The organism is Pantoea sp. BL1 (assembly GCF_000963985.1).
GTDB classification, from domain to species: Bacteria; Pseudomonadota; Gammaproteobacteria; order Enterobacterales; family Enterobacteriaceae; genus Pantoea; species Pantoea rwandensis_B.
Map to the genome: position 1 here is coordinate 57143 of NZ_JZRH01000021.1, position 57671 is coordinate 114813.

General features: G+C 55.2%; 50 protein-coding genes, 2 tRNA genes and 1 pseudogene (1 of these 53 cut by a window edge). 21 read left to right on the forward strand and 32 right to left on the reverse strand.

The genetic code is table 11. The annotated features are described in order from the left end of the window. Positions 1-50 precede the first annotated feature (50 nt). Positions 51-437, forward strand: a complete 387-nt coding sequence (gene ridA, locus VH86_RS11930; protein ID WP_034826478.1) for a 2-iminobutanoate/2-iminopropanoate deaminase — start codon at positions 51-53, stop codon at positions 435-437. Between the two features lie 214 nt (positions 438-651). Here the strand turns inward: ridA and VH86_RS11935 are convergent, their stop codons facing one another. Beyond that, positions 652-3036 (reverse strand): beta-N-acetylhexosaminidase, encoded by a 2385-nt coding sequence (locus tag VH86_RS11935; RefSeq protein ID WP_045832997.1) that lies wholly within the window; start codon positions 3034-3036, stop codon positions 652-654. 272 nt (positions 3037-3308) lie between these two features. Here VH86_RS11935 and nrdD point away from each other — a divergent pair, with 272 nt between their 5' ends. Next, complete coding sequence (gene nrdD, locus VH86_RS11940; protein ID WP_045832998.1) at positions 3309-5447, forward strand: anaerobic ribonucleoside-triphosphate reductase; 2139 nt, start codon at positions 3309-3311, stop codon at positions 5445-5447. Continuing rightward, positions 5444-5908: pseudogene (gene nrdG, locus VH86_RS11945) on the forward strand (anaerobic ribonucleoside-triphosphate reductase-activating protein); the annotation flags it as partial. The gene nrdD and the pseudogene nrdG, both read left to right, overlap by 4 nt. On the opposite strand, the gene VH86_RS11950 reads toward nrdG, so the two are convergent. Both VH86_RS11950 and VH86_RS11955 read right to left on the reverse strand, forming a co-directional pair. Further along, positions 5903-6940: a permease gene (locus VH86_RS11950; protein WP_045833000.1), complete on the reverse strand. Its 1038-nt coding sequence runs from the start codon at positions 6938-6940 to the stop codon at positions 5903-5905. The pseudogene nrdG and the gene VH86_RS11950 overlap by 6 nt on opposite strands. A gap of 127 nt (positions 6941-7067) precedes the next feature. Further along, positions 7068-7508, reverse strand: coding sequence for a YhbP family protein (locus tag VH86_RS11955; RefSeq protein WP_045833001.1), 441 nt, complete (start codon positions 7506-7508; stop codon positions 7068-7070). 82 nt (positions 7509-7590) lie between these two features. Here VH86_RS11955 and VH86_RS11960 point away from each other — a divergent pair, with 82 nt between their 5' ends. Continuing rightward, positions 7591-7878, forward strand: coding sequence for a GIY-YIG nuclease family protein (locus VH86_RS11960; RefSeq protein WP_038649386.1), 288 nt, complete (start codon positions 7591-7593; stop codon positions 7876-7878). Here the strand turns inward: VH86_RS11960 and VH86_RS11965 are convergent. Both VH86_RS11965 and VH86_RS11970 read right to left on the reverse strand, forming a co-directional pair. After that, positions 7862-8368: a GNAT family N-acetyltransferase gene (locus VH86_RS11965; protein WP_045815895.1), complete on the reverse strand. Its 507-nt coding sequence runs from the start codon at positions 8366-8368 to the stop codon at positions 7862-7864. The two genes, VH86_RS11960 and VH86_RS11965, sit on opposite strands and share 17 nt — an antisense overlap. Beyond that, a complete protein-coding gene (locus tag VH86_RS11970) occupies positions 8362-8886 on the reverse strand; it encodes an SCP2 domain-containing protein (RefSeq protein WP_038650280.1) in 525 nt (174 codons plus the stop codon). The genes VH86_RS11965 and VH86_RS11970 overlap by 7 nt, the downstream gene beginning before the upstream one ends. Before the next feature lie 204 nt (positions 8887-9090). On the opposite strand from VH86_RS11970, the gene VH86_RS11975 reads away from it, so the two are divergent. From VH86_RS11975 to VH86_RS11985, 3 genes are all read left to right on the forward strand, one after another. Beyond that, positions 9091-10086, forward strand: coding sequence for a peptidase U32 family protein (locus VH86_RS11975; protein WP_038649392.1), 996 nt, complete (start codon positions 9091-9093; stop codon positions 10084-10086). 9 nt (positions 10087-10095) lie between these two features. Next, positions 10096-10980 carry a U32 family peptidase gene (locus VH86_RS11980; protein WP_045833002.1) on the forward strand — a complete coding sequence of 295 codons (885 nt, stop codon included), beginning with the start codon at positions 10096-10098 and terminating at the stop codon, positions 10978-10980. Between the two features lie 115 nt (positions 10981-11095). Continuing rightward, complete coding sequence (locus tag VH86_RS11985) at positions 11096-12106, forward strand: luciferase-like monooxygenase (RefSeq protein WP_038649397.1); 1011 nt, start codon at positions 11096-11098, stop codon at positions 12104-12106. 3 nt (positions 12107-12109) lie between these two features. Here VH86_RS11985 and VH86_RS11990 read toward each other — a convergent pair whose 3' ends face one another. Continuing rightward, entirely contained in the window at positions 12110-13027 is a 918-nt protein-coding gene (locus VH86_RS11990) for an AraC family transcriptional regulator (protein WP_038649400.1), read from the reverse strand. A 183-nt stretch (positions 13028-13210) separates the two neighbouring features. Between VH86_RS11990 and VH86_RS11995 the strand changes: the two genes are divergently transcribed. Further along, the gene (locus VH86_RS11995; protein ID WP_045815893.1) at positions 13211-13957 is read left to right on the forward strand and encodes an SDR family NAD(P)-dependent oxidoreductase; all 747 of its coding nucleotides are present in this window, start codon (positions 13211-13213) and stop codon (positions 13955-13957) included. A 67-nt stretch (positions 13958-14024) separates the two neighbouring features. On the opposite strand, the gene VH86_RS12000 is transcribed toward VH86_RS11995, so the two are convergent. The 17 genes from VH86_RS12000 to rlmE form a co-directional block, all read right to left on the reverse strand. After that, positions 14025-15929 (reverse strand): DEAD/DEAH family ATP-dependent RNA helicase, encoded by a 1905-nt coding sequence (locus tag VH86_RS12000; RefSeq protein WP_038649405.1) that lies wholly within the window; start codon positions 15927-15929, stop codon positions 14025-14027. A gap of 16 nt (positions 15930-15945) precedes the next feature. Beyond that, positions 15946-16002 carry a protein YrbN gene (yrbN, locus tag VH86_RS26350; protein WP_100229640.1) on the reverse strand — a complete coding sequence of 19 codons (57 nt, stop codon included), beginning with the start codon at positions 16000-16002 and terminating at the stop codon, positions 15946-15948. A gap of 103 nt (positions 16003-16105) precedes the next feature. Further along, on the reverse strand, positions 16106-16990 hold the full coding sequence (nlpI, locus tag VH86_RS12005; RefSeq protein WP_045833003.1) for a lipoprotein NlpI: 885 nt from the start codon (positions 16988-16990) through the stop codon (positions 16106-16108). A gap of 129 nt (positions 16991-17119) precedes the next feature. Continuing rightward, positions 17120-19255 (reverse strand): polyribonucleotide nucleotidyltransferase, encoded by a 2136-nt coding sequence (pnp, locus tag VH86_RS12010; protein WP_045833004.1) that lies wholly within the window; start codon positions 19253-19255, stop codon positions 17120-17122. Positions 19256-19566: 311 nt separating this feature from the next. Continuing rightward, positions 19567-19836, reverse strand: a complete 270-nt coding sequence (gene rpsO, locus VH86_RS12015) for a 30S ribosomal protein S15 (protein WP_034826514.1) — start codon at positions 19834-19836, stop codon at positions 19567-19569. A gap of 134 nt (positions 19837-19970) precedes the next feature. Next, a complete protein-coding gene (gene truB / locus VH86_RS12020) occupies positions 19971-20915 on the reverse strand; it encodes a tRNA pseudouridine(55) synthase TruB (RefSeq protein ID WP_045833005.1) in 945 nt (314 codons plus the stop codon). Continuing rightward, positions 20915-21322 (reverse strand): 30S ribosome-binding factor RbfA, encoded by a 408-nt coding sequence (gene rbfA / locus VH86_RS12025; RefSeq protein WP_034826517.1) that lies wholly within the window; start codon positions 21320-21322, stop codon positions 20915-20917. The genes truB and rbfA overlap by 1 nt, the downstream gene beginning before the upstream one ends. 66 nt (positions 21323-21388) lie before the next feature. Beyond that, positions 21389-24079, reverse strand: coding sequence for a translation initiation factor IF-2 (gene infB, locus VH86_RS12030; protein ID WP_045815889.1), 2691 nt, complete (start codon positions 24077-24079; stop codon positions 21389-21391). Between the two features lie 17 nt (positions 24080-24096). After that, positions 24097-25584, reverse strand: a complete 1488-nt coding sequence (gene nusA, locus VH86_RS12035) for a transcription termination factor NusA (RefSeq protein WP_034826526.1) — start codon at positions 25582-25584, stop codon at positions 24097-24099. A gap of 24 nt (positions 25585-25608) precedes the next feature. After that, positions 25609-26061, reverse strand: coding sequence for a ribosome maturation factor RimP (rimP, locus tag VH86_RS12040; protein WP_034826528.1), 453 nt, complete (start codon positions 26059-26061; stop codon positions 25609-25611). Between the two features lie 211 nt (positions 26062-26272). Continuing rightward, positions 26273-26349, reverse strand: a tRNA-Met gene (locus tag VH86_RS12045). A gap of 59 nt (positions 26350-26408) precedes the next feature. Next, positions 26409-26495, reverse strand: a tRNA-Leu gene (locus VH86_RS12050). A gap of 46 nt (positions 26496-26541) precedes the next feature. Next, positions 26542-26877 (reverse strand): preprotein translocase subunit SecG, encoded by a 336-nt coding sequence (gene secG / locus VH86_RS12055; RefSeq protein WP_034826531.1) that lies wholly within the window; start codon positions 26875-26877, stop codon positions 26542-26544. Positions 26878-27094: 217 nt separating this feature from the next. Then, positions 27095-28429, reverse strand: coding sequence for a phosphoglucosamine mutase (gene glmM, locus VH86_RS12060; protein WP_045833006.1), 1335 nt, complete (start codon positions 28427-28429; stop codon positions 27095-27097). A 3-nt stretch (positions 28430-28432) separates the two neighbouring features. Then, entirely contained in the window at positions 28433-29266 is an 834-nt protein-coding gene (gene folP, locus VH86_RS12065) for a dihydropteroate synthase (RefSeq protein ID WP_034826536.1), read from the reverse strand. An 85-nt stretch (positions 29267-29351) separates the two neighbouring features. Then, a complete protein-coding gene (ftsH, locus tag VH86_RS12070) occupies positions 29352-31283 on the reverse strand; it encodes an ATP-dependent zinc metalloprotease FtsH (RefSeq protein WP_034826538.1) in 1932 nt (643 codons plus the stop codon). A 173-nt stretch (positions 31284-31456) separates the two neighbouring features. Then, entirely contained in the window at positions 31457-32086 is a 630-nt protein-coding gene (gene rlmE / locus VH86_RS12075) for a 23S rRNA (uridine(2552)-2'-O)-methyltransferase RlmE (RefSeq protein WP_034826540.1), read from the reverse strand. Between the two features lie 126 nt (positions 32087-32212). Between rlmE and yhbY the strand changes: the two genes are divergently transcribed. Then, the gene (yhbY, locus tag VH86_RS12080; protein WP_034826542.1) at positions 32213-32506 is read left to right on the forward strand and encodes a ribosome assembly RNA-binding protein YhbY; all 294 of its coding nucleotides are present in this window, start codon (positions 32213-32215) and stop codon (positions 32504-32506) included. A 128-nt stretch (positions 32507-32634) separates the two neighbouring features. Here the strand turns inward: yhbY and greA are convergent, their stop codons facing one another. Continuing rightward, the gene (gene greA / locus VH86_RS12085) at positions 32635-33111 is read right to left on the reverse strand and encodes a transcription elongation factor GreA (protein WP_034826545.1); all 477 of its coding nucleotides are present in this window, start codon (positions 33109-33111) and stop codon (positions 32635-32637) included. Between the two features lie 246 nt (positions 33112-33357). Here greA and dacB point away from each other — a divergent pair, with 246 nt between their 5' ends. From dacB to pmrB, 3 genes are read left to right on the forward strand one after another with little or no spacing between them, the layout of a single operon-like run. After that, positions 33358-34791, forward strand: a complete 1434-nt coding sequence (dacB, locus tag VH86_RS12090; protein ID WP_045833022.1) for a serine-type D-Ala-D-Ala carboxypeptidase — start codon at positions 33358-33360, stop codon at positions 34789-34791. Further along, positions 34791-35453: a two-component system response regulator PmrA gene (gene pmrA / locus VH86_RS12095; protein WP_034826547.1), complete on the forward strand. Its 663-nt coding sequence runs from the start codon at positions 34791-34793 to the stop codon at positions 35451-35453. Before dacB ends, pmrA begins: the two co-directional genes overlap by 1 nt. Further along, positions 35450-36508, forward strand: coding sequence for a two-component system sensor histidine kinase PmrB (gene pmrB, locus VH86_RS12100; RefSeq protein ID WP_045833007.1), 1059 nt, complete (start codon positions 35450-35452; stop codon positions 36506-36508). The genes pmrA and pmrB overlap by 4 nt, the downstream gene beginning before the upstream one ends. Here the strand turns inward: pmrB and VH86_RS12105 are convergent. Next, on the reverse strand, positions 36505-38778 hold the full coding sequence (locus VH86_RS12105) for a TonB-dependent siderophore receptor (protein ID WP_045833008.1): 2274 nt from the start codon (positions 38776-38778) through the stop codon (positions 36505-36507). The two genes, pmrB and VH86_RS12105, sit on opposite strands and share 4 nt — an antisense overlap. A 261-nt stretch (positions 38779-39039) precedes the next feature. Here VH86_RS12105 and fes point away from each other — a divergent pair, with 261 nt between their 5' ends. Together fes and VH86_RS12115 are read left to right on the forward strand one after the other, a co-directional pair. After that, positions 39040-40251 (forward strand): enterochelin esterase, encoded by a 1212-nt coding sequence (gene fes, locus VH86_RS12110; RefSeq protein ID WP_045833009.1) that lies wholly within the window; start codon positions 39040-39042, stop codon positions 40249-40251. A gap of 32 nt (positions 40252-40283) precedes the next feature. Continuing rightward, positions 40284-44198, forward strand: a complete 3915-nt coding sequence (locus tag VH86_RS12115; protein WP_045833010.1) for an enterobactin synthase subunit F — start codon at positions 40284-40286, stop codon at positions 44196-44198. Between the two features lie 204 nt (positions 44199-44402). Here VH86_RS12115 and VH86_RS12120 read toward each other — a convergent pair whose 3' ends face one another. From VH86_RS12120 to fepD, 3 genes are read right to left on the reverse strand one after another with little or no spacing between them, the layout of a single operon-like run. Beyond that, positions 44403-45200, reverse strand: a complete 798-nt coding sequence (locus VH86_RS12120) for an ATP-binding cassette domain-containing protein (RefSeq protein ID WP_045833011.1) — start codon at positions 45198-45200, stop codon at positions 44403-44405. Beyond that, entirely contained in the window at positions 45197-46180 is a 984-nt protein-coding gene (gene fepG / locus VH86_RS12125; RefSeq protein ID WP_045833012.1) for an iron-enterobactin ABC transporter permease, read from the reverse strand. The genes VH86_RS12120 and fepG overlap by 4 nt, the downstream gene beginning before the upstream one ends. Next, positions 46177-47166, reverse strand: a complete 990-nt coding sequence (gene fepD, locus VH86_RS12130) for a Fe(3+)-siderophore ABC transporter permease (protein ID WP_045833013.1) — start codon at positions 47164-47166, stop codon at positions 46177-46179. The genes fepG and fepD overlap by 4 nt, the downstream gene beginning before the upstream one ends. Positions 47167-47305: 139 nt before the next feature. On the opposite strand from fepD, the gene entS reads away from it, so the two are divergent. Then, entirely contained in the window at positions 47306-48556 is a 1251-nt protein-coding gene (entS, locus tag VH86_RS12135; RefSeq protein WP_045833023.1) for an enterobactin transporter EntS, read from the forward strand. Here the strand turns inward: entS and fepB are convergent. Further along, a complete protein-coding gene (fepB, locus tag VH86_RS12140; RefSeq protein ID WP_045833014.1) occupies positions 48551-49516 on the reverse strand; it encodes a Fe2+-enterobactin ABC transporter substrate-binding protein in 966 nt (321 codons plus the stop codon). The genes entS and fepB overlap by 6 nt on opposite strands. 176 nt (positions 49517-49692) lie before the next feature. On the opposite strand from fepB, the gene VH86_RS12145 reads away from it, so the two are divergent. From VH86_RS12145 to VH86_RS12165, 5 genes are read left to right on the forward strand one after another with little or no spacing between them, the layout of a single operon-like run. Further along, a complete protein-coding gene (locus tag VH86_RS12145) occupies positions 49693-50874 on the forward strand; it encodes an isochorismate synthase (protein ID WP_045833015.1) in 1182 nt (393 codons plus the stop codon). Positions 50875-50884: 10 nt separating this feature from the next. Then, positions 50885-52501, forward strand: a complete 1617-nt coding sequence (locus VH86_RS12150) for a (2,3-dihydroxybenzoyl)adenylate synthase (RefSeq protein WP_045815879.1) — start codon at positions 50885-50887, stop codon at positions 52499-52501. Positions 52502-52519: 18 nt separating this feature from the next. Then, entirely contained in the window at positions 52520-53374 is an 855-nt protein-coding gene (locus tag VH86_RS12155; RefSeq protein ID WP_045833016.1) for an isochorismatase family protein, read from the forward strand. Continuing rightward, a complete protein-coding gene (gene dhbA / locus VH86_RS12160) occupies positions 53371-54129 on the forward strand; it encodes a 2,3-dihydro-2,3-dihydroxybenzoate dehydrogenase (protein ID WP_045833017.1) in 759 nt (252 codons plus the stop codon). Before VH86_RS12155 ends, dhbA begins: the two co-directional genes overlap by 4 nt. A 1-nt stretch (position 54130) precedes the next feature. After that, on the forward strand, positions 54131-54547 hold the full coding sequence (locus VH86_RS12165) for a hotdog fold thioesterase (RefSeq protein ID WP_045815877.1): 417 nt from the start codon (positions 54131-54133) through the stop codon (positions 54545-54547). 142 nt (positions 54548-54689) lie between these two features. On the opposite strand, the gene cgtA is transcribed toward VH86_RS12165, so the two are convergent. The 3 genes from cgtA to rplU all read right to left on the reverse strand — a co-directional run bounded on the left by cgtA (position 54690) and on the right by rplU (position 56699). Then, complete coding sequence (gene cgtA, locus VH86_RS12170) at positions 54690-55865, reverse strand: Obg family GTPase CgtA (protein ID WP_034826592.1); 1176 nt, start codon at positions 55863-55865, stop codon at positions 54690-54692. A gap of 249 nt (positions 55866-56114) precedes the next feature. Next, complete coding sequence (gene rpmA, locus VH86_RS12175; RefSeq protein WP_003851093.1) at positions 56115-56372, reverse strand: 50S ribosomal protein L27; 258 nt, start codon at positions 56370-56372, stop codon at positions 56115-56117. 15 nt (positions 56373-56387) lie between these two features. Then, positions 56388-56699 (reverse strand): 50S ribosomal protein L21, encoded by a 312-nt coding sequence (rplU, locus tag VH86_RS12180; protein WP_034826596.1) that lies wholly within the window; start codon positions 56697-56699, stop codon positions 56388-56390. A gap of 254 nt (positions 56700-56953) precedes the next feature. Here rplU and ispB point away from each other — a divergent pair, with 254 nt between their 5' ends. Beyond that, a protein-coding gene (gene ispB, locus VH86_RS12185; RefSeq protein ID WP_038649473.1) for an octaprenyl diphosphate synthase crosses the window boundary here: on the forward strand, positions 56954-57671 show its 5' portion. 254 nt of this gene lie beyond the right edge of the window; only the first 718 of its 972 coding nucleotides appear in the window; it begins with the start codon at positions 56954-56956; its stop codon lies beyond the right edge, outside the window.

Consider the following 57671-nt stretch of genomic DNA (forward strand, 5'->3'; position numbering starts at 1 on the left):
AACCAATACGCAGCTGACAAGGGTCGGCTGCGCACTTCTAAGGAGAAGCAATGTCTCGCGAAATCAGCACAGAAAAAGCACCCGCAGCAATTGGCCCTTATGTGCAGGGCGTGGATCTCGGCAGCATGATCATCACTTCAGGCCAGATCCCTGTTGATCCGGCGACTGGTGCCGTCGCGGATGATGTGTCTGCGCAGGCGCGTCAGTCACTGGAAAATGTGAAGGCGATTGTGGAAGCCGCTGGCCTGAAAGTGGGCGACATTGTGAAAACCACCGTGTTTGTGAAAGATCTCAACGACTTCGCTACCGTCAATGCCACTTACGAAGCCTTCTTCACCGAGCACAACGCCAGCTTCCCGGCACGTTCTTGTGTGGAAGTCGCGCGCCTGCCGAAAGATGTGAAGATCGAGATTGAGGCAATTGCCGTTCGTCGTTAAGTAAAGGTAATGCGCAATACATTGCGCCGCTACAAACTTTTGCTCAACTGTGGCGGCGCAATGAGTGTGTTAGAACATCACGTTAGCGGCATCATTTCATGGCTTGCTCTTCCACTCCCGTAGCGGCCTGGCTCCAGGTGTGCCATCTCCTCGTAGAGGCATAATTCGATGGTGTACCATCCCCCGGTAGCGGCACGATGCATCGCGCATCTGTTTATTTAGACGACCTCAATAACTTCTCCAGCGGCCTGACCAGAGCCAGCACAGTTTCATCCTGCACCTGTGCCGCAGCATCCAGTTTGGCATGCATCCCGGCGACTTCGCTGGCACCGTACGCCTGATTACGCTGCATCGCATTGACCAAATCAATGCCCATGCGGCTCAGTTCCGCCACCTGCTGAACCTGCTGCTGCAACGGTTTCAATTGGTAATTGCTCAATATCAACGGCATCACAGCATCACTGTTGTTTTGCCAACGCTGAAATTGCTGGCGAATGGCGTTGGCCGCGCCGCGATCCTCGCGATTTGCCATCAGAGCATCCACCTGTTTGTCCAGTAAGCGCACCGCTTCGCTCTCGGCAGGCAGCACATCCGCCAGACGGTTGAGCGGCTCAAAGTAATCGTAATGCCCTGCCTGGAACTTCAGGTGCTGACGCGTGTAATACTGTGCCGGTTCCAGCACCTCCGCCAGCACGCGCAGCGGCGTGATATCGCTGGTGTTGGCTAATCGCATCATCTGCACGTCCGCCTGCTGATGCTGTTGTAATCCCACCGATACCGTGCCCCAGCGGTCCACTGCGTTTAAACGCTGATACATGTTGTCGCTGTCGGTGACATCCTTCGCCGACCACAGGCGCTCAGCCACCACAAAGGCACGCGGCCATAGACGCGTATCAATGACCCGACTGTTGACGTTTTCCGCCCACAGCGCAGCCTCGCCGCCAATGAGATTGTTTTGCATCTGTTGTGGCGTAGGGACGGAGGGTTGAATGCCGGTTGGCACCTGCGCCAGCTTATTGCCCTCGGTGGGATAGCGCACATTGCCCACCAGCATGTAGCCGGTCAGTTTGTCCTGCGTCAGAGTGACCATTGGCTGGAACGGCCCCATCCAGGTATCAACGCTAAAGGTCAGCTGCGTGGGTGACAGCCAGCGAATATCACTCACCATGCGCCGCGCTTTGCCGCTGAAATCAATAAAGCCACGCCAGCCGTTTTTCGCTTCCACCAGAGTGAAACTGCCTTTGACCGGGCTGCCCTTCAAACGCGGCATGGTGAACTGCCAGCTCTGCGCTTGCTCTCCGGCTTGAATCTGATCCTGCCCCTGGAGTCCCTGCGGCCAGGGCTCGTTGCGGTAGTGGTAAGCTGCGGTTTGCGGTTGATCGAGATAGAAACCGGTTGAGAGAATGCCACGGAAATCGTGCTTCGCCACTTCACCTAACGCATCCTGCCCCTGCCAGGACTGGATCAAAATGCTGTTCGGCAGATCCGGATGGTAAACCTCATCCCAGCCAATCATGCGACGTTGATGCGCTTCCAGGATCTTCTCCACCCGCTGATTGAACCACGCCTGTAATGCGTGCGTGTCCTTCAGACCATGGTCGCGCATAAACTGCTGTATTTTCGGCGAGTCATTCCACTGTGTTGGATCCACTTCATCTCCGCCAATATGGATATAGGGATCCGGGAAGATCGCGGTGACTTCACCCATCAGCGTATCGATAAAGGTGAAGACGGCTTCGTTGCTGGGATCAAGCAACGGTTTAAACACACCCCAGCCGCGTTCCATCTTGTACGGGCCCGGCGCGCTGAGCAGTTCTGGCATCGCCACCGCGATCGCCGAGGCGTGCCCCGGCACATCAATTTCCGGCACCACGCGCACACCCCGCTGTGTGGCATAACGCACCACATCGCGCATTTGCTGCTGCGTGTAGTAAAGGCCGTCGCTGGCCTTCTCCTGCAACTGCGGATAGTGGCTGGAGGCAAATCGCCAGCCCTGGTCATCGGTCAGATGCCAATGGAATACGTTCATACGCGCAGCGGCGATACCGTCGATTTGCCTTTTCACGGTTTCAATCGGCAGGAAGTGGCGTGCCGAGTCGATTAGCACCCCGCGCCACGGGAATCGAGGTTTATCGTCAATGGTGACATAGGGAATCTGCGTTCCCGTCTCATTATTCTCAATCAACTGCAGCAGGGTCTCCATGCCGCGCATCGCACCGAAACGCGTGTTGGCTTTTAGCGTCACGCCGCCGCTGTTAACCTCAAGATGATAGCTCTCATCGCTGTCCGGCTGTGGCAAGGGATCCACCGCCTGAGCGATTTGCACCTGGATCGTCGCCTGATCGCCCGGTGCGCTGGTGGGCAGCAGCGGCCAACCGGTTTGACGTGAAATACGCGCTCGCCAGCGCGCTTCAGCCCCCTCCAGATGATCGCCCGTAATATTCAGCGTGAATTGCGGCGTCAGCGTGAGCTCGCCACCGCTGGCGGGCTGTACCACTTTTTGCGGCCAGGGCATTAAAGGCAGATCAGAGGCGGGGGCAGCAACAGCGGAAAAAGTCAGGGATAAACAACAGGCGAGCAGCGTTCGTTGCAGAGGCATGTAAGGCATCCTTGTAATTAAATGACGGGCCAAAAATAGGCAAAAAATAAATCATTAAACCTGCTTCGCATCGCAAATCAAGTTGTAAAAGGTCGAAGTTTGGCCTGCTTAAAACTTTTGAAGTTTAGTCCGCTTTACCATTGTGCGGCTTTCAATCTTCGTTATGTCTTCTTTGCGGCAGGTCAAAAACAACGCAATTAATTTCAGCCAAAACACCACATATTGCGATTACACTCTGCACAAATATCTACATATAGTTTCACGGAGAGAAAATGGCGGCGGTGGTGATTAAGCGAGACGGCTGTAAAGTGCCGTTTGAAGCGCAGCGTATTGCGCTAGCGGTTCAGGCGGCGGCGCAGGCTGCTCAGATTGATGATGCGAGTTGGTGCACACAGGTCGCAGAGCAAGTGAGCCAGCGATTGTCCGATCGCATTGAGGTCGATATCCGTGACATTCAGTGCGCAGTGGAAGAGACGCTGATGGCCGGACGCTGGCCGCAGCTGGCGCGCGCCTATATCGAGTATCGCCATGACCGTGATTTAGCCCGTGAACAACGTGGCAAACTGCACCACGCCATTCGCGGCCTTGTGGAACAAACCAACGCTGCGCTGCTCAATGAGAATGCGAATAAAGACAGTAAAGTGATCCCCACGCAGCGCGATTTACTGGCGGGCATTGTTGCCAAACATTATGCCCAGCAGCAACTGCTGCCGCGTGATGTGGTGCTGGCGCATGAGCGCGGCGAGATTCATTACCACGACCTCGACTATTCGCCATTTTTCCCGATGTTTAACTGCATGTTGATCGATCTTCAGGGCATGTTGAACAACGGCTTCAAGATGGGCAATGCCGAAATCGAGCCGCCAAAATCCATTGCCACCGCGACGGCGGTGACAGCACAAATCATTGCGCAGGTCGCCAGCCATATTTACGGTGGTACCACCATCAACCGCATTGATGAAGTGCTGGCGCCGTTTGTGACGCTTAGTCTGGAGAAACATCGCGCCGTGGCACAACAGTGGCAGATTCCGGATGCGGAAGCCTATGCGCGCGTGCGCACCGAGAAAGAGTGCTTTGACGCATTCCAGTCCCTGGAATATGAGGTCAACACACTGCATACCGCCAACGGACAGACGCCGTTTGTCACCTTTGGCTTTGGACTCGGCACCGATTGGGCCGCGCGCCTGATCCAGCAGTCGATTCTGCGCAACCGCATCGCGGGGCTGGGTAAAAACCACAAAACCGCGGTGTTCCCTAAACTGGTGTTCGCCATCCGCGAAGGTGTGAATCGCCGCCCCGGCGATTTTAACTACGACATCAAACAGCTGGCGCTGGAGTGTGCCAGCAAACGTATGTATCCCGACATTCTCAATTACGACAAAGTGGTGGAAGTCACCGGCTCGTTCAAAACCCCGATGGGCTGCCGCAGCTTCCTCGGCGCGTATGAGGAAAACGGTAAGCAGATCCACGAAGGGCGAAATAATATTGGTGTCATTAGCCTGAACCTGCCGCGCACCGCGCTGGAAGCCAAAGGCAATGAAGCCCATTTCTGGCTGCTGCTGGATGAGCGGCTAGAACTGGCTAAGCGCGCTTTAATGACACGCATCGCCCGGCTGGAGAAAACCAAAGCACGCGTCGCGCCGATTCTCTACATGGAGGGCGCGTGTGGCGTACGTTTGAATGCTGATGACGAAGTCGGCGCGATTTTCCGCAACGGCCGTGCTTCGATCTCGCTCGGCTACATCGGCCTGCATGAAACGCTGAACGCGCTGAGCGGCAATGAAGTCCATCCGTATGATGCGCAGCACCTGCGGGAAAAAGGCGTGGCGATTGTACAGCGTCTGCGCGACGCCGTGGATGCGTGGAAAGACGAGACAGGCTACGGTTTTAGTCTGTACAGCACGCCGAGCGAAAACCTGTGTGATCGCTTCTGCCGACTCGATGCCGCCGAATTTGGCGTGGTGCCAGGCGTCACCGACAAAGGCTATTACACCAACAGCTTCCACCTCGACGTCGAAAAGAAAGTGAATCCCTACGACAAGATCGATTTTGAAGCGCCCTATCCTGCCATCGCCAATGGCGGCTTCATCTGTTATGGCGAATACCCCAATATTCAGCACAACCTCAAGGCGCTGGAGGATGTGTGGGATTACAGCTATCACCGCGTGCCCTATTACGGCACCAATACGCCAATCGATGAGTGCTACGAATGCGGCTTTACGGGTGAATTCAGTTGCACCAGCAAAGGCTTTACTTGTCCGTGCTGTGGTAACCACGATCCGGCGCGGGTTTCCGTCACGCGCCGTGTTTGTGGCTATCTGGGCAGCCCTGATGCGCGGCCGTTCAATGCCGGTAAGCAGGAAGAGGTGCAGCGTCGCGTTAAGCATCTGGATACCGGACTGCTGGGATGATGCGTATTCACCGCTATTACCCCGTCGATATCGTCAACGGGCCGGGTACACGCTGTACGCTGTTTGTCGCGGGCTGCGAGCATCAGTGTCGCGGCTGTTATAACCAGAGTACCTGGCGGCTGGATTCCGGCGTGCCTTTTACGTTAGAGAAGGAAGAGCAGCTGATTGCCGATCTCAAAGATCAGCGCATTCCACGCCAGGGGCTGTCGCTGAGCGGCGGCGATCCCCTGCATCCGCACAACGTACCACACATCCGCCGTCTGGTGAAACGCGTGCGGCGTGAATGCCCGGATAAAGATATCTGGCTGTGGACCGGCTATGAGATGGCGGAACTGAGCGCGGCACAGCGTGAAGTGGTGGATGAAATTGATGTGCTGATCGACGGGCGGTTTGTGGAAGCGGAGAAAGATGCGCGGCTGCTGTGGCGCGGCAGCCGCAATCAGAAGATCTGGTATTTACGTCAGCCACAGGGCGAGTGTGCCGAGGAGCATGCCGCTCAGCGCCACGCCAGCCAGGGCGATCCACAAGGCGCGCGCCGGGAAGGCACGGTGCAGCATCAGTAAGGACGGCACACTCACGGCGGGTAAGGTCACCAGCAGCGCTAACGCAGGCGCGAGCCCCATGCCCGCCATCATCATGGTCTGTACAATAGGAATTTCTGCGGCTGTCGGGATGACAAACAAACAGCCCGCTATCGCCATCAGCATCACCCAAAACAGCGTGTTGCCCACTGCGCCATCGGCATGCGGAAACAGCCAGACGCGTGCCGCACCCAGCAACAGCACGGCAAAGATATACAACGGAATGGTGTTCCAGAACAGTCGCCACATGACGCGCAGCCAGCGAGTCAGAAACGGCTGCTCGCTGCCGGCAGCCATCACCATGGGCGCGGCAATGGTTTGTTCCGGCACGCTGCGCTGTACCAGCGACGCAATCCCCAACACCATGATTAAGCCCGCCATCAGCCGAATCGCCGCGAAGTGCCAGCCCAGCACAAAGCCCATAAAGATCAGCGTGGCCGGATTCAGCAGCGGGTTCGCCAGCCAGAAGGCCATCGCCGCCCCGCTGGATACCTGCGACTGACGCAACCCCGCCGCCACTGGCGCGGCACAACAGGTGCACATCATGCCCGGCAAACCCAGACCGGTGCCGATCAGCGTCGATCCAAACCGCGAGTTGCCCATTAAGCGAAGCAGCCAGTTGCGCGGAATAAGCACTTGTACCAGCGATCCCAGCATCACACCTAACACTGCAGCTTTCCAGACGGCGAGGAAGTAAACCATCGCGTAATCCAGCGCCGCGCGCCACGGTGAGTCCGCGGCATTCGCCAGAATGGATTTGCCGATCGAGTGGGTTTCAGCCGCCGTGAAGGCTTTGCCGTAGTAGGGCTGCCATTTGACGTACCACAGGCCAATGACGACAACGGCGAGGAACAGCAAAGGTTTCCACCATGCGAAGCGCGTCGCCGGGGCAGATGTTGCAAGTTGGGTCATAGCAGATTCCGTATTCTACAGAATAACGAATGCCGCACCGGAGAGTGAGGCGGTTAATCCATAGTGTTATTCAGGTTATTGGAATCTGCTACGCAAAGTTAGCGTAAGTTTGATCAGGCGCGGAAATTTAACTTTCGCCGGTATTGTCTCGCTGCCAGACAATTTTTTTGCCGAAACCCAGCGCGTTGTCGGTCATCTTCACTTCATCCAGCGTGATTTCCCATAATGGTGCCTGAACCTTGCGGGCAATCGGAAAACGGTTCTGGTAAGCGTGACGTGCCTGGGCTTCACGCTCGCCATTTAGCCGCTGAATTCGGCCACTGTACTGCACACCTTTGATTAGCAACACGGTTTTCGGCTGGCCGTTAACCGTGCCCGCCACGCGCGGATGGGCTTGCATAAGGGTGCCGTGTCGCGTATCGGGTTCGGTCATCAACCAAAATGCCATACGCGTTTCATCGAAGACGTAAAAGCAGTTTGCACACCACAGATCGTCGCCATGACTGGCGCACAATGACAGGGCACGCTGTTTTTTGAGATAGCGAATAAGATGAGAATGGTCAGACACAATGCAACTCCATGCGGCACATAGCGAGGTTAACCTAAGCGCGCTACACTGCCCAACAGCCATCGAACAGGAAAAGTCATATATGCAACAGGGCTGGCAGCTTTACATGCTGCAAACCGCCGCCGGGATGATTTACACCGGCATTACCACCGATGTGCATCGTCGCCTGCAGCAACATCAGAGCGGAAAAGGTGCACGCGCATTGCGTGGCAAGGGTCCGCTGACGCTGGTGTTTAACTGTGATGCCGGCGATCGCGCGGCCGCTTCGCGCCTGGAATATCAGGTGAAGCAGCTCAGCCGCACGCAAAAGCTGCTGCTGGTTGCACAGCAGCCTGCATGCCTGAACGCATGGTTTAATCGAAACGATTAAAAGGTTCAGCGAATGCGATCAGCCCTTCTGCGCCCGTAAACGCATCATCCGCTAACTTGTACACCTGAAACGCCGCTTCACTGCCCAGCCAGCGACAGTGCAAGCCATGACGTGCCGCCGGTTCGAAGCCCAATGGGTTGTAGAATTCGGGATCGCCCAAGACCACCACCGCGCTGTAGCTGAACTCGTTCAGGGAATCGAGCCCTTCATACACCAGCTGTTTGGCAATGCCCTGCTTACGAACGGATTCATCTACCGCCAGCGGCGCCAGCGCCACCCAGTTGCGGTCTTCACCTTGCAAGGTCACCGGGCTAAAGGCGGCATAACCCAACACCTGCCCTTCATCGTCCGTGGCCACCACACCCAGCGTTAACAGACCATCTTCACGTAGCTGCTGCACCAGTTCAGCCTCGGCGGAGGTCGCAAAACTGCGCTTCAATAACGTGTCGATGCCCGCCGCATCTACACCAATTTCAGTACGAATTAACATGAGATCCCCGCGCGCGCCTCAGCGGCCTCCGCGTCCTGTTTCATTCCTGCCTCAACAAAGGCAGCCAGCTGCTGCAACCCCGTGCGCAAAGGCGTGGGCATGGCCTCCAGTTCAATGGCATCCATCAAATTCTTCACCTCCAAACCCAGCTCCGTGTCGCCCTCAATCACCAGACGGCGTTGGAAGAACAACATATCGGGGTCTGCTTTGCGTGCTGCCACCAGCAACAAGTCGTTGGCTTCACCGCGGAACCAGACATCTGCCTCGGCGTCGCGTGAAACGGTCAGGCGTCCATTCTGCAAGGTGGTGATCCAGCGCAGATTCACATCTGCAATCTCAATCCCCAGAAAGCGCCCTTCCAGAAAGTCTAACTCACCTTCAGACAAAGCATGACGAAATTGCCAGTTTAAGAGTTGTTGCAAAACCACTTTTTTTACAGGGAATGGGGTGAGTGAAACAGGTAAGGTAAGGAATTCTGGGCCTTTTTTCACCATCAGGCCGCGTAAGCGCGAAAACATCATCAACAATCCCTTCAGAAAATTTTACCTATATTGCCACATCCAGTCGCCCTCGCCTCCACTGAGATCAAGGAAATCGCAGAACAATTGATTAAATAACCTTCACTCTGCATGCTGAGTGACGCTTTCACTGCCTTAAATCAACATTCACGCCTGTCGCCTTCCCTACACTTTAACGCTTCGGAATTCGGGGGGAGGAAATGTATGGAACTGCTGTGTCCAGCGGGGAATTTACCTGCGCTGAAATCGGCGGTGGAGCATGGCGCCGATGCAGTGTATGTCGGTTTGAAAGATGACACCAATGCCCGCCACTTTGCTGGCCTTAATTTTACTGACAAGAAGCTGGCAGAAGCGGCGCGCTTCCTGCATCAGCACCGCCGCAAGCTGCACGTGGCCATCAATACCTTTGCCCATCCTGATGGGATGAATCGCTGGCAAACGGCCATTGATGTGGCGGCGCAGAACGGCGCAGATGCCTTGATTCTCGCCGATATCGCCACGCTGGAGTATGCCGCGCAGCGTTATCCGCAGGTGGAACGCCATCTTTCCGTGCAAGCTTCGGCCACAAACTTGCAGGCCATCCACTTTTACCATCGCCATTTCGATCTCAGCCGCGTGGTGTTGCCGCGCGTACTGTCGATGCATCAGGTGAAACAGCTGGCGCGTGAAACACCGGTGCCGCTGGAAGTGTTTGCCTTTGGCAGCCTGTGCATTATGGCGGAAGGCCGTTGCTATCTCTCCTCCTGGCTGACGGGGGAATCACCCAACAGTGCGGGTGCCTGCTCGCCGGCAAAATTCGTGCGCTGGCAGCAAACGCCGCAGGGAATGGAATCACGCCTGAATGAAGTGCTGATTGATCGTTACAGCGCCGATGAGAGCGCCGGTTACCCCACTCTGTGTAAAGGGCGCTATGAAGTGGATGATCAGCGCTATCACGTGCTGGAAGAACCCACCAGCCTGAACACCTTATCGCTGTTGCCAGAGTTGTTACGCGCCAATATCGCTTCGGTAAAAATTGAAGGCCGCCAGCGCAGTCCGGCTTATGTGGCGCAAGTAGCAAAAGTGTGGCGCCAGGCGATTGATCGCTGCATGGCCTCGCCCGAGCAATTCGCGGTGCAGGAACCCTGGATGCGCGCGCTGGGCGAACTTTCTGAAGGTAGCCAGACCACGCTCGGTGCCTATCACCGCAGCTGGCAGTGAGGAGACGCTATGAAATATGCCATCGGGCCGGTGCTGTGGTACTGGCCAACGGAGACGCTGGAACACTTTTATCAGCAGGCAGCCGACAGCTCTGCTGACATCATCTACCTCGGCGAAGCGGTATGCAGTAAACGTCGTGCGACCCCATTCCAGCAATGGATGGAATTAGGCCGTCATCTGGCACAACACGGCAAACAGGTGGTGCTCAGCACGCTGGCGCTGTTGCAGTCACCTTCGGAAGTCAAAGAGCTGCGGCGCTATGTGGAGAATGGTGAATTTTTGCTGGAAGCCAACGACATCGGCACCGTTAACATGGCAGCCGAGCGTAAGCTGCCGTTTGTCGCCGGGCCGACGCTTAACGTCTACAACGCACAAACACTGCAGCTGCTGCTGAAAGAAGGTATGACGCGCTGGTGTTTGCCGGTCGAGATGTCGCGCGACTGGCTGATTCAGCTATTGCAGCAGTGCAATGCCGCAGGCCTGCGCGACAAGTTTGAAGTGGAAGTGATCGGTTATGGCCATCTGCCACTGGCGCTGTCAGCACGCTGCTTTACCGCCCGTTCCGAAAATCGCGCCAAAGATGACTGCCAGACTTGCTGTATTAACTATCCTACCGGCCGCCGTGTGCTGTCGCAGGAGGGCCAGCAGGTGTTTGTGTTGAATGGCATCCAGACCATGAGCGGCTACTGCTACAACCTCGGTAACGATTTGGCCGGTATGCATAACTGGATCGACATCGTGCGCCTCTCGCCGCAGGATGAAACTACGCTGGCAGAGGTCGATCGCTTCCGCGCGAACGAAGCCGGCGAAGCGCCGCTGATGATGGCGCGCGGCAGTGACTGCAATGGTTACTGGCGTCGTTTGGCCGGTATGGCGCTTGAAGGCGGACGCTAAAGGCACATTCCGGCTATATTCCTGCTGTTAATAGCAGTTTTAATATGGGTAATGATGCGTAATACTGACTGGCGCAGGTCTGATAACACCTGCGCCATCCTTATCTGGAGTGCCCATGTCTGAGAAAAAAACAGTTCGCCTGTCCGTACTGGATCTTGCACCTATCCCGCAAGGTTCTGCTGCGCGCGAAGCTTTCCACAATTCGCTGGCGCTGGCGCGTCAATCTGAAGCCCTTGGTTTCCATCGTTACTGGCTCGCTGAGCACCACAACATGACCGGTATCGCCAGTGCGGCCACCTCCGTGTTGATTGGCTATCTGGCCGCGAATACCGAAACTCTGCGCCTCGGTTCTGGCGGTATTATGCTGCCCAACCACGCACCGCTGGTGATCGCTGAACAGTTTGGTACGCTCGAATCGTTATACCCTGGCCGTATTGATTTAGGGCTGGGCCGTGCACCGGGTTCTGACCAGCGCACCATGCTCGCGCTGCGCCGCCATCTCTCCAGCGCCCAGGCGGATAGCTTCCCGGAAGATGTGGCAGAACTGATTCGTTGGTTTGATGCCGAAGAGGGTGAACATCCGCCAGTGCAGCCAGTGCCGGGTTTAGGCTTGAAAATTCCTGTCTGGCTGTTGGGTTCCAGCCTTTACAGCGCACAGCTGGCCGCGCAGCTCGGCCTGCCGTTCGCCTTTGCTTCCCACTTTGCACCGGACCTGTTGTTCCAGGCACTGCATCTCTATCGTGAGAAATTCAAGCCTTCAGCGCGTCTGGCCAAACCGTATGCCATGGTGTGCGTCAACGTGGTCGCGGCGGATAGCGAGCGCGATGCGCGCTTCCTGTTTACCTCGATGCAGCAGCAATTTATTAATCTGCGCCGTGGCAAACCCGGCCCGCTGCCTGCACCGGTCGAGAACATGGACAACCTCTGGTCGCCATCAGAGCAGTACGGTGTACAGCAGGCGTTGAGCATGTCGATTGTCGGTGACAGCGATAAAGTGCGTCAGGGACTGGCTGCGCTGATGCGTGAAACGCAGGCCGATGAAATCATGGTTAATGGCCAGATTTTCGATCCGCAAGCCCGCCTGCGCTCGTTCGCGCTGGCCATGGAAGCCGCTCGTTCACTGTAAAGCTTACTGCGGTGGGGACAGGCCTTCTGGCCCCACTGCGACCATGCGCACATCCCGCGCTGGCGATTGCCCGTAAAAGCGGCTGTATTCGCGGCTAAACTGTGAAGCACTCTGATACCCCACGCGATACCCTGCGGTTCCCGCATCCAACTTATCAATCAGCATCAGACGCCGCGCTTCGTTAAGACGCAGCTGCTTTTGATACTGCATTGGTGTCATGGCTGTGACCGATTTGAAGTGATGGTGCAGCGATGAAATACTCATGCCCACGCTGCTGGCCAGCTGATCCATCTTAAGCGGCTGATGAAAGTTTTCGCGTAGCCAGCGTGCCGCGCGCGCCACTTTGTTGCCCGGCCGTTCCGTCAACGCCATGTTGAGGATGCGCGGCCCTTCCGGACCGGTGAGGAGTCGATAGAAAATTTCCTGTTCAATTAACGGTGCCAGCGCCGGAATATCCTGGGGCTGATCCAGCAACTCAATCAGGCGGATCACGGCATCGACCAGTGGCGGCGCCACTTTATGTACCGTAATCCCACGTTCATTGGTTACCGTTGCGCCAATCTGCTGTAGCGGGAAATGTTCGAGGTAGTGCATCAGGCGCGTTTCGTTGATGGTGATCCCGACGCCCAGATTCGGTTTTTCCGCCGTAGCCTGCACCACGCAGGATTGCACCGGCATATCCAGCGTCACTAACAGCAGATCGCCCGGTCCGTAATGCATCACGTCTTCACCCATGCGCAATGCTTTTTGCCCTTGCGCCACCAGTGCAAAACTGGCCCAGGTGGCAATGTGCGACAGGCTCGTGGGTTTGGAGCTTCGGCCAAAAGAGAGAAAATCGATGGGGCTGAAGTGGCGGCCATCTTCGGGGGTATGGCGAGCGATCATCGCCACCAACTGCTGCCACTGTTCCTGATGAATCATGCGTTGCGCACTCCGTGATGAGTGATCACTGTCCCCGCATTCTCGCCTTTCGCTCGCGTTACGCCTAGTCCCTGCACAGCACATTTGCAGGATTGTGCAAAAAGCTTGCAGGATTGCGCTACCGCAAAATTGTAGGGACAGCGCATGCTTACCCTTCCCCGAATTCTCAGGTGGAGAAACACAATGAAAGCACTTGAAGGCAAAATCGCGCTGGTGACGGGCGCCTCGAAAGGCATTGGCGCCGCCATTGCTATGACTTTCGCGGCGGCCGGCGCTCGCGTCATTGTTAATTACCGCCAGGATGAAGCGGGTGCGGCAGATGTGGTCACGGACATCTGCGAGCTAGGCAGCGATGCCATTGCGGTACAAGCAGATATCTCCCGCGAGGCCGATGTGCAGCGTTTATTCGCGCGCAGCATCGAGCAGTTTGGCGCACCGGATATCGTGGTCAACAATGCCGGTATTTTCCATCACGGCGATTTCGCCGAACTCAGCCTCAGTGAAATGCAGCAGCAGCTCAATGTAAATGTATTGGGCACGTTACTGGTCTGCCAGCATGCGGCGAAACATTTCCCGGCTCGCGGGGGCACCATCATTAACCTGAGCGCCCTTAACAGCCAACGCAGCACGCCCGGCTCGGTGTTATGGGCAGCGACCAAAGGGGCGATTGATACCTTAACCCAGGGCCTGGCGCGTGAGCTCGGGCCGCGTAATATCCGCGTCAATGCGCTAGCACCGGGAATCATCCTGACCGAAGGTTTACTGGCTGCCAAGAAGATGAATCCGGATGTCAAAGCGAAACTGATCGCTGCTACGCCGTTGGGACGATTTGGTCTGCCGGAAGATGTGGCGCAGGTTGCCCTGTTTCTGGCTTCAGAAGAGTCAGCCTACGTCAGTGGAGAGCGGGTGTTGATTGCCGGCGGCGTGTAACGTTTAATTTACGAACATAAAAAAAGGGACGCCGAGGCGTCCCTTTTTATTTTTAAGCGTTTGTCGCTTAAGCGTCACGACGACGTGGTGCAGAAGCACCTTCTGGACGTGGGCCACGACCGCCTTCACGGCTGAAGCGTCCGCCTTCACGGCCTGAGTCACGACCACCTTCACGACGCTCAGAGAAGCGACGCGGTGCGCCTTCGCCACGCGGTGCGCCATTACCACGACGCTCACCATCACGACCGCCTGGACGACGTTCACTACGTTCGAACGCAGGAGCATCACCCATCAACTGCATGTTCATCGGCTTGTTCAGAATGCGCGTGCGAGTGAAGTGTTGCAGAACTTCGCCCGGCATACCTTTTGGCAGCTCGATAGTTGAGTGGGTACCAAACAGCTTGATGTTACCGATGTAACGGCTGCTGATGTCACCTTCGTTAGCGATCGCGCCCACGATATGACGAACTTCAACACCATCATCACGGCCCACTTCAATGCGGTACAGCTGCATTTCGCCAACGTCACGACGTTCACGACGTGGAGCGCCATCACGGTCACCGCGATCGCCACGGCTTTCGCGTGGACCACGTGAGTCGCGAGAATCACGACGATCATCACGGTCGCGGAACTCACGACGTGGTGGACGTGGTGCTTCTGGTGGCAGAATCAGTGGACGTTCGCCCTGTGCCATTTTCAGCAGTGCTGCGGCCAGTGTTTCGAGATCCAGATCTTCGCCCGGCTGCATTTTGCTCAGCAGTGCACGGTACATATCCAGATCGCTGCTTTCCAGCTGCAGCTGTACTTTGGCGGCGAATTTAGCCAGACGGCGCTCGCTCAGCAGTTCTGCATTTGGCAGTTCAACTTCTGGAATAGTCAGCTTCATGGTGCGTTCGATGTTACGCAGCAGACGACGCTCGCGGTTCTCAACGAACAGCAGCGCACGGCCCGCACGACCTGCACGACCAGTACGGCCGATACGGTGAACGTAAGACTCAGCATCCATTGGGATGTCATAGTTAACAACCAGGCTGATACGCTCAACGTCCAGACCACGTGCTGCAACGTCGGTTGCAATCAGGATATCCAGACGACCATCTTTCAGGCGCTCCAGTGTCTGCTCACGCAGAGCCTGGTTCATGTCACCGTTCAGTGCTGCGCTGTTATAGCCGCTGCGCTCCAGCGCTTCAGCCACTTCCAGCGTGGCGTTTTTGGTACGCACGAAGATGATGGCAGCATCAAAGTCTTCCGCTTCCAGGAAACGCACCAGCGCGTCAGTTTTACGGCCGTAAGCGGTCCAGTAAGACTGAGAAATGTCAGGACGCGTGGTCAGGCTTGACTGAATGCGTACTTCCTGTGGATCTTTCATGAAGCGTTTGGTGATACGACGAATCGCTTCTGGCATGGTTGCTGAGAACAGTGCGGTCTGGTGACCGTCTGGGATCTGCGCCATGATGGTTTCAACATCTTCGATGAAGCCCATACGCAGCATTTCATCAGCTTCGTCCAGCACCAGACCGCGCAGGTTAGACAGATCTAACGTGCCGCGTTTCAGGTGGTCCAGCAGACGACCAGGCGTACCTACGACAACCTGTGGCCCCTGGCGCAGTGCGCGCAGCTGAACGTCATAACGCTGGCCGCCGTACAGGGCAACCACGTTCACGCCACGCATGTGTTTAGAGAATTCCGTCATGGCTTCAGCAACCTGAACAGCCAGTTCGCGGGTTGGAGCCAGCACCAGAATCTGTGGTGCGCGGACAGTTGGATCAATGTTGTTCAGTAACGGCAGGGAGAATGCCGCTGTTTTACCACTCCCGGTCTGCGCCATACCCAGCACATCACGGCCCGCCAGCAGGTGAGGAATACACTCAGCCTGGATTGGGGATGGCTTTTCGTAGCCCATGCCGTTCAGTGATTCGAGGATGTCAGCGTTCAGGCCAAGGTCAGAAAAAGTGGTTTGAATATCAGTCATGTAGTACACGTGCCTCTTAGATTGCGGCGGCCAGTCTACATAACTCGTCGTGAAAATTTTCAGTCATTTTCATCAAAAAGTGTGAACCGGCTCAAATTAGAAGTTTTGACGAACAGAAAAGCCCTCACCTTGAAGATGATGACTTTACAAGTATTCAGGCAATAAAAGTTCGTCAGCTATTGCTGGTCAGATTCTGATAAATCGTCTTGTGTCTGGCCGAGTTGCGCCAGTTCCAACAATGCGTATCGGTGCTCAACAAAGTTGTTAACATTGTTAGCGACCGCCAGTTTAAACAACGCTTTCGCGTCGTCCTTCTCCCCCAGACTTAGGTAGTACTTACCTAAATAGAAGTTGGTTTCACTGAGATGTTCAGCGAGCGAGGTGTTATCCGTTGCGTCCGCCTTGAGACGTTCCATCAGCGTTTTTTCACTGATGTCGCCAAGGTAGAACTCGACAATATTCCATCCCCATTGATCCCGGACCGCTTTGTCATGTCGCTGTCTCAGCGTGACTTTGGCCTTGTCGGCGTCAATATCGCTTTCAACGAGATAGAGCCAAAGGCTGCGGAAAGGATCGTTAGGATCGTCTTGATAAAACGCCAGCAGATCATCTTGCGCTAACTTGTATCGACCGCCGTAATAGAGGGCGATACCACGGTTTAAATGCGCATAGTTGTAAGTTGGATCAAGCTCAAGTACAGAATCAAACGCTTCATAGGCAGCATCAAAATTGCCTGCCTGCGTTAAATATATACCGAGGTAGTTAAACACCTCAGGCATATCCGGTCTTATAGACAGCGCTTGCGAGAAATCGTTCCGCGCTAATGCCCTCAGACCCAAACTATCATACAACACTCCGCGCTCATATAATAGCTGTGCGCGTTCATCATCGGTCAGGGCACGACTGGCAAGAATTTGTTCCATTCGCGCCAGGATCACCTCTTGCTGCAGTGTGGGCTGCAAAGGTACTGCCAGAACTTCGTTCTTACGCCAATTGGAGTTGCTGCATCCTGCCAGCGTGATAGCTGTCGCAACAAAACACCAGCGCAAAAAAGGCTTCATTTCCCACTCCCGAATACAAACATTGGGATAACCATCCTGTCATCCGCCTGCTGTGCACAAGGATTCCCGCCCTCGCGATGATCCAAACACTTCTCCCCGCAGAGCAGGGAGAAGCCAATCAGTAAACGCTTACTCGGCGTCAGGTGCATTCGTCGCAGCGGTAGCTTCTTCCGCTGGTTTCTGCTCTGTCGCTTCTTTGATGCTCAGGCGTACGCGGCCCTGACGGTCCACTTCCATCACTTTGACTGGAACTTCCTGACCCATCTGCAGGTAATCGGTCACTTTCTCAACACGTTTGTCAGCGATCTGAGAGATGTGTACCAAACCTTCTTTACCGCCGCCGATGGCCACGAAGGCACCGAAATCAACGATACGCGTCACTTTACCAGCGTAGATACGACCCACTTCGATTTCAGCGGTGATCTCTTCGATACGACGAATCGCTTCTTTCGCTTTGTTGCCGTCGGTTGCTGCGATTTTCACCGTGCCATCATCTTCGATTTCGATGGTGGTGCCGGTTTCTTCGGTCAGCGCACGGATAACAGAACCGCCTTTACCGATGACATCTTTGATCTTGTCTGAATTGATCTTGATGGTGTAAATGCGCGGTGCGAACTCAGAGATTTCCTGACGCGGTGTGCTGATTGCCTGCTCCATCACGCTCAGGATGTGCAGACGCGCACCTTTAGCCTGGTTCAGAGCAACCTGCATGATTTCGCGGGTGATACCTTCAATTTTGATATCCATCTGCAGTGCAGTGATACCGTCGCGGCTACCCGCCACTTTGAAGTCCATATCACCGAGGTGGTCTTCGTCACCCAGGATATCAGACAGAACCACGAAGTTTTCGTCTTCTTTAACCAGACCCATAGCAATACCAGCAACGGCAGCTTTGATCGGTACACCTGCGTCCATCAGTGCCAGAGAAGCACCACACACGGAAGCCATAGAAGAAGAACCGTTAGATTCAGTGATTTCTGACACTACACGTACGGTGTACGGGAAGGCTTCTTGCTTAGGCATTACTGCCAGCACGCCACGCTTCGCCAGACGGCCGTGACCAATTTCACGACGCTTCGGTGAGCCAACCATACCGGTTTCGCCCACAGAGTACGGAGGGAAGTTGTAGTGGAACAGGAAGCTGTCAGTACGCTCGCCCATCAGCTCGTCCAGATTCTGTGCATCACGGGCAGTACCCAGAGTTGCAGTCACCAGAGCCTGAGTTTCACCACGGGTGAACAGAGAAGAACCGTGAGTACGCGGCAGTACGCCAGTGCGCACGTCCAGACCACGAATCATATCTTTTTCGCGGCCATCGATACGTGGCTCACCACGGATGATACGGCTACGCACGACGCTCTTCTCGAGATCGTGAACGATGTCAGCGATTTCGCCAGCATCCAGCGTTTCGTCTTCAGCCTGCAACGCAGCGATAGTCGCGTCTTTAACTGCGCCAACTTGAGTGTAACGTTCTTGCTTATCAGTGATGCGGTAAGCATCAGCGATGCCGGCTTCTGCCAGCGCAGCAACACGTGCAATCAGTGCATCGTTAGCTGGCTCTGGCTGCCAGTCCCAACGTGGTTTGCCCGCTTCAGCAACCAGTGCGTTGATGTTTTCGATAACAACCTGCTGCTGATCGTGGCCGAACACCACCGCACCAAGCATCTGATCTTCAGTCAGGATGTCAGCTTCTGATTCAACCATCAGAACCGCGTTCTGCGTACCTGCCACAACCAGATCCAGACGAGATTGTTTGATCTCATCAGCAGTTGGGTTCAGAACGTACTGGTCGTTGATGTAACCCACGCGCGCTGCACCGATTGGGCCATTGAATGGCAGACCAGACAACGCCAATGCAGCAGAAGCACCGATCATCGCAACGATATCCGGGTTAACCTGTGGGTTGACAGAAACAACGGTCGCAATAACCTGCACTTCGTTGATGAAACCTTCCGGGAACAGTGGACGCACTGGACGGTCAATCAGACGAGAAATCAGGGTTTCGCCTTCGCTTGGACGGCCTTCACGACGGAAGAAGCTACCCGGGATACGACCAGCAGCGTAAGTACGCTCCTGATAGTTAACCGTCAGCGGGAAGAAATCCTGACCTGGTTTGGTTTTTTTCTGGCCAACAACAGTCACGAATACCGCGGTGTCATCCATGCTCGCCATAACTGCTGCAGTGGCCTGGCGCGCCATCATGCCGGTTTCCAGCGTGACGGTATGCTGACCATATTGGAATTTGCGTACGATCGGGTTCAGCAAAATTTAAGTCCTTAAATTCGAGGGGCTGAGCACTTTTGGGCTCGCCGGGGTTTACCGATCTTTAGTTGCATCCTCGCGACTAATGACAATCTTCAACCGCTCATGCGGTAAAGCCTCTCATTAGCCGCGCGAAACGCTGCAAGCAAAGATCACTCTCAGCAACAATACATGAGTTTGGTACGGAATGCTGCGGATTGCTCGAAAAAAGGGGCCATAAAGGCCCCCTTTTCGCGAAACTCGCACAAATCTGATCGTCAGATGCGCTTTTCTGCATAGTGCATGTGCTACATCGTTGATCAGATTCTTCAGACTTAGCGACGCAGACCCAGGGTTTCGATCAGGCTGGTGTAACGTGCAACGTCTTTACGCTTCAGGTAGTCCAGCAGCTTACGACGCTGAGATACCATGCGCAGCAGACCGCGACGGCTGTGGTGGTCTTTTTTGTGCTCAGAGAAGTGACCCTGCAGGTGGTTAATCTGAGCAGTCAGCAGAGCAACCTGAACTTCAGTTGAACCGCTGTCGTTAGCACCACGACCGAATTTAGCAACGATCTCTGCTTTAGCTTCTACGCTTAGAGACATAATGAACTCCGAAATAATAAATGAATGGTTGGGTGCCGATCTCTAATTCAGCAGCCCGCTTTAAAAGCCGCGCTATTCTACTCTTCGCCACATAGCAACGCAAATGCGCCGTTAGGTCTAAGTGAGCTTAATGATTAGGCGGGAAACTCAACCACCAGACGACGCGGCGCCACGCGCCCATCCTCGGCGATTTCAGCCATGCCGATAAATTTGTGCTCTTCACCTTCAGTGACACGCACTAACCCCTGTTCAGGCGCATTCGCCGCCTGCACTGGCATCCCCTGCTTGAAATAAGCGGCGACAGAGGGCAACAAATTCACGATGGGGAACGCTTCCGCTGGGCTATCCATCGGCAGCAGCAGCGCATCAAGTGCACTGTAGTCTGGCGTTTCTGCTGCGTTGGCTTCCGCCGCCATCGCCTGCAACTGCTCAAAGGTGATCATGCGCTCAATCGGATACTTCGCCACCTGCAAACGACGCAACATAATCACATGTGCGCCACAGCCGAGCTTCTCACCGAGGTCATCGATGATGGTACGAATATAGGTACCTTTGGAAACGTGAATTTCCAGCTCCAGCTCATCGCCTTCCCAGCGTATAAACTGCAGTTCATACACGGTAATCGGACGCGCTTCACGCGGTACGGTAATGCCTTCACGCGCGTACTCATACAACTTGCGGCCCTGATACTTCAGCGCAGAGAACATGGTGGGTACCTGTAAGGTGTCACCACGGAAGCTCTCCAGCGCCGCATCAAGCTGGGCTTGATTGAAGGTCACCTGGCGCGTTTCGACGATATTGCCATCAGCGTCTGAGGTATCCGTACGCTCGCCAAGGCGTGCAATAACGCGATAGCGTTTATCGGAATCGAGCAGGAACTGCGAGAACTTCGTCGCTTCACCGAGGCAGATCGGCAGCATGCCTGTCGCCAGCGGATCAAGCGCTCCGGTGTGGCCCGCTTTGTTCGCGTGAAACAGACGCTTCACTTTCTGCAGCACATCGTTTGAGGATGCGCCCTGATGCTTATCCAGCAAAAACACACCGTGGACGTCGCGACCGCGACGACGAGGACGACTCATTAGTCCTCCTTGTCATCTTCCGCCGGGCTTTCACCACGACGCTCAACGTCACTCTTGATCACGTTGCTAACCAGGTTTGACATCCGCATCCCTTCGATCAGCGAGTTGTCATAGAAGAAGGTCAGTTCAGGCACGATACGCAGACGCATCGCTTTACCGACCAGAATACGGATATAGCCCGAGGCTTCTTTCAGCGCCTTAAGGCCATTTTTTACCGCATCTTCATCCTGGTCATTCAAAAAGGTCACGAACACTTTGGCATACGCCAGGTCACGCGACACTTCCACGCCGGATACCGTTACCATCATGCCGAGGCGTGGATCTTTAATTTCACGTTGCAGGATAATTGCGATTTCTTTCTGCAGTTCCTGAGATACGCGCTGTGGGCGGCCAAATTCTTTTGCCATTTTTTCTTTCTCCCAAATAATTCGGGAGGCCAGAGGCCTCCCAAATTGCAACACATCAAGTGATGATCAATCGATGGTGCGTTTAATTTCAATCACTTCAAAGACTTCGATCATGTCACCAACGCGAACGTCGTTGTAGTTCTTCACGCCGATACCACACTCCATGCCGTTACGCACTTCGTTGACATCGTCTTTAAAGCGACGCAGAGATTCCAGCTCGCCTTCGTAAATCACCACGTTGTCGCGCAGTACGCGAATCGGGTTGTGACGTTTGATGTTGCCTTCGGTGACCATACAGCCAGCAATGGCGCCAAATTTCGGTGACTTGAACACGTCACGCACTTCGGCCAGACCGATGATCTGCTGTTTGAATTCCGGTGCCAGCATGCCGCTCATTGCCGCTTTAACTTCGTCAATCAGATTATAGATAACGGAGTAGTAGCGCAGGTCCACATTTTCAGCGTCAATCACGCGACGCGCAGAAGCGTCAGCACGGACGTTAAAGCCGAGGATGATGGCGTTGGAAGCCGCTGCCAGGGTCGCGTCGGTTTCGGTGATACCACCCACGCCCGAACCGATAATCTTCACCTTCACTTCGTCGGTGGAGAGTTTCAGCAGCGAGTCGGAGATCGCTTCCACTGAGCCCTGTACGTCGGACTTCAGCACGATATTCAGCTCGGACACTTCGCCTTCGGTCATGTTGGCGAACATGTTCTCCAACTTCGACTTCTGCTGACGTGCCAGCTTCACTTCGCGGAACTTGCCCTGACGATACAGTGCAACTTCACGTGCTTTCTTCTCATCACGTACAACGGTCGCTTCATCACCCGCTGCTGGCACACCAGACAGACCGAGGATTTCGACTGGAATCGATGGACCCGCTTCCAGCACTTCACGACCCAGTTCGTCACGCATCGCACGCACACGGCCATACTCGAAGCCGCACAGTACGATATCGCCTTTGTTCAGCGTACCTTCACGCACCAGCACGGTCGCAACCGGGCCACGACCTTTGTCGAGGAAGGATTCGATAACCACGCCGCTCGCCATACCTTCACGAATGGCGGTCAGTTCCAGTACTTCAGCCTGCAGCAGAATCGCATTCAGCAGGTCATCAATACCGGTACCCGCTTTCGCAGAGACGTTAACGAACATGTTTTCACCGCCCCACTCTTCCGGAATGATTCCGTACTGGGTCAGTTCATTCTTCACGCGATCCGGGTCTGCTTCTGGCTTATCAATCTTGTTCACCGCAACCACAACCGGCACTTTGGCCGCTTTGGCGTGCTGGATGGCTTCGATAGTTTGTGGCATCACGCCGTCATCGGCAGCAACCACCAGAATAACGATATCCGTTGCCTGCGCACCACGTGCACGCATCGCGGTAAACGCGGCGTGGCCCGGGGTATCCAGGAAGGTTACCATACCGTTGTCAGTTTCAACGTGGTAAGCACCGATATGCTGTGTAATACCGCCAGCCTCGCCTGAGGCGACTTTGGTTGAGCGGATATAGTCCAGCAGCGAGGTTTTACCATGGTCAACGTGACCCATGATAGTGACCACCGGAGCGCGTGACTCCTGCGCTGCATCGGTATCACGATCGTCCATCACCGCTTCTTCCAGTTCGTTCTCGCGGCGCAGGATCACTTTGTGACCCATTTCTTCCGCGACCAACTGGGCTGTTTCCTGGTCGATGACTTGGTTAATGGTCGCCATTGCGCCCATTTTCATCATCGCTTTGATAACCAGTGAGCCTTTCACCGCCATTTTGTTTGCCAGTTCGGCAACAGTAATGGTTTCGCCGATGATCACATCACGGTTAACAGCCTGAACGGGTTTGTTGAAGCCCTGCTGCAGTGCGCTTGGCTTACGGTTTTTACCACCTTTACCACCACGGAACTGCGCACGCGCTTCTTCGCGATCAGTTTTCGCTTCAGAATGCTTGTTGCCTTTTTTGGCTGGGCGCGCTGCTTTGGTGGTACGCGCACGTCCACGTCCGCCTTCAACTTCGCGGTCGTTTTCGTCTTCAGCCTGACGGGCATGAGTGGAAGTGGTGACATGGTAGTCGCCTTTGTCTTCTTCCTCTGGTTTTTCCCATTCAGCTGATTTCTCTTCAGCCAGGCGGCGGGCTTCTTCTGCCACACGGCGAGCGTCTTCTTCCAGCTTACGGCGTGCTTCTTCTTCCGCTTTGCGTTTCAGTTCAGCCGCTTCGGCTTCACGACGCGCCTTATCAGACTGCGCAGCCTTGGTTACTTCATCGGTAGGTTGATTAGTCACTTTCTCATTTTCCGCTGCTTCACGCTTGGCCTTTTCAGCGGCTTCGCGCTTGGCTTTATCTTCGGCTTCACGTTGCGCTTTTTGTTCAGCTTCGCGACGGGCTTGTTCTTCCGCCTCGCGACGCGCCTGCTCTTCCGCTTCACGCTGCGCCTCGGCTTCAGCTTCTGCCTGAGCTTGCTCAGACTCAGCATCACCTTTCACGTATGTGCGTTTTTTGCGGACTTCGATTTGCACCGACTTACTTTTACCCCCGGTGACGGGAATATTCAAGGTGCTGCGCGTTTTGCGCTGTAATGTCAGTTTACTTGAACCGGTCTGACCGTGCTCACGATTCAAATGGGACAGTAAGGTTTCTTTCTCTTGCTGGGACACCGCATCGTTTTCAGACTTGCGGATCCCTGCGTCAGCAAATTGCTGTACCAGGCGATCGACCGGAGTCTGAATTTCGGCGGCCAGCGATTTTACGGTTACATCTGTCATGCTGTTCCTTCCTGTTATTACGCGTCATCGCCGAACCAGCAGATATTACGTGCAGCCATAATCAGCGCACCGGCCTTCTCATCATCCAGCCCTTCAATATCTGTCAGATCGTCAACACCTTGCTCAGCGAGATCTTCCAGCGTGCAAACGCCTTTAGACGCCAGGCGATACGCCAGCGCACGATCCAGGCCCTCAAGATTCAGAAGATCCTCAGCGGGCTCCTGATTACCAAGGCTCTCTTCTTTCGCTAATGCCAGGGTGGTCAACGCATTTTTTGCTCGTTCACGCAGGGCTTCAATGGTCTCTTCGTCGAGGCCGTCGATTTCCAGCAACTCGTTGATTGGCACGTAAGCCAATTCTTCCAGCGAAGAGAAGCCCTCTTCCACCAGTACGGTGGCGAACTCTTCGTCGATGTCGAGATGTTTGGTGAACATATCGATCGCTGCGTGGGCTTCAGCCTGATGCTTAGCCTGCAGATCATCGACGGTCATCACGTTCAGTTCCCAACCGCTCAGTTGGGAAGCCAGACGCACGTTTTGGCCGTTACGGCCGATCGCCTGAGCCAGATTACCGGCTTCAACAGCGATATCCATGGTGTGATTGTCTTCATCCACCACGATTGACGCCACATCGGCTGGCGCCATGGCGTTAATCACGAACTGCGCCGGGTTATCGTCCCACAGCACGATATCGATACGCTCGCCACCCAGCTCGCTTGATACAGCCTGGACGCGCGCACCGCGCATACCCACACAAGCGCCTACCGGATCAATACGTTTATCGTTGGTTTTCACCGCGATTTTAGCGCGTGAACCTGGATCGCGCGCAGCCGCTTTGATCTCGATAACTTCTTCACCGATTTCTGGCACCTCAATGCGGAACAGTTCGATCAGCATTTCTGGTTTAGAACGAGTGACAAACAGCTGTGCACCACGCGCTTCCGGGCGAACGGCATATAACACGCCGCGAATACGGTCGCCTGGACGGAAGTTTTCACGTGGCAGCATATCTTCGCGTCCGATCACAGCTTCAGCATTGCTGCCCAGATCGAGTGAGATACTGTCGCGGTTTACTTTCTTCACCACGCCGGTGATGATTTCACCTTCGTGTTGACGGAACTGATCAACCACCATCGCGCGCTCAGCTTCACGTACTTTCTGCACGATAACCTGCTTGGCGGTTTGGGTGGTGATACGGTCGAAGGTGACAGATTCGATCTGGTCTTCAACGTATTCGCCCAGATTGAACGCTTCGTCTTCAAAGCGGGCCGCATCCAGCGTAATTTCACGAGTCGGCTGTGTCACTTCTTCCACAATCTGCCAGCGACGGAAAGTATCGAAATCACCGCTGCGACGGTCAATGCTGACGCGCACTTCGATCTCTTGCTCATACTTCTTTTTAGTCGCAGTGGCCAAAGCGCTCTCAAGCGCTTCGAAGATTTTCTCACGTGGCAGGGCTTTTTCGTTAGAAACGGCTTCTACTACAGCTAAGATCTCTTTGTTCATCCTGGTTAGCCTCAATCCGGACTTTTAAAAGTGGGGGACCAGGTTCGCTTTCTGAATATTACTCAGCGCGAACACCTCATCGTTACCCTCAACGGTTACCGTGATCATCTCACCTTCCACGGATTTGATGATCCCCTGCCATTTACGGCGGTTCTGTACGGCCATGCGCAGTGTCAGGCTCACCTCATCACCGGCGAAACGTGCATAGTGTTCAGCAGTGAAAAGAGGACGCTCGAGACCTGGCGAGGAGACTTCAAGGTTGTAAGCCACCGTAATGGGATCTTCCACATCCATTACCGCGCTGACCTGGTGGCTAACATCGGCACAATCATCAACATTGATACCATTCTCACTATCAATATAGATGCGCAAAGTCGATGTGCGACCGCGAACGAATTCGATACCGACCAATTCGTAGCCAAGCGCTTCTACTGGAGCGGTGATCAAATCAGTCAATTTTTGCTCTAATGTGGACAAGCCCACCCCCAAGACATAAAAAAAGGGCCTATAGCCCAGTATTGCGATTCCTGATAACAAAAAACCCCGAAAATTCGGGGCTTTTTGTGACTGGACCCTGTACGCCGCATAGCGGCTTCGGCACACAATCCAAAAGAATTTTTTTCAAAAAACACTGAGGATGCGTCCGTCGATGCATACAGTATATTTGAAAAAGAACTCTAAGGGAAAGTGGTTGCGGGGGCCGGATTTGAACCGACGACCTTCGGGTTATGAGCCCGACGAGCTACCAGGCTGCTCCACCCCGCGTCCGAAAACGTGGCGAATAATACGCCGACCTTGCTAAAAAAGCAAGTTTTACTGAGATTTGGTACCGAGGACGGGACTTGAACCCGTAAGCCCTTTCGAGCACTACCACCTCAAGGTAGCGTGTCTACCAATTTCACCACCTCGGTACTGCACTGACTGCGACGTTATGTTGCCGCTAAAGCATTGACGATGTTACTGCGGGATATCATTGCCCGGGGTTGCCGGTTTAGCTGGCTGAGTCTGCTGTTCAGACTGAGCTGGCGCAGTGAGGTTTTCCCACTCGCTTCCTTTAGAAGACTTGTTCGTGTTCAGATTGCCCAGGATCAAGCTGATAATGAAGAACAGGGTCGCCAGTACTGCAGTCATACGTGTCATGAAGTTACCAGACCCGTTTGAACCGAACAGTGTACCAGAGGCGCCTGCACCGAATGAGGCTCCCATATCAGCGCCTTTGCCTTGCTGAAGCATGATCAGACCTACAAGGCCAATCGCAACAATAAGGAAAACAACTAACAGAGCTTCGTACATAATCAACCTGTTTCCTTGCGCGTTATCCGCACAGTTAAAGCTTCACCAATATTGACGGGGAGTATCGTCATCACCCATCAGAAGCGGGTGTGAATACTAACCAATGGGGCATACCTCTGCAAGCGCAATTTTCACGAACTTTATTGATTGCGGAAAAAAACGCCAGGGTGGTGATTTAACAGGCGGAAAGTCGAGATCTCGCCGCCTGATAACACCTTTAAACCGCTTTCACTGCATCAGCAATTTTATGCGCCAACTCGGTGACTAAAGTTTCGTCTTCCCCCTCAACCATCACGCGAATCAGCGGTTCAGTACCGGATTTACGTAACAGTACACGACCACGCCCTGCTAACGTTTTTTCGACTTCAGCACTAACGGCTTTAACGCTCTCGGATTCCAGAGGATCATGACTGCCGCTGAAGCGTACGTTGACCAGAACCTGCGGCAGCATTTTCATGCCACTGCACAAATCATGCAGACTCATGTGATTACGCACAATAGCAGTGAGCACTTGCAAACTTGCCACGATGCCGTCACCGGTACTGATTTTGTCCAGCAGGATGACATGGCCAGAGTTTTCAGCCCCCATGCGCCAGCCCTTCTCCTGCATTTTTTCCAGCACGTAGCGGTCACCCACTTTGGCACGCGTGAAGGGAATGCCCAACTGTTTCAACGCCAGTTCCAGCCCCATATTACTCATCAACGTGCCCACCACGCCGCCGCGCAGTTGCCCCTGACGCAACGCTTCACGTGCAATGATGTAGAGAATCTGGTCACCATCGACCTTCATGCCCAGATGATCAACCATCATGATGCGGTCGCCATCGCCATCGTAAGCAAGGCCCAAATCGGCCTTCTCTTCCAGCACGCGCTCCTGCAGCATGCGGAGATCGGTTGCGCCGCACTCTTTGTTGATGTTCATGCCATCGGGCTGAACGCCAATCGCAATCACCTTAGCGCCCAATTCACGCAGCACGTTAGGCGCGATGTGATAGGTCGCACCATTAGCGCAATCCACCACAATTTTCAGGCCGTTGAGGCTTAACTCGCTCGGGAATGTGCCTTTACAGAACTCAATATAGCGGCCGGCAGCGTCAACAATACGGCTGGCGCGCCCCAGCTCAGCGGACTCGACACAGGTCAGCGGCTTCTCTAACTCAAGCTCGATGGCTTCTTCCACTTCATCCGGTAATTTAGTGCCTTCCGCAGAGAAGAATTTGATGCCGTTATCGTCGAAAGGATTATGCGATGCAGAGATCACGATACCGGCTTCTGCGCGGAAGGTACGCGTCAGATAGGCAATCGCGGGCGTTGGCATGGGTCCCGTAAAGGCCGCCGACAAACCGGCTGCAGCCAGGCCGGCTTCCAGTGCCGATTCCAGCATATAGCCAGAAATGCGTGTGTCTTTACCAATCAATACTTTACGCGAACCCGAACGCGCCAGGACCTTACCCGCAGCAAAGCCCAGCTTCAGTACAAAATCAGGCGTGATCGGCGCTTCACCGACCTTGCCACGAATACCATCTGTACCGAAATATTTACGATTACTCATGCTTTATCCTTTTGCTCTCCGTGTCGCTTCGACAATACGCATCGCTTCGACAGTCTCTTTAACATCATGCACGCGAATAATTTGTGCACCCTGCATAGCGGCAATCACCGCACAGCTCAGGCTGCCGGTCAGACGCTGCGTCGGGCCGACATTTAACAGCTGGCCAATCATCGATTTACGTGACATTCCGACCAGTAGCGGTAAGCCAAAATGGTGGAAATGGCTGAGTTCTGCCAGCAGTTGATAATTGTGGTTGAGATTCTTACCGAAACCGAAGCCAGGGTCGAGCAACAGATTCTCTTTTTTAATGCCTGCCGCTTCGCAGCGTGCAATCTGTGCATGGAAGTAAGCGTCCACTTCACCCACGATATTCTGATATTCAGGTGCTTGCTGCATGGTACGAGGTTCGCCCTGCATATGCATCAGACACACCGGCAGACCGGTTTCTGCTGCTGCTGCCAACGCACCCGGTTCTGACAGTGAGCGAATATCATTAATGATGTGAGCACCCACTCGCGCTGATTCACGGATCACTTCTGGCTTTGAAGTATCCACGGAAATCCACACTTCAAAACGCTGAGCAATGGCTTCCACTACCGGAATCACGCGCGCTAACTCTTCATCTACGCTGACTTCATCGGCACCTGGCCGCGTAGATTCCCCGCCGACATCGATGATGGTTGCGCCCGCATTCACCATCTCATTGGTATGGGTCAGCGCATCCACCAACGTGTTGTGTGTTCCGCCATCAGAGAAGGAGTCCGGCGTGACATTCAAAATACCCATCACATGGGGAAACGACAGATCGAGATGGGAATCACGGGCGAACAACTTCATGGCGGGAATCTCCTTGGGAATCACGGTATCACTGAATGTAAAAAACCCCGGACCGGCCGGGGTTTTTGCTGAGGTTTGTGGCCTCTTATTTGTCGAGCTGTTCTGACATGGTGTTGCCAGGATTTGGCGTACGCGGTTCATCAACCGGACGTGGCGCCTTTGGCGTGCCATTGTTGTCCGATGAACTGCTGCTGCCTGAATCATCCCAACCTGCAGGTGGGCGAACTTCACGGCGAGCCATCAAGTCATCAATCTGTGGCGCATCAATGGTTTCATACTTCATCAGCGCGTCTTTCATCGCGTGAAGGATGTCCATGTTCTCACCCAGCAGAACACGAGCACGTTGGTAGTTGCTATCGATCAGGTGTTTAACTTCCTGGTCGATGATGCGTGCTGTTTCATCTGACATGTGTTTAGCCTTGGCCACAGAGCGGCCGAGGAACACTTCGCCTTCTTCTTCAGCATAAAGCAACGGACCTAACTTCTCGTTGAAGCCCCACTGCGTCACCATGTTGCGCGCCAGGTTAGTGGCGACTTTAATATCGTTAGATGCACCGGTAGAAACGTGTTCTGCGCCGTAGATGATCTCTTCCGCCAGACGACCGCCGTACAGCGTCGAGATCTGACTTTCAAGTTTCTGGCGGCTGGCGCTAATCGCGTCGCCTTCTGGCAGGAAGAAGGTCACACCCAGCGCACGTCCACGCGGAATAATCGTCACTTTGTGCACCGGATCGTGTTCCGGTACCAGACGACCAATAATTGCATGGCCCGCTTCGTGGTAAGCGGTGGATTCTTTCTGCGCTTCCGTCATCACCATGGAGCGACGTTCTGCACCCATCATGATTTTGTCTTTCGCTTTCTCGAACTCAACCATCGAGACCACACGCTTGTTGCCACGTGCAGCAAACAGTGCCGCTTCGTTGACAAGGTTAGCGAGGTCAGCACCCGAGAAGCCCGGCGTACCTCGTGCGATGATCGCTGCATCAATGTCAGTGGCCAGCGGCACACGACGCATATGCACTTTCAGAATCTGTTCACGACCGCGAACATCTGGCAGACCGACCACAACTTGGCGGTCAAAACGACCTGGGCGCAGCAGCGCGGGGTCAAGTACGTCTGGACGGTTAGTTGCGGCGATAACAATGATGCCTTCATTACCTTCGAAGCCATCCATCTCAACCAGCATCTGGTTCAGCGTCTGCTCACGTTCATCATGACCACCGCCTAAACCGGCGCCACGTTGACGGCCAACGGCATCGATTTCATCGATAAAGATGATGCACGGTGCGGCTTTCTTCGCCTGCTCGAACATGTCACGCACACGAGATGCACCGACACCCACGAACATTTCAACGAAGTCAGAACCGGAGATAGTGAAGAACGGTACTTTTGCTTCGCCAGCAATCGCTTTAGCCAGCAAAGTTTTACCCGTACCCGGAGGGCCGACCATCAGGACGCCTTTCGGGATCTTACCACCCAGTTTCTGGAAGCGGCTTGGCTCGCGCAGATACTCAACCAGTTCACCCACTTCTTCTTTCGCTTCATCGCAACCTGCGACATCTGCAAACGTGGTCTTGATCTGGTCTTCGGTCAGCATGCGGGCTTTACTCTTGCCAAAGGACATTGCGCCTTTGCCACCGCCGCCCTGCATCTGCCGCATAAAGAAGATCCAAACGCCAATCAACAGCAGCATTGGGAACCAGGAGATGAAGATGGAAGCCAGCAGGCTTGGCTCTTCTGGTGGTTCGCCAATCACTTTGACGTTTTTGGTCAAGAGGTTATCAAGCAACTTGGGATCGTTGACAGGAATGTAAGTCGTATATTTATTACTGTCTTTTTTGACAACGTTAATCTCACGCCCGTTAATACGTGCCTCGCGGACCTGATCCTGGTTCACTTCCGACAGGAAGGTTGAATAATCAACCCTACGGCCATTCGACTCGCTGGGCCCAAAGCTCTGGAAGACAGACATCAGCACGACCGCGATGACTAACCAGAGAATCAGGTTTTTCGCCATGTCACTCAAGGGATTAACCTCATATTACAACGGTGTTAACAGACAGCGTAGGGTACTATATATCCTTCAGACCTGGAATCGCGGCGCTGATGATTTTACTGCTTTCCACTGAAACTCAGAATTACACATCAGAGTAAACGCAGTTCGCCTTGCTTTGATTCCGGTACCGAGGGCTATAGTTTGCGCCCTGTCGCCACAATATACACTTCACGCGAACGTAAACGAGAAGCGTCTGGCTTACGAATTTTCACTTTCGTAAATAGGGAGCGAATTTCCCGCAGGTATTCCTCGAAGCCATCTCCCTGAAACACTTTCACTACAAAACTGCCGCCAGGCGCCAGGATATCCCGACACATTTCCAGCGCCAACTCTACCAAATACATCGATCGTGGAATATCAACCGCAGGTGTACCACTCATGTTCGGCGCCATGTCAGACATGACAACTTGCACCTTTTGGTCACCTACTCGCTCCAGCAATGCATTCAGCACTGCCTCTTCACGAAAGTCGCCCTGTAAAAAATCGACACCGACAATCGGGTCCATGGGGAGCAAGTCACAGGCAATAATACGACCGTTGGATCCAATCTGTTGTACCGCATATTGCGACCAACCACCGGGTGCAGCACCCAGATCTACCACTGTCATGCCGGGTTTGAAAAGCTTGTCACCCTGCTGAATTTCGTCCAGTTTAAACCAGGCGCGCGAACGCAACCCCTTTTTCTGTGCCTGCAACACATATTTATCGCTAAAGTGTTCCTGTAGCCAGCGACTGGAACTGGCCGAACGCTTTTTACCCGTCATAATTTTTCCAATTAAATCTTCATCGTAGCGATAAATCAGTACGCAATGAGTCGCGTTGATTTGGCGATATACCCGAGATGGCGGTAGAATGAACCGTTTTCAATCCCTGAGTAAGTAAAAAATACGATGAATCTGAGTACCAAACAAAAACAGCACCTGAAAGGCCTAGCCCATCCACTCAAGCCCGTTGTTATGCTGGGCGGTAATGGCTTGACCGAAGGCGTGCTCGCCGAAATCGAACTGGCGCTCGAGCATCACGAATTGATCAAGGTGAAAATTGCCTCTGAAGATCGTGAAACCAAGCAGCTGATCGTTGACGCTATCGTACGTGAAACAAAAGCTTGTAACGTACAGGTCATCGGCAACACGCTGGTGCTATATCGCCCTGCAAAAGAGCGCAAAATTACTCTGCCACGTTAATTAAGCCGTAAAGGCTGCCATGACGGGCAGAGAAAGTGCCATGCTCCTGCATGGGATAAAAGGCCGCTATGCGGCCTTTTTCCTTTCTTTACAATATGCGGCTACACATTTCAAAGCGTAGCAATATCTTAAAGGTATTCCACCTTTAACACTTCATATTCCACATCGCCGCCCGGTGTCTTCACAATCGCAACGTCGTCTGCTTCTTTTCCAATCAAACCACGCGCCATCGGCGAGTTCACTGAAATCAGGTTTTGTTTGAAGTCAGCTTCATCATCACCCACGATGCGGTAAGTGAATTCTTCGTCCGTATCCACATTCAAAATGGTCACGGTAGCACCAAAAATCACGCGGCCGGTTTTCGGCATCGTCGTGATATCAATCACCTGAGCGTTAGAGAGTTTGGCTTCAATCTCCTGAATACGGCCTTCGCAAAAACCCTGCTCTTCACGGGCAGCGTGGTATTCGGCATTTTCTTTTAGATCGCCGTGCTCACGGGCTTCGGCAATAGAGGCGATGATGCGCGGACGCTTCACGGTTTTCAGTTCGTTCAGCTCTTCACGCAGGCTCTCAGCGCCTTTCAACGTCATCGGAATCTGATTCATTTTGGCTCCTCGTCATCTATCCTGGTTAACGGCGTCATCCTGACCGGTGACAGCAGAAAACAGCTTCTGCGGCACGTTACCTCTTTTCACAAGCAAAAGAAGCCTGACCCGGAAAGCTTTCCGGGTCAGGTTCGGTTTTGCATTTTGATACGTATTTTACCCCAGAGTTCCCTGTGGGTCATCGTTTACTTTGCACCGCCTCGGGACGTAGTATTGACGACTTCACCCGTCAGTTACCGCGAGATTATGCGATTTTCACGACTTGTTACCGGATTAACCTGTGCGTTTATGCTGCAGGCACAAGCAGCCCCCGTTGAAGAATACATGCAGTATTTGCCAGACGGCGCAAACCTGGCGCTGATGGTACAAAAAGTGGGCGCATCAACCCCGATAATCGACTATCACGGCAAACAGATGGCATTGCCGGCCAGTACCATGAAGGTGATCACCGCGTTGGCGGCCCTGCTGGAACTCGGTCCGGACTTCCGTTTTCAGACCACGATGGAAACCAAGGGTGCAGTCAGCGATGGCACGCTCAATGGCGATTTAGTGGCGCGTTTTGGTGGCGATCCGACGTTGAGCCGTCAGGATCTGCGCAATATGGTGGCGGCCCTGAAAAAGCAGGGCATCACGCATATCAAAGGCAATCTGGTGATCGATACGTCCGTGTTTGCCAGCCACGACGCTGCGCCAGGTTGGCCTTGGAACGATATGACGCAGTGCTTCAGCGCCCCGCCGGGTGCCGCAATTGTCGATAAAAACTGTTTCTCCGTTTCGCTTTACAGCGCTAATACGCCGGGCGAAAACGCGTTTGTGCGCATTGCGTCCTATTATCCGGCACATATGTTCAGCCAGGTGCGTACCCTTGGCCGCAACAGTGGTGATGGGCAATATTGCGAACTGGATGTGGTGCCAGGCGAACTAAACCGCTACACGCTGACCGGCTGCATGCGCCAACGCGCCGAACCTTTGCCGCTGGCGTTTGCTGTGCAGGATGGTGCCGCCTGGGCGGGCGAAATCCTCAAGGCCGAACTGCGTGCCGCAGATATCGATTACAGCGGCCATTTAGTGCGCCAGACGCAGGTTACCTCACCGGGAACCGTGCTTGCGTCGACGCAATCCGCGCCGCTGCATAATCTGCTGCACACCATGCTGAAGAAATCGGACAACATGATTGCGGATACGGTGTTCCGTACCATCGGCCATCACTATTTCAACGTACCAGGCACGTTCCGCGCCGGTTCCGATGCGGTACGCCGCATACTGCGTGAAAAAGCGGGCGTCGATCTCGGCAACAGCATTCAGGTCGATGGTTCAGGCTTGTCGCGTCACGATTTGATTGCGCCAGATACCATGATGCAGGTACTGCAATACATCGCGAAAAATGACTCAACGCTAAACTACATCTCCATGCTGCCGCTGGCAGGATACGATGGCACGTTGCAATATCGTGGTGGCCTGCATGAAGCCGGACTGGATGGCAAAGTGTCGGCAAAAACCGGTTCGCTGCAGGGCGTCTATAATCTGGCTGGATTTATTACCACTTCCAGCGGTGCACGTGTCGCCTTTGTACAGTATCTTTCTGGTTATGCGGTGCCGCCTGAAGATCAGAAAACGCGGCGCATTCCTCTGGTACGCTTTGAAAGCCGCCTCTACTCGGATATCAACAAAAACAACTGATGAAATTGCTGATCGTTGAAGATGACGCGCTGTTGCAATCGGGCCTTGCTCAGGCCCTTAGCGCACAAGGATATGCGGTTGACTGCGCGAGTACTGCTGCAGAGAGTAATGCTTTCTTACGCAGTGGGCAGTACAGCCTGATCGTCCTGGATCTCGGTTTACCGGATCGCGATGGCGCCACGCTGCTGCGTCAGTGGCGGCGCGATGGCATCAACGTGCCGGTGTTGATCCTGACAGCGCGTGATGCACTGGAGGATCGCGTGGATGGCCTGGATGCCGGTGCCGACGATTATCTGGTCAAACCCTTTGCGCTGGTGGAGCTGCAGGCGCGCGTGCGTGCACTGATTCGCCGTTTTCAGGGTCACAGCGACAATTTGCTGCAACAGGGTGATCTCACCCTCAATCTCAGTTCGCAGCAGGTATTGCTGGAAGAGCGTCCGCTGGAAATCACCCCAAAAGAGTTCGCACTGCTGACGCGCTTGTTAATGCGCGTCGGTCAGAACGTCCATCGCGAAACGCTGCAGCAGGATCTCTACAGCTGGAATGACGATCCTGGATCCAATACGCTGGAAGTTCACATTCACAATCTGCGCCGTAAGCTCGGAAAAGATCGTATCAAAACCGTGCGTGGCGTGGGCTACCGCCTGGAAGTGCGCGAATGAACAGCATGCGTCAGCGGTTACTGATTATGCTGGCGCTGATTCTCCTCACCTGCCAGGTGATGAGCGCCATCTGGTTATGGCATGAGAGTCGCGAACAGATCAGTTTTCTGGTCAACGAAACGCTGTCTGCTCAGGCGCGCAACGACCGCGTCGAGAATGAGATCCGTGAAGCCATCGCTTCACTGCTGTTGCCTTCACTGGTGATGATCGCTCTGACGCTGCTGCTGTCATTCTGGGCGATTAACTGGATCATTCGTCCATTACGATCCCTGCAGGATAGCCTCGCCCATCGTTCCGCCGATAATCTCACCCCGCTGCCGGTTTATTCAGAAATGGATGAGATCGTTGCCGTGACGTCTTCCATTAATCAGCTATTTTCGCGGCTCGACCACACGCTCCAACAGGAACGCCTCTTCACCGCCGATGCCGCACATGAATTGCGTACCCCTTTGGCCGGTTTACGTCTGCATCTTGAACTTCTGCACCAGCAGAACGTGCCGCAGAGTGAGATGCTGATTGAACGTATCGACCAGTTGATGCACACCGTGGAGCAACTGCTGATGCTGTCGCGAGCTGGCCAGGCGCTGGCAGGCGGTCACTATCAGCAGTTGCAGTGGCAAAAAGACATCATGCAGCCGCTGCAGCCGGAAATGGCCGAACTTTATGCACAGCGACAGCAAACACTGCACTGGCCGCACGGCAAAGATATCCCACAGCAAGGTGAAGCCGTGTTACTACGCCTGATGCTGCGTAATCTGCTGGAAAACGCCTCACGTTACAGCCCGGAAGGCAGTGAAGTCAGTGTGAAAATGCAGCAGGATAAACAGCAGGTGATCATCGAAGTGTGGGATCAGGGACCAGGCATTGAGGCCGATGCGGCAGAAGAACTGACGCAAGCCTTCCGTCGTCGCGATCAGCGTTACGGTGGCAGCGGATTGGGTCTGAACATCGTACTGCGCATCGTGCAGATGCACCGTGGCAGGCTGGAGTTGGTTAACCGTAAAGATAGCAACGGGCTGATTGCCCGCTGCTATTTACCGCATCAGCTGCTTTAGAAGCGAGTGTTGAGGCTCATGTAGTAAGTACGGCCTGACTCGTTATAAGTATTCGCACCCGCACCGTAGAGGTAGGCGCCTGTTGTCGCGTTCCCGGTGGTTTGCGCATTACCTTCGCGAAAGTGACGCTTATCAAACAGGTTGTCGATACCCAGAGTGACGCTGGCGTACTTATTCACATCATAAGTTCCGCTCAGGCCAACGATAGAGTAAGGACTGACTTTATCGGCCGCGCTTCCCGTCACCGGCTGACCTTTATAGTCATACTTTTTCGGGGTTTGCGTGCCGTACCAGGTCAGGGTAGTTTGCAGCGACAGATCCTGCGTTGCCTGCCAACTCAGCGTTGAGTTCAGGGTGTATTCCGGGATGATTGACAGACGATCGCCGGTTTCCTTGTTCTTACTCTGCAGCATATAAGTGAAGTTGTTGTTCCACATCACGCTATCAGAGAACGGCACGTTAACCGTACCTTCCAGCCCTTCCACCACTGCTTTCGGTACGTTTTCCCACTTGTAAATATCCGTGGTGCCGTTTGAGGCTTTACCGACGGCTGCGTAACCCGCTTCAATCTTGTTGCGGTAATCGTTACGGAACCAGGTCAGACCCGCCTGATAGCCTTCGTGTTTCCACTCCAGTCCAATCTCTTTGTTGAAACTGTTTTCGGCTTTCAGGTCTGGGTTACCCTGCAGATAACAGGCGCCGGTGCTGGCAGCACAGCCCTGACCGTTGCTGTACAGCAGGTAGTTCGGGTTGGTCTGGTACAGGCTTGGCGCTTTATAAGCCAGGCCAGCCCCCATCTTCAGCGTGAAGTCATCACCCAAACCTTGCGACAGGTTCAGAGACGGGCTCCAGTTGTTGCCTACAATCGAGTGATGATCGAAACGCAGGCTCGGCGTCAGCATGGTGCTGTCGGTCAGCTCCATGTTGTCTTCAGCGAACAGCGAGAAGATTTCCGCCTGCGAATACGGACTACGACCGGTATTCGACACGCCAGGCACAGAGCCATAGTTAGCAGCCTGAGTGGTTGAAGAGGGATCCTTCATGCTCTGCTGGTTCCATTCGGCGCCCAGCGTTGCCGTCTGATTAATCAGCCACTCAAACGGAATGCTAACTTCGCTGTGCAGCAAAATATCGTCTAACTGAATGGTGTTGAAACCATCGTTAGAGAAGATACCTTCCGTTCCGCCCGCCAGACCTTCATTAATACGGGTGTTACGGGTTTTCTCATAACGCGCGTAGGTATTGGTGCTGACACCGTTATCCCAGGCACCGGTCCATTTCAACGAGATGTTCTGGCGATACAGGCGGTTGGTTTCATCGCCATACAGGCTTTTCACCAGCGCACTGGTATTGGTGTTCTGCGTATCGCCTGCGTAGAGGTTTCCTTGACGGCTGTAGCCCGCTTGCAACTCCAGCGTCTGCATCGGAGCAAACGCCCAGCTCAGTAACGCATTGATATCTTTATTGACCGAGCCTTCACGGCCTGAAGGATAGCTGCCCGCATAAGTACCGGTACGTGCTGCGGCATGGCCTTCATTGATGTCATAAGCATCGGCCTGGGTTTTGGCTAAACCCCCGTACAACCGGAAGTTGAAGTCGTCACCCAGCGGCCCTTCAAGGCTGAAGTTGGTGCGTTTGGTTGCGCCTTCTGCTTTGTGTTCCGGTGCATTGAAGTAGGTGTTCCAGGAACCGTGCCACTGCTGGTCGGTGTACTTTTTGGTGATAATATTCACCACCCCGCCCGCCGCGCCATTGCCGTAACGTACCGCTGCCGGGCCACGAATGACGTCGATATGGTCGATCATCTCTGGCGGTACCCAGTTGGTGTCACCGCGCGTATCACGCTCACCGCGCCAGCCCAAACGCACCGAGTTGCGGCTGGTGACTGGCATGCCATCGACCATAATCAGGGTGTTTTCCGGGCCCATGCCGCGAATATCGATCTGGCGATTGTTACCGCGCTGGCCGCTGGTGGAGTTACCGGTCAGGTTAACGCCTGGCATGGTACGAATAATTTCAGAGACATCACGCGCCGGTGGATGCTTTTTAATTTCATCTGCGGTGATGGTGGAAACGCCGGGTGCCTGCAGGTTCTGCTGCTGTGCGGTCACCATTAACGTGCCGCCATTCATCGATTCGGCGTCAGTGGTGGATTGGCTGCTGGTCGTCTTGCTGGAAGTGTCTGCTGCCCAGGCGCTGCCGGAGAGCAGTGAGGCGCTCAGCCCCAGTTCAATCAAAATAGCTAATGATAATCGTGAGTAACGCGTCATTGTTTTTCATTCCTGGATGGCCAGTAAAAATGCCGTTGGATTCTTAACTGGCGAGCCGGTGAGAATATCCCTGTCCTTATCGCGCCCAGTTCCAGACCTGGCAGTGCCATCCGTTGCGTAACCTTCCAGGAAGGAAAGAGTCAGGCGGAACGAGCGTGCTCTTTTGAGCGGAAACACCCTATTGCAAATGCAAATAGTTATCAATAGTATTAATTATTAATCTTATGTAAATCTTTCCCTACACAGTGACTGGCAGCCCCTATGACCTGGCGAAATGATGTAACCGGTAGTGAAGCCTGGTGGCAGGAGCAACACACTCAAGGTATTCCGCGAATTGCCCCTCAGCAGGATGGCACCTGTCTGGTGACTTTCTTCTGGCGCGATCCACAAGGCAGCGAAAAAACCTCAGCAACTCAGCGCGTGTGGATCAACATTACGGGCGTGACCGATCATCATCAGAAGCGTCCACCGCAGTCATTGGTGCGGGTAACGGGCACCGACGTGTGGTACTGGCAAACCGCGCTGCCCTCCACCTGGCGCGGCAGTTACTGCCTGATGCCCGATGAACAGGCAATCGACTTTAACGGTGAAGCCGACATGTACGCGTTACGTAACTGGTGGCGTGACAAATTCCCCACGGCGAAGGCCGATCCCCTGAATCCATTGCGTGGCTGGGCCGGTGGGCGCGGCATGGGCGTCTCGCCGCTGCATCTCCCGCAGGCTCCTGACCAGCGGGTCTGGAAATCTGTCGATGAGGGCAACGCACCTGCTGTTTCTTTGCAGCAGTATCAGTGGGATAGCGCGCTATTAGGCAACAGTCGCAAAGTGTGGATTTATGCCACTGGCGAGTCCGATGCGGAACAACGCCCACTGGCCATTCTGCTGGATGGCCAGTTCTGGGCAAATCAAATGCCGATTGCCGGGCCATTGCAGCAACTTACTGATGCTGGAAAACTCCCTCCTGCGGTCTATTTGTTTATCGATATCATCGACCGTGAACACCGTAGCCGCGAACTGCCCTGTAACCCCCAGTTCTGGCAAGCCGTGCAGCAGGAATTACTGCCGCAGGTGGCGCAATGGGCACCTTATCGCCAACAGGCAGACAGCACGCTGGTGGCCGGGCAGAGTTTTGGTGGCCTGGCTTCCGTTTTCGCTGCACTGCATTTCCCGCAGACGTTTGGCAATGCGCTGAGCCTTTCGGGATCTTTTTGGTGGCCCGAACGCGGCAATCCTTACGGATGGCTACTACAGGCGCTGGATAGCGGCCTGGCACCCGAACAGCCGCTGCGTTTCTGGCTGGAAGCAGGTAAACGTGAAGGCCTGATTCTGCAAGCCAATCAACAATTAGAACAAAAACTTACCGCTGCCGGTTACCAGGTGAATTACCTGCCGGTGGAGGGCGGCCATGACGCGCTATGCTGGCGCGGTGGTCTGCTCGACGGTCTGCAAGCCCTGTGGCGCAATCCGACTTAACTTCATCACGCAGGACGCAAACCGGAGCACAGATGTCTGAATCTCTGATGAACAAAACCATGACTGACCAACATACTTTGCCATTAGTGGCAGCCCAGCCCGGCATCTGGATTGCCGACCAGCTGACTCAGCACCACAATGCCTATGCCGTGGCCCACTTTGTCGAATTACGCGGCGCGATTAACAGCGACCTGCTGGCGCAGGCCGTCGTGGCTGGCATGCAGGAAGCCGACACCCTGAATATGGCGTTTGCCGAAGTAGAGGGCGAAGCACTGCAGTGGCAACAACCGCAGGCATTCAGTGCGCCAAAAATCGTTGATTTGCGTGCTGAAACCGATGCGGCCGCCAAAGCTCGCGCGTTGATGCGTGAAGACATGAACGGTGATTTACGCGTACTGAGCGGTGCCCCGTTATGGCATCACACGCTGTATCGCATTGGCGATCAGCACTGGTTCTGGTATCAGCGTTATCACCATTTAGTGGTGGATGGCTTCAGCTTTACCGCCATCACTCGTCGTATTGCCAACCTCTACACCGCAGCCGTCGAGCAACAGGATGCCGAGCCGACGCCCTTTATCCCGTTTAGCGAAGTGGTGGAGGAGTACCAGCGCTACCAGGCATCCTCTTCTTTCACCCGCGATCGTGAATTCTGGCGCGAAAAAGGGACTGCCCTGCCTTCACCGGCTTCGCTATCACCCATACCGCTGGCTGGACAAAGCGCGACCACCGATCTGCTGCGCCACAGCGTAACGCTTGATCGCAACATCTTTCAGACGCTGGTTAATCAGCATCCACAATCCAGCGCTGCTGACCTGGCTTTTGCGCTGGTGGCGTTGTGGCTGGCGCGACTCAGTGGACAAAATGATTTTGCCGCTGGATTCATCTTTATGCGCCGCATCGGATCCGCCGCGCTGTGCGCCACCGGTCCGGTGATCAACGTGCTGCCGATGGCCGTGCATTACGATCCCACCGGGCCACTGAGCGCGCTTGCTGCGCAGCTGGCCGGTGAAGTGAAGAAAATGCGTCGCCACCAGCGTTATGATGCGGAACAGGTGCAGCGCGATCTCGGTCGTCTGGGCGATGGCGATCCGCTGTACGGCCCGGTGATCAACCTGAAGATGTTTGATTATCAACTCGATTTCGCGGGCGTTGAAGGCCTAACCCATCAGCTGGCATCCGGTCCGGTGCGCGACCTGGAAATCGCTATCTACATCAGCGAACAGGGTGAGCTGACGCTGGAACTGCTGGCGAATGCGGAGCGCTATAGCGAATCGACGCTGATTCGCCACGCCAGCCGTTTTGCTTTGCTGCTGGATCAGTTGGCGGAGCAACCGCATCGTGCGTTGGGTGAACTGGATCTGCTAACCGCAGAAGAGCACGTACAAATTGCCGCTATCAACCAGACTGCGCATCCCGTTCCGGCAGAAACGCTGGCTTCACTGCTGGCGCAACAGGCCGCACGTACGCCTGATGCCCCGGCGCTGGCCGATGCCACACATCAACTGAACTATCGTGAGATGCAGCAGCAGCTGTATGCCCTGGCCGCCGATCTCAGCGCTGCGGGCGTACAGCGCGGCGATATTGTGGCGGTGGCGTTGCCACGTTCGGTGCAGCTCTCGCTGGCATTGCAGGCGATTGTGTCACTTGGCGCGGCATACCTGCCGCTGGATACCGGCTACCCCGACGAACGTTTGCAGCTGATGCTGGAAGATGCCGCCCCCAAAACGCTCATCACCTCAGCAGAACTCAGTGCCCGTTTCAGCGCCATCGATTCTGTTAAACAGCTGCACTTTGATGCGCTTTACCCTGCGCCAGACGCGTCACAACCTGCCAGCGCGCCGACACCGCAGGATGGCGCCTACATCATCTACACTTCAGGATCTACCGGGCGTCCGAAAGGCGTATTGGTCGGTCATGAAGCGATCGTCAACCGCCTGTTGTGGATGCAGGATCGCTATCCGCTGCACGCCGACGACGTGGTATTGCAGAAAACTCCGAGCAGTTTCGATGTATCCGTATGGGAATTCTTCTGGCCGCTGCTGGTAGGCGCGCAACTGGTCATGGCACCGCCGGAGGCGCACCGCGATCCGGAGGCGCTTCAGCAGCTGTTTGCGCGTCACAAAGTCACCACCACGCACTTCGTTCCTTCGATGCTGGCCGCCTTTGTCGCGGCGCTTGACAGTGAGCCGGCCGTTGCCTGTTGTGGCAGCCTACGCAACGTCTTCTGTAGCGGTGAAGCGCTGCCGACCGATCTGTCGCGTGAATGGGAAAAACTGACGCATGTGCCGCTTCACAATCTGTACGGTCCGACCGAAGCGGCGGTGGATGTTAGCTGGTATCCGGCGTTTGGCGAAGCTTTGGCAGCCGTTGAAGGTGCCAGCGTGCCGATTGGTTTCCCGGTGTGGAATACCGGACTACGCATTCTTGATGCACGTATGCAGCCGGTGCCGCCTGGTGTGGCAGGCGATCTTTACTTAACAGGCGTACAGCTGGCACATGGCTATCTTGGCCGTCCGGATCTGACCGCCAGCCGCTTTATCGCCGATCCTTTTGCCGCTGGCGAACGCATGTATCTGACCGGTGACGTGGCGCGCTGGCTGGATAACGGCGCGGTGGAATACCTCGGACGCAGCGACGATCAGTTGAAGATCCGAGGCCAGCGTATCGAACTCAACGAAATCGATCATGTGATGAGCGCACAGCCTGGCATTGAGCAGGCGGTCACGCACGCGGTGGTACTCGGCGGTGCCGCTGCACAAGGCGGTGATGCGCGTCAGCTGGTGGGGTATGTGATTGCGGAGCACGCTGTCGATGGTGACGCGCTGCGTGATGCACTGGCGCAACGGCTGCCTGCGCACATGGTGCCGGTGGCAATTGTACAACTGGATACCTTCCCGCTGAGCAGCAACGGCAAGCTGGATCGTAAAGCCCTGCCGCTGCCGCAAAACGCGGCTGGCAGCGTGGGCCGCGAACCGCAGCCTGGTCTGGAAACACAATTGGCGCAGGCTTTCTGCCAGCTGCTGGCGCGCGACACCATCAGCGCCCAGGATGATTTCTTCGCCCTCGGTGGTCACTCGCTGCTGGCGATGCGTTTAGCCGCCCAGCTGCGCCGCGAACTGCAACAGCCGGTTTCGGTGGGGCAAATTATGGTGGCTTCGACGGTGGAAAAACTTGCCCGGTTGCTGAGCGATACCCAATCGCATCAGCAGGCAGGTTTTGAAGCCGTGCTGCCGCTGCGTCAGAGCAACGGACCCACGCTGTTCTGTTTCCATCCGGCGTCGGGTTTTGCCTGGCAGTTCAGCATTCTGCAGCGTTATCTCGATCAGCGCTGGTCGCTGGTGGGCATTCAGTCACCGGATATCGCCAGCCCGCTGAATCAAAGCGCGCACCTCGACGAGGTGTGTGACGCGCATCTGCAAACCTTACGTGACGTGCAGCCGCACGGACCGTATTTCTTCCTCGGTTATTCGCTCGGCGGCACGCTGGCGCAAGGTATTGCGGCACGACTGGAAGCGGCAGGTGAAGAGGTAGCCTTCCTCGGCCTGCTCGATACCTGGCCACCGGAAACGCAAAACTGGGATGAGAAGCGTGGCGAGAATGTGCTGGATCCGGCGGTACTGGAAGAGGTGAATCGCGAGCGCGAGCAGTTTATCGCTGCGCAGCGTCATCAGGCGGGCGAAGAGATGCGCGCGATGTTTGACACCATTGAAGCCAACTACGCCAGTTCGGTGCGCCTGTTAGCCACCGCGCGCAGCGCCCGCTTCCACGGTCGCGCCACGCTGTTTCTCGCCGAGCAGACGCAGCAGCCTGGTCAGGATGCACGTCGCGCCTGGGCACCGTATGTGGGTGAGTTAGAAGTATGGCCAATGGATTGTGCACACGTGGAGATTATCTCTCCGCAGATGTTTAAGCAGATTGGCCCGTTGCTGCAGCGGATATTAGGCTAACCCAGGCCGATTGCCGGGAGGTCGAGGGGCCTCCTGGCAATAAAATTATCTGTCCTGAACAGGGCGCTGACATTAAGCCTCACTGCGATCAGCTTGCCTGCCATTTACAGGGCTCTTCGCTCAGACCTCTCGACACGCTGCTCCAGGGTGCATGTTATAGCGTTCAGATCCCTGCTATAACCTGTTTTGCTGCAGCCAGGCCGCTTAATTTCCCCGCCCCAGCGGCACGATCATTGGCGTGTGCGCCACCGGGTCTTCCACAATCACGCAGCGTAAACCGTACACCTGTTCAATCAACGCGGGCGTCACGATCTCTGCGGGCTTGCCTTCGGCCAAAATCTTGCCGTGACGCATGGCGATCAAATGGGTGGCATAACGGCAGGCGTGATTGAGATCGTGCAGCACCACCACTAACGTGCGGCCATGTTGCTGATTCAACTCCTGCATCAATTCCAGCAGTTCAATCTGATGGGTGATATCCAGCCAGGTGGTCGGCTCATCCAGCAGTAACAGCGGCGTTTGCTGCGCCAGTACCATGGCAATCCATACACGCTGACGCTGCCCGCCGGACAAGGTATCCACTGGCTGCTGAGCCAAATCGGCCACGCCGGTTGCCCGCATCGCCGTTTGCACCGCCTCTTCATCCTCGCTACGCCAGCGACCAAACAGCGGCTGATGGGGATAACGTCCGCGCGCCACCAGCTCAGTCACGCTGATGCCCGCCGGTGCGTTGGAACTCTGCGGCAGCAGCCCAAGTCGACGTGCGACCTCTTTAGTCGGGTAACGCGCTATCGCTTCACCATCCAGATACACTTCGCCTTTCAGCGGTGCATTAAGACGGCTCAGGGTACGCAGCAAAGTGGATTTACCGCAGGCGTTGGGGCCGATAATCACCGTCAGCTCACCTTCCGGGATCGCCACCGACAGATTTTCTGCCACCACTTTCTTGTCGTAGCCAAGCGTCAGGTCTTCGCCATAAAGCCGTGAAGGGATATCGATCATTGGCGTCGCGCCTCCCGCACCAGTAACGCAATCAGATAAAGTCCACCGAGGCTGACGGTAATCACGCCAACCGGTAATTGATAAGGCAGGAAAAGATGTTGTGCGGCAAAATCGGCTGCAATCAACAGCAGAGCCCCACACAGTGCCGCCAGCAACAATGCACCTTTCTCGCCGCCGCCGAGTCGACGCGCGATCTGCGGTGCCAGCAACGCGACAAAGGAGATCGGCCCCACCAATGCGGTGGATGCCGCAGTCAACACCACACCAATCAGCATCAGCAGCAGCCGACTGCGCTCCACCGGCACGCCGAGCGCGCAGGCGGTGTCATCACCCATTTCCAGCAAACGCATGCGCCGGGTCAGCAAGGCCATCAGCAACAGCGACAGCAACAATACGCCCACTACCGGTGGCGTTTTCGCCCAGGTGATACCGTTAAGTGAACCGGCACTCCACAATCCGGCACTGAGCGCGGACTCCAGCGAGGCACTGATAATCAGCCAGGCATTCAGCGCCATCAGCAACGCGCGCACGCTGATACCGACAATAATCAGGCGGAAGGTTTCTACCCCGTTGCGCCAGGCAAACAGATACACCAATGCCGCCGTGCTGATACCGCCAATCAATGCTGCACCGGTCATGGCGGCGATGCCCTGATTGAACAGCACCAGTGCCACCAGTACGCCGCTGTAGGCACCGGTATTGAAACCGAGAATATCCGGGCTGCCGAGCGGGTTGCGCAGCAGTGACTGGAAAATCGCGCCGCTGACGCCGAGTGCCGCACCAATCAGTAGTGCCATCAGCACACGCGGCAGCCGCCACTCTAAAACGATAAGTTTGACGTTGCTGGCACCCTGTCCGGCGAACACCTGCCAGAACTGCTCTGCACCAATCGGCAATGCGCCTCGCGTCATCGCCAGATACGCCAGCAGTGCGCATCCGAGCATCAGCCACGTGGTATGTAATCCAACCCGACGCGTCATAGCGCACCTCGCCCGAGTTTACGGCGCACCAGCACAATCAGTACCGGAGCCCCCAACATCGCCGTGACAATGGAGACGCGCAGTTCACCCGCCACCAGCAGTCGTCCCAGAATATCCGCAGCCAGCAGCAGAATCGGGGTAATGATCGCGGTGGCGGGCAGCATCCAGCGGTGATCGTTGCCGACCATCCAGCGTGCAAAATGGGGCGTCATCAGTCCGATGAAAGCGATCGGTCCCACCGCAGCCGTCGCCGCACCGCACAGCAACGCAATCGCCAGCAATCCCAGCAATTGTGTACGCGCCACTCGCGTGCCCAGCGCGGTCGCCATATCGCCGCCCATGCTTAAACTGTTCAACGCCTGCGATAGATAAATCGCCACCCCGCTGCCAATGACAACGGCCGGGAACAGGGTGCGCAGTACGGTGAAATTGCGGATATCCAACGATCCGCTGTGCCAGAAACGCAAATGGTCATAAATATCGGGATTCAGCAGCGACAGGCCAGACGTCAGGCCATCCAGCACGGCGCCCAATGCCACGCCAGCTAACGTCAGGCGCACCGGATTGACTCGCCCACCGCCAATCGCTCCCGTCATCGCCACCAGCAATGACGCCAACAACGCACCAGCAAACGCGAAGCCGAGCCAATCAAGAGGCGAATCGGCGCCAAACAGCGCAATGCCGATCACCACCGCAAATCCGGCACCCGCATTGACACCGAGAATGCCCGGATCGGCCAGCGGATTGCGCGTCAGGCTTTGCATCAGTGCGCCTGCTAACCCAAGGGCCACACCGGCCAGCAATCCGGCCAGCGTGCGAGGCAAGCGTGCATCACGCACAATCACGCACTCAGCGCTGTTACAGCCTGAGGTAAGTGAATGATATACATCGGAAATGGGTATCGATTTTGCCCCCAGCATCAAGCTGAGCGCGATGAGGAGCAAGAGCAGAATCCCTGAGCCTGCTAATGCACGGATCTGGCGCATCGTTCTAAACCTTCACTGTTCAACGTCGTCGCATGCGCAACGCAATTTGATAATGGTTATCGTTATTACTCGCGTTTGCCTATGTTACCATGACTCGCCTCGCGGACGATGAGGAAAATTGGTGCAAAAAGGCGAACAAATGAACAAATCTTCCCACTTTATCGATCTCTCCCTGCTGAAAACCCATGCGGCATTTCGCGCAGTATTTATTGCCCGTTTCATCTCGATTGTCGCGCTCGGTATGCTCGCCGTGGCGGTGCCGGTGCAGATCCAGCAGATGACGCACTCCCCGCTTTTGGTAGGATTGGCCGTCACCCTCGCCGCATCCGGTATGTTTATTGGTCTGCTGACCGGCGGCGTGTTAGCCGATCGCTACGAGCGTAAGAAACTGATTTTGTTTGCCCGATCCACCTGCGGCTTGGGCTTTATCGCGCTGGCTATCAACGCTGCACTGCCGCAACCTTCACTGATTGCGGTGTATCTGCTGGGATTCTGGGATGGCTTCTTTGGCGCGATTGGCGTCACGGCGCTGCTGGCGGCCACACCGGCGCTGGTGGGGCGCGAAAACATTATGCAGGCCGGCGCCATCACCATGCTGACGGTGCGTTTTGGCTCTATCCTCTCGCCGGCCATTGCCGGACTGGTCATTGCACACGGCGGCGTGGTGTGGAACTACGGCTTAACCGCGTTTGGCACACTGATTACCGTACTGACGCTGCTGAAATTACCTCAACTCCCGCCGCCACCTCAGCCGCGTGAACATCCGCTGAAGTCGCTGGCCGCCGGGGTGCAGTTCCTGTTTGCCAGTCCGATTGTCGGTATGGTGGCATTGATTGGTGCGTTGGTCACACTGGCCAGCGCGATTCGCGTGCTCTATCCCGCCCTGGCGCCACATTGGTCAGTGAGTGCTAACCAGTTCGGCATGCTTTACGCCGCCGTACCGCTGGGTGCCGCTATCGGCGCTTTCACCAGCGGCAAATTGAAGCATGCCGCCCGACCGGGACAGCTGGTGCTGGGCAGCGCGGTGGCCGCCTTTTTCGCGCTGGGATTATTCAGCCTGATGCCCAATCTGCCGCTGGCGCTGCTGTGCCTGGTGGCGTTTGGCTATTTCAGTGCCATCAACAGTCTGGTGCAGTACGCGATGATTCAACTGCTGACGCCTGACCATTTGCTGGGCCGCATCAACGGCTTGTGGACCGCGCAAAATGTCACCGGGGATGCGATGGGTGCGGCGATGATAGGTGCTATGGGTTCATGGCTATTGCCGCCACAGGCTGCCGCCGCGTTTGGCTTTGCGGCAGCGCTGCTTGGCATTGTGATGTGGTGTGTTATGGGACGCTTACGTCGTTATGCGCCGCCAGCTCCTGAGCTGGCGGAGCAGGCATCATGACTTAACGAACAGTTTCTCCAGACGCGCCAGCAGATTGCTGGCGCTGTAGTAATCCAGGCGGAACGAATCGACGCCAAGCGGGAACACCTGCTTATCCTTAACCGCCGCGTTTTGCGCGAGGAACGGATTGCCGATCACTGACTGTGTGGTTTTGTCATCAGCCGCAAACAGCAGGAAGGTTTTACCCGTCAAGCCGCTACCCACATTCTCACCTGACAGCTGAATGATATCTTTACGCTGCCCCATGCTGTGACCTTGCTGCACACTGGCTGGCGGGATGGCAAGGGTAAAGCCAAGCTGCTCCAGCAGTTTGCCCTGCGCTGATTCCGTGGTCCAAACGTTAACGGCACGCCCATCGCCGTTCCACACCATGGCAGACACGGGTTGCGGCGGTAAGGTGATGGTTTTTTTCAACGCTGCTTCACGATCGTCAAAAGCTTTCACTCGCTGTGCCGCTTGCGCTTCATGACCGGTTGCCTGCCCGAGCAGCGTCACCACATCCTGCCAGCTTTTGTCATCGTAATTGACCACCAGCGTTGGCGCGATGGCGGAAAGCTGGCTGGCAAGTTTGATCGCAGAGTCATTACCTGTGGCGCTCACCAGAATCAGATCGGGTGCTTCTGCGGCTACTGCTTCGGCGCTCGGCTCGCCAATATAGAGACGTTTTACATGGCGCTGTTTTGCCACCTCACCCCATTGACGGAAAAAACCCTGATCGTCGGCCAGACGACTGTTCGGTGCGGTCGCACCGGACGCCACCACCGGTGCATCAATCGCCAGCAGCGATCCGGTTAATGTGACGCTGGTTGAAACAATGCGCTGCGGAGCTTTGTTTAAGGTAATCGAACCCTTTGCCCCTTGCACCGTGCGCGGCCATCCCTGTTCTGCCTGTGCGAGCCCTGTGAAAGTCTGGAAAATAAACAACAGGGCGGTCAGGCCCAATAAACCGCATTTATTCATAAGTTTTGGTCCACCTTTTAGCTTATTGCACGGCTCGACGTCACCTTCCGATTACGCCTAATCATGCGGGAAATCCCGCGAATGGATTGACTCTTTTGTCCAATCGACGTAGGTTACAGGCCCATAATAAAAATGATAATCATTCTTAATAATCTTATCATTTATAGGTGAAAATTATGGTGGAATCATCCATGTTTGAAAATGCCTTATTAGAGGATTTTTCTGCGTTATGCCGTGGGTTCCTCTTTACCTCGCCGTGGCGAAGCCTCGCGACTCAAGGCTGCTATACCACGATAACCACCTCTGTGGCAGACGCTGCATCATTGCAGGGTGATTTTCAACTTCAGCTGCATCAACATTTTGCGGCGGCAAAACAACAAGGCATAGAGAATCCGATCCTGGTGGGTGCGATTCCGTTTGACGTGAGTCAGCCTGCGGCCCTGTTTATCCCTGAGACGTATCAAACTTTTCATCGTGCCGACCTACAGAATGCGCTGCCTGCGGCTGCCAGTGAACTGCCGCAGGTACGTCGTCGCGTGGCGGTGCCGGATCACGATGTCTTTACCCAAATGGTGGCCGATGCGGTGACAGCAACGCAACGTGGTGACCTCGATAAAGTAGTGCTGTCGCGCCTGATGGATATTGTTACCGAGCAGCCAGTGGATACCGCGGCGCTGATGCAACGCGTGATTGCACAGAATCCGAATAGCTATCACTTCCATCTGCCGCTGCCACAAGGTGGTGCACTGGTTGGGGCCAGCCCGGAACTGATGCTGCGTAAGCAGGGCCGCGATTTTAGCTCGTGCCCGCTGGCGGGCTCAGCACGTCGTGATCACCACGATAGCCAACAGGATCAGGCAGCGGGCAATACGCTGATGGACTCCAGCAAAGATCGTCATGAACACCAGCTGGTCACGGATGCGATGCGCGATACGCTGCAACCGCGCAGTCGCCTGCTGTCGGTGCCGACAGTACCGTCGTTAATCACCACGGCAACCTTATGGCACCTCGCGACCCAAATCGATGGTGAGGTGCAGGATGATCGTGAGAACGCCTTGTCGCTGGCCTGCCTGCTACATCCGACCCCCGCATTAAGCGGCTTCCCACACCAGCGTGCTCAGCAGCTGATTCAGCAGTTGGAGCCTTTTGATCGTCAGCTGTTTGGCGGCATTGTGGGATGGTGTGACAGTGAAGGAAACGGTGAATGGGTGGTGACGATTCGTTGTGGCACCGTGCACGGTGCACGCGTGCGACTGTTTGCGGGCGCAGGCATCGTTGCCGATTCCCAACCTGAATCAGAATGGCGCGAAACCGGCGTGAAGCTGGATACCATGTTGCGCGCTTTTGGACTGCAATAAAGGAAAGAGCATGAGTATTCCCTATACCCGCTGGCCTGAAGATTTGGCTGCGCGCTATCGCGAAAAAGGCTATTGGCTCGATGTGCCAATGACCGATATCCTGGCGCGCCATCAAGAGAATGATGCCATCGCGGTCATCGACGGCGATCGTCAAATCAGCTATCGCGAGCTGAATCAACTAACCGATAACCTCGCGGCGGCCCTGCAGCGCCGTGGCCTGCAACAGGGTGATACTGCGTTAGTGCAGCTAGGCAACGTGGCGGAATTTTACGTCACGGTCTTTGCGCTGTTTAAGCTGGGCGTGGCATCCGTCTTCGCGCTGTATAGCCATCAGCGCACGGAGCTGACCGCCTACGCCACGCAGATTGAGCCTAAGCTGTTAATTGCCGATCGCCGTCACGCACTGTTTGCCGACGACACCTTTATTGGTGCGCTCTGTGCGGCACAGCCCTCTCTGCAGCAGGTGATTCTGTGCAATGACGGTGATAAAGAAAACACCCTCGAAGCTTTGATGGCGGAAGCGGCAGGCGATTACCAGCCAACGCCAACTGCTGCCGATGAAGTGGCGTTTTTCCAGCTCTCCGGTGGCAGCACCGGTACGCCGAAGCTGATCCCACGCACGCATAATGATTACTATTACAGTATTCGCGCCAGTGATGAGATCTGCGAAGTCACGGCTGACACGCGCTATCTGATCGCCCTGCCCGCACCGCATAACTTCGCCATGAGCTCACCGGGTTCACTCGGTGTGTTTTATGCCGGGGGCCAGGTGATTCTTGCCGCTGACCCAAGCGCCACGCTCTGCTTCCCGCTGATTGAGAAGCACCAGGTCACCGATACCGGCCTGGTGCCGCCCGCAGTGAGCCTGTGGCTGCAGGCGATTCAGGAATGGGGCAGCAATAAGCAGCTGGCTTCGCTGCAGCGTATTCAAGTGGGTGGCGCAAAGTTGGGCGAAACGCTGGCGGCACGCATCCAGAGCGAAATTGGCTGCCAATTACAGCAGGTGTTTGGCATGGCCGAAGGTCTGGTGAACTACACCCGCTTTGGCGATGACGAGAAAATCGTGCTGACCACACAGGGCCGACCGATTTCTGAAGATGACGAAGTGTGGGTGGCCGACGAACAGGGTAATCCGCTGCCGCACGGCACGGTAGGCCGCCTGATGACACGCGGTCCGTACACCTTCCGTGGTTACTATAAAAGCCCGGAGCACAACGCGGCCAGCTTCGATGCTAATGGTTTTTACTGTTCTGGCGATCTGATTGAGATCAACCCGCAGGGTTACATCACCGTGCAGGGCCGAGAGAAAGATCAGATCAACCGGGGTGGCGAGAAGATCGCCGCAGAAGAGATCGAGAATCTGCTGCAGCGCCATCCGGACGTGATCCACGCTGCGCTCGTGTCGATGAATGATGAACTGATGGGCGAAAAGAGTTGCGCCTTTATCGTTGCCAGCCAGCCGATCAAAGCGGTAGCACTGCGTCGCCATCTGCGCGATCTCGGTGTCGCCGAATTTAAATTACCCGATCGTATTACCTGCGTAGATGCCCTGCCGCTGACCCCGGTTGGCAAGGTGGATAAAAAACGTTTACGCCAACAGCTTGCTGACCAACAAGCGCAAGCCTGACCTGTTCCGGAGATAATAATGGCTATTCCAAAACTAAATTCTTACGCGCTGCCTGCCGCCACTGAACTGCCGACCAATAAAGTGAAATGGAGCGTAGAGCCACAGCGTGCTGCCCTGCTGATCCATGATATGCAGGCTTATTTCCTGAGTTTCTGGGGCGAGAACAGTCCGCTGATCGATCAGGTTGTGGAGAACATTGCCCGCCTGCGCGCCTACTGCAAAGCGCAAGGCATTCCGGTGTTCTACACCGCGCAGCCCAACGAACAGAGCGATGCCGATCGCGCTCTGCTTAACGACATGTGGGGACCGGGCCTGAATAAGCATCCGGATCAACAGAAGATCGTGGATGCACTGGCGCCAGATCAGGACGATCAGGTGTTGACCAAATGGCGTTACAGCGCCTTTGTGCGTTCGCCGCTGGAATCGATCCTGCAAGAGATGGGCCGTGATCAGCTGATCATCACCGGCGTTTATGCCCATATTGGCTGTCTGACCACCGCCACTGACGCCTTTATGCGTAATATCCAGCCGTTTATGGTGGCAGATGCGCTGGCCGATTTTAGCCGTGAAGAGCACATGATGGCGCTGACTTACACTGCTGGCCGTAGTGGCAAAGTGGTGATGACCGCCGATCTCATGCCGCTGCCGCTAAGCAAAGATGATCTGCGTGCGCTGATTCTGCCGCTGCTGGAAGACGACGATGTGCCGGAAGATGATGAGAATCTGATCGACTACGGTCTGGATTCCGTGCGCGTGATGGCGCTGGCAGCGCGCTGGCGCCAGGTGCACAACGATATCGATTTCGTTAGCCTGGCGAAAAATCCTAGCATTGATGGCTGGTGGGCTCTGCTGTCACGGACGCCTGCCAAATGAGTGCCTCTTTCGACTTTAACGGAAAATTCGTCTGGGTAACCGGTGCGGGCAAAGGCATTGGTTACCACACGGCGCTGGCCTTCCATCATGCCGGCGCACAGGTGATCGGCTTCGATCTGCGTTTTGATCAGCCCGACTACCCGTTTGCCACGCAGGTTTTGGATGTGGCGAATGCGGCGGAGGTGAAAGAAGTTTGTCAGCGCCTGCTGGCTGAGCAGCCTCGTCTGGATGTGCTGGTCAACGGCGCCGGGATCCTGCGCGTCGGCAGCACCGAAGCACTCGCATTCGAAGACTGGCAGGCGTGTCTGGCGGTGAACGCTGGCGGCGCCTTCAATATGTTCCAGCAGACGCTGCCGGTGTTCCGCCAGCAGCGCGCAGGAGCGATTGTCACCATCGCCTCCAACGCCGCGCATGCGCCACGCCTGGGGATGTCCGCTTATGGCGCTTCCAAAGCGGCATTGCGTAGCCTATGCCTGACCGTCGGTCTGGAAATGGCACCGTTTGGCGTGCGCTGCAACATCGTTTCACCGGGTTCAACCGATACCGACATGCAACGTAGTCTGTGGCACACGCCGGAAGCAGAGCAGGAGATGATCAACGGCTTCCCGGATCAGTATAAGCTGGGGATCCCACTGCGTAAGATCGCGAAACCGCAAGAGATCGTGAACAACGTCCTGTTCCTGGCCTCGGATCTTGCCAGCCACGTAGTACTGCAGGATATTGTGGTCGACGGTGGCGCAACGCTGGGATCCTGATATGGCAATCTGGAAACGATCGGTTGATCTGGCAACCTTAAATACCCTGGGTGATAACTCGCTGGTGTCGCACATCGGCATCGTGTTCACGGTGATTGGCGACGATTACCTTGAGGCCACTATGCCAGTGGACACCCGCACGCAGCAGCCGTTTGGCCTGCTGCACGGCGGTGCGTCAGTGGTGCTGGCGGAATCGATGGGATCGATTGCCGGTTATCTGAGTGTGGAAGAAGGCAAAAGTGTGGTGGGGATTGAGGTCAGTGCCAGCCACCATCGCGCGGTGAGCAGCGGTGAAGTCCGCGGCATCTGCCGTCCTTTGCACCTTGGCGCACGCAACCAGAGTTGGGAAATAGAGATTCGCAATGGACGCGATCAACTGTGCTGCACATCGCGATTGACGGTGGCGGTGCTGGGGTAATTTTCCGCGACGGCCCCCTTTATTCCAGGGGTAAGAAAAATCGCGCCGGATTGCTGAACACGATGCCCTTTCATCGGGAGATGAAAATGGGCACGCAGCAGCCATAAAAAAAGCGGCCAATTGGCCGCTTTCTCTTTGGCGATTAACGCTGGTAAATGATTTCGACGCCTTCGTCGTCCTCTTCATCCCAGTCGTCATCCCAATCATCATCTTCTTCCACTTCCTGAGCGGTTTCCATGGCTTCGCGGTGATAGTCATCCCACATGAAGGCCACTTTCTCCGGCTCTTTCGCTTCTTCTTCCGCTTCTTTCGGGTTCTCGATGATGAAGGTCATCACGTCCCAGCAAAGATCTTTCACGCCATCATGGCTGGCCGCAGAAATCAGATAGTACTTGTCTTCCCAGCCCAATGCTTCCACAACCGCTTTAGCGCGGCTTTCCGCTTCTTCACGGTCCAGCAGGTCACATTTGTTAAACACCAGCCAGCGTGGCTTCTGGAACAGCTTCTCGCTGTATTTTTCCAGTTCACCCAGGATGATGCGGGCGTTCTCGACCGGATCGGATTCATCGATCGGCGCAAGGTCAATCAGGTGCAACAGTACACGACAACGCTCAAGGTGCTTCAGGAAGCGAATGCCCAGACCGGCACCATCCGCTGCGCCTTCAATCAGGCCCGGGATATCCGCGACGACGAAGCTCTTTTCGTTGTCCATGCGCACCACGCCGAGGCTTGGCACCAAAGTGGTAAATGGATAATCCGCCACTTTCGGTTTAGCCGCAGACACGGAGCGAATAAAGGTCGATTTACCGGCATTTGGCAGGCCAAGCATACCGACATCAGCCAGCAGCATCAGCTCCAGCTGCAGGTCGCGTTTCTCGCCCGGCGTACCCATGGTCTTCTGACGTGGGGAACGGTTAACGGAGGATTTAAAACGCGTATTGCCCAAACCGTGCCAGCCGCCTTTTGCGACCATCAGCTTCTGCTCGTGGCGCGTCATGTCACCCAGCGTTTCGCCAGTCCCCTGGTCAATCACGCGAGTACCAACAGGCACCTTGATAATGATGTCTTTGCCGCGTTTACCGGTGCAATCACGGCTCTGGCCATTTTGACCACGTTCGGCGCGGAAAGATTTCTCGAAGCGATAATCGATCAGGGTATTCAGGTTTTCATCCGCCAGCAGGTAGACATCACCGCCGTCACCGCCGTCGCCGCCGTCCGGGCCACCGCGTGGAATGTATTTCTCGCGGCGGAAGCTTACGCAACCATTACCGCCATCGCCTGCGACCGCAAGGATCGTCGCTTCATCTACAAACTTCATTTTATTTCTCCGTCACGCTATCGTTCGCGGCGACTAAAGCACAGCAAACGGGTCCGCCAGGGTCTTCTGCGCTGACCGGCGGCGGATAATACAAGACTGGCAATGCCAGGAGTACATAAATTGTACAGCAAACTGCGCGTTTTGGTCAGAGGGAATCCCGCAACCTGCGGCAGAATGTAAAAAGCCCCGCAAAGCTGCGGGGCCTTCAATTCGTGTGTTCAGACGTTAACCGTCTGCGTCACAACAACCTTACTCAGCAACGATGCTGATGTACTTACGGTTGTTAGGACCTTTAACTTCGAATTGTACTTTACCGTCTGCGGTAGCAAACAGGGTGTGGTCACGACCACAACCTACATTGGTACCTGCGTGGAATTTGGTGCCACGCTGACGAACGATGATGCTACCTGCCAGAACAGATTCACCACCGAAACGCTTAACACCCAGACGTTTTGCATTGGAGTCGCGACCGTTACGAGTCGAGCCACCAGCCTTTTTATGTGCCATTTGTCAGATCTCCTCTTACGCGCCGATCACAGTGATTTTCACATCAGTGAACCACTGACGGTGACCAGCTTGCTTACGGTAGTGTTTACGACGACGAAACTTAACAATCTTAACTTTCTCGCCACGACCGTGAGCAACAACTTCTGCCTTGATCACACCGCCTGATACCAGTGGCGCGCCGATTTGCACGTCTTCGCCATTTGCAATCATCAGAACCTGGTCGAACTCAATGGTTTCGCCGGTTGCGATGTCCAGCTTTTCCAAGCGAACGGTCTGACCTTCGCTTACTCGGTGTTGTTTACCACCACTTTGGAAAACCGCGTACATATAAAACTCCGCTTCTGCGCATGCCTTTCTATTCATCAGGCGGCGCGATAAATATTCACAATAGGGCGCGAATTCTACGCAAATCTCCAGCAGAAGACAAGTGCACTTTGCACTCTCTTGCAGAAAAAAAGCGCAGGACGAATGCAAACGTTTCTCAGCCCGATTTTTCAAGTACAATCAGTAACAGATTACCTGAACTCACGCTGGGTAAAAGCGCTTACCATGCAAAATACGAGTCAAAGCTGAACAGACGAATGAACTTAGAACAGATTAATGAATTAACCGCGCAGGACATGGCGGCCGTCAACCAGACCATCCTCGACCAGCTGAATTCAGATGTCTCACTGATTAATCAGTTGGGTTATTACATCATCAGCGGCGGAGGCAAACGTATCCGGCCTATGATCGCGGTGCTCTCGGCACGTGCGCTGAACTATCAGGGATCGCTGCATGTCACCAATGCGGCGCTGATCGAATTTATCCACACGGCAACTCTGCTGCACGATGATGTGGTGGATGAATCCGATATGCGCCGTGGCAAAGCCACTGCCAATGCCGCGTTCGGCAATGCTGCCAGTGTGCTAGTGGGGGATTTCATCTACACCCGCGCGTTTCAGATGATGACCAGCATGGGATCCTTAAAGATCCTCGCGCTGATGTCCGAAGCAGTAAACGTGATTGCGGAAGGTGAAGTGCTGCAGCTGATGAACTGCAACGATCCCGATATCACTGAAGAGAGCTACATGCGCGTCATCTACAGTAAGACCGCGCGCCTGTTTGAAGCAGCTTCTCAAGCCTCCGCGATTCTGGCTGAAGCCACGCCGGCGCAGGAAAAAGCGCTGCAGGATTATGGTCGCTATCTGGGTACCGCTTTCCAGTTAATTGACGATTTGCTGGATTACAGTGCGGATGGCGAAACCCTGGGTAAAAATACCGGTGATGACCTGAGCGAAGGCAAGCCGACGCTGCCGC

What these genes read in the sequence shown, in the direction of transcription:
- ridA (WP_034826478.1), top strand. Translation starts at nt 51, where the DNA reads ATGTCTCGCGAAATCAGCACAGAAAAAGCACCCGCAGCAATTGGCCCT.
- VH86_RS11935 (WP_045832997.1), bottom strand. Translation starts at nt 3,036, where the DNA reads ATGCCTCTGCAACGAACGCTGCTCGCCTGTTGTTTATCCCTGACTTTT.
- nrdD (WP_045832998.1), top strand. Translation starts at nt 3,309, where the DNA reads ATGGCGGCGGTGGTGATTAAGCGAGACGGCTGTAAAGTGCCGTTTGAA.
- VH86_RS11950 (WP_045833000.1), bottom strand. Translation starts at nt 6,940, where the DNA reads ATGACCCAACTTGCAACATCTGCCCCGGCGACGCGCTTCGCATGGTGG.
- VH86_RS11960 (WP_038649386.1), top strand. Translation starts at nt 7,591, where the DNA reads ATGCAACAGGGCTGGCAGCTTTACATGCTGCAAACCGCCGCCGGGATG.
- VH86_RS11965 (WP_045815895.1), bottom strand. Translation starts at nt 8,368, where the DNA reads ATGTTAATTCGTACTGAAATTGGTGTAGATGCGGCGGGCATCGACACG.
- VH86_RS11970 (WP_038650280.1), bottom strand. Translation starts at nt 8,886, where the DNA reads ATGTTTTCGCGCTTACGCGGCCTGATGGTGAAAAAAGGCCCAGAATTC.
- VH86_RS11975 (WP_038649392.1), top strand. Translation starts at nt 9,091, where the DNA reads ATGGAACTGCTGTGTCCAGCGGGGAATTTACCTGCGCTGAAATCGGCG.
- VH86_RS11980 (WP_045833002.1), top strand. Translation starts at nt 10,096, where the DNA reads ATGAAATATGCCATCGGGCCGGTGCTGTGGTACTGGCCAACGGAGACG.
- VH86_RS11985 (WP_038649397.1), top strand. Translation starts at nt 11,096, where the DNA reads ATGTCTGAGAAAAAAACAGTTCGCCTGTCCGTACTGGATCTTGCACCT.
- VH86_RS11990 (WP_038649400.1), bottom strand. Translation starts at nt 13,027, where the DNA reads ATGATTCATCAGGAACAGTGGCAGCAGTTGGTGGCGATGATCGCTCGC.
- VH86_RS11995 (WP_045815893.1), top strand. Translation starts at nt 13,211, where the DNA reads ATGAAAGCACTTGAAGGCAAAATCGCGCTGGTGACGGGCGCCTCGAAA.
- VH86_RS12000 (WP_038649405.1), bottom strand. Translation starts at nt 15,929, where the DNA reads ATGACTGATATTCAAACCACTTTTTCTGACCTTGGCCTGAACGCTGAC.
- nlpI (WP_045833003.1), bottom strand. Translation starts at nt 16,990, where the DNA reads ATGAAGCCTTTTTTGCGCTGGTGTTTTGTTGCGACAGCTATCACGCTG.
- rpsO (WP_034826514.1), bottom strand. Translation starts at nt 19,836, where the DNA reads ATGTCTCTAAGCGTAGAAGCTAAAGCAGAGATCGTTGCTAAATTCGGT.
- truB (WP_045833005.1), bottom strand. Translation starts at nt 20,915, where the DNA reads ATGAGTCGTCCTCGTCGTCGCGGTCGCGACGTCCACGGTGTGTTTTTG.
- rbfA (WP_034826517.1), bottom strand. Translation starts at nt 21,322, where the DNA reads ATGGCAAAAGAATTTGGCCGCCCACAGCGCGTATCTCAGGAACTGCAG.
- infB (WP_045815889.1), bottom strand. Translation starts at nt 24,079, where the DNA reads ATGACAGATGTAACCGTAAAATCGCTGGCCGCCGAAATTCAGACTCCG.
- nusA (WP_034826526.1), bottom strand. Translation starts at nt 25,584, where the DNA reads ATGAACAAAGAGATCTTAGCTGTAGTAGAAGCCGTTTCTAACGAAAAA.
- secG (WP_034826531.1), bottom strand. Translation starts at nt 26,877, where the DNA reads ATGTACGAAGCTCTGTTAGTTGTTTTCCTTATTGTTGCGATTGGCCTT.
- glmM (WP_045833006.1), bottom strand. Translation starts at nt 28,429, where the DNA reads ATGAGTAATCGTAAATATTTCGGTACAGATGGTATTCGTGGCAAGGTC.
- folP (WP_034826536.1), bottom strand. Translation starts at nt 29,266, where the DNA reads ATGAAGTTGTTCGCCCGTGATTCCCATCTCGATCTGTCGTTTCCCCAT.
- ftsH (WP_034826538.1), bottom strand. Translation starts at nt 31,283, where the DNA reads ATGGCGAAAAACCTGATTCTCTGGTTAGTCATCGCGGTCGTGCTGATG.
- rlmE (WP_034826540.1), bottom strand. Translation starts at nt 32,086, where the DNA reads ATGACGGGTAAAAAGCGTTCGGCCAGTTCCAGTCGCTGGCTACAGGAA.
- yhbY (WP_034826542.1), top strand. Translation starts at nt 32,213, where the DNA reads ATGAATCTGAGTACCAAACAAAAACAGCACCTGAAAGGCCTAGCCCAT.
- greA (WP_034826545.1), bottom strand. Translation starts at nt 33,111, where the DNA reads ATGAATCAGATTCCGATGACGTTGAAAGGCGCTGAGAGCCTGCGTGAA.
- dacB (WP_045833022.1), top strand. Translation starts at nt 33,358, where the DNA reads ATGCGATTTTCACGACTTGTTACCGGATTAACCTGTGCGTTTATGCTG.
- pmrA (WP_034826547.1), top strand. Translation starts at nt 34,791, where the DNA reads ATGAAATTGCTGATCGTTGAAGATGACGCGCTGTTGCAATCGGGCCTT.
- pmrB (WP_045833007.1), top strand. Translation starts at nt 35,450, where the DNA reads ATGAACAGCATGCGTCAGCGGTTACTGATTATGCTGGCGCTGATTCTC.
- VH86_RS12105 (WP_045833008.1), bottom strand. Translation starts at nt 38,778, where the DNA reads ATGACGCGTTACTCACGATTATCATTAGCTATTTTGATTGAACTGGGG.
- fes (WP_045833009.1), top strand. Translation starts at nt 39,040, where the DNA reads ATGACCTGGCGAAATGATGTAACCGGTAGTGAAGCCTGGTGGCAGGAG.
- VH86_RS12115 (WP_045833010.1), top strand. Translation starts at nt 40,284, where the DNA reads ATGTCTGAATCTCTGATGAACAAAACCATGACTGACCAACATACTTTG.
- VH86_RS12120 (WP_045833011.1), bottom strand. Translation starts at nt 45,200, where the DNA reads ATGATCGATATCCCTTCACGGCTTTATGGCGAAGACCTGACGCTTGGC.
- fepG (WP_045833012.1), bottom strand. Translation starts at nt 46,180, where the DNA reads ATGACGCGTCGGGTTGGATTACATACCACGTGGCTGATGCTCGGATGC.
- fepD (WP_045833013.1), bottom strand. Translation starts at nt 47,166, where the DNA reads ATGCGCCAGATCCGTGCATTAGCAGGCTCAGGGATTCTGCTCTTGCTC.
- entS (WP_045833023.1), top strand. Translation starts at nt 47,306, where the DNA reads ATGAACAAATCTTCCCACTTTATCGATCTCTCCCTGCTGAAAACCCAT.
- fepB (WP_045833014.1), bottom strand. Translation starts at nt 49,516, where the DNA reads ATGAATAAATGCGGTTTATTGGGCCTGACCGCCCTGTTGTTTATTTTC.
- VH86_RS12145 (WP_045833015.1), top strand. Translation starts at nt 49,693, where the DNA reads ATGGTGGAATCATCCATGTTTGAAAATGCCTTATTAGAGGATTTTTCT.
- VH86_RS12150 (WP_045815879.1), top strand. Translation starts at nt 50,885, where the DNA reads ATGAGTATTCCCTATACCCGCTGGCCTGAAGATTTGGCTGCGCGCTAT.
- VH86_RS12155 (WP_045833016.1), top strand. Translation starts at nt 52,520, where the DNA reads ATGGCTATTCCAAAACTAAATTCTTACGCGCTGCCTGCCGCCACTGAA.
- dhbA (WP_045833017.1), top strand. Translation starts at nt 53,371, where the DNA reads ATGAGTGCCTCTTTCGACTTTAACGGAAAATTCGTCTGGGTAACCGGT.
- VH86_RS12165 (WP_045815877.1), top strand. Translation starts at nt 54,131, where the DNA reads ATGGCAATCTGGAAACGATCGGTTGATCTGGCAACCTTAAATACCCTG.
- cgtA (WP_034826592.1), bottom strand. Translation starts at nt 55,865, where the DNA reads ATGAAGTTTGTAGATGAAGCGACGATCCTTGCGGTCGCAGGCGATGGC.
- rpmA (WP_003851093.1), bottom strand. Translation starts at nt 56,372, where the DNA reads ATGGCACATAAAAAGGCTGGTGGCTCGACTCGTAACGGTCGCGACTCC.
- rplU (WP_034826596.1), bottom strand. Translation starts at nt 56,699, where the DNA reads ATGTACGCGGTTTTCCAAAGTGGTGGTAAACAACACCGAGTAAGCGAA.